Below are 49,091 nucleotides of genomic sequence, written 5' to 3'. Positions count from 1 at the left end.
CCGCCCCCCCCCCGGGGGCGCCCCCCCCCCCCGGCCCCCCCCCCCCCCCCCCCCCCCCCCCCCCCCCCCCCGGCGCCCCCCCCCCGCCGCCCGCCCCCCCCCCCCCCCCCGGGCCCGTAGCAAATTACTTGGAAGTCGGGTGGGTCAGGCCTGTTTGTCGGGCCGAACCAGATCCGTGTGGCTGACGCCGAGGGCCAATGCCAGTTCATATATCGTGATGATCGTCGGATTTCTTCGGCCTTTCTCCAAGCCGCTGATGTACTGCTGGCTGAACCCGGAAATCTCGGCAAGCTGCTCCTGCGTCAGACGCTTCCTTAGCCTGATCCTCTGCACATTACGTCCGACCAACCTGCGCATATCCATGCACGACAGCCAGCGGATTAGGCAGCTTGAGTTTATCAACTATAATATGTAATCCACATCGAGCATCTAAATCCGCTGGCGGAGGGGCTTCGCGGAGGCCGTTTTCCGGAGATATAACCAGCGATGTTACAGCCTAAATCGAACACGCCAATTGCCGACGAAGTGCACTGGTCGGACAGCCTCACGGCTTACGATAGAGCGCATTTCACGACTTATATGCGGCTCCTAGACGCCTCCGCCGATGGTGCGAGCGAAGAAGAGATGGCCCACCTGATCCTCGGCATCGATCCAGCACGCGAACCGGAGCGCGCCAGGAGGGTTCTTCGTAGTCATCTCGCCCGTGCGAACTGGATGGTCACAACTGGCTACAAGAAATTGTTCCCCGGCTGAACAATCGCGCTGTGCGCTTCGTTTCGCCTTTCAAGCAAGGAATCCCTGTACTCGTCTTTAAGAGCGCGTGCCGTCCTGGATGGCGCGGCGAACGCCTCCACGCAGATAATCGGCAGGATCTCACCGGCCGGCCTGAACCCGTGGCTCGCCGATCAGGGCTTCGGCATTTCCCCGTTGCACCCCCCGGCAAGCGAACCGCCGAGCGCCTGGAGGACGAAGCAGAGGCGACGGCCACGCGCTTCCGGCGGACACAGGGGTCTGGCATCCACCGTCTCGTTGGAGACGTTGAGATATCCGGCCACGCCGCGGGTGTTCCCGATGTGTGGAGTTCGCCGATCCGCGCGGCCAGCCGGCGAGGCAAAGGATGCGCTCTATGCGCAGATCGGTGAGGGTGACAATTCGGCTGACACAGCGCGACAGGCCAAACTCAATCATACTGCGAAGAGCTCGTAATTGCCAACAGCAACGCCACCCGCTCCCTTCGGGGGCGGATGAGGCAACATCGAGCGCAAAGCGGGTGCTTTCCCGAACGCTCGGTCCCTCGGGCGCCGTCTTTCCTTCCAACAGCACCGGAACGGTGTCGCGAAGTATAGTCGGCCCGCTCGACGGAAGCGGACGCAACCATCGAGACGACCGTCGGAATCTCGCAAAATCGGATAGTGCAGTCTCAACGCGTCGTACGAATCGATCTCCCGCCATTCGTCCGTACATCCGTGGAGCCGCTCCTTGAACGCGGTATCGCAGTGGGTGCATTGCATGTAGTTCGTTGCAAAGTCACCATACCAATCGGGTGCAATAAGTTGCACATGATGGCGTCTGGGAAGGAATGACCCTGCATTGGAGGCGAATGGCCAGCCGAAACAGCCTGTGCACATGCACAGGAGGATCAAAGACGAATTCAGTTTCTCAGAGAAGTGAAGATCGTGAGGAGGCCAGCAGGGCTACGGCCTGATCTTTGGTGTGCACGCCGAGCTTCTTCTTGGCATTGTCGAGGTGGAAAGCGACGGTGCGCGGTTTGATGCCCAAGATGCAGCCGATAGCCCAGGCCGACTTGCCGCGCGCCGCCCATTGCAGGCATTCATATTCGCGAGGTGTCAGCGAAACGCCGTCCACTGTTCGATTGCCGGACAGCTTTCGACGAGCATAAATGTGAAAACATGTCGCCATGAGTTGGAGCGCCTGTTCATATCGCTCAGCAACGCGCAGGAACGCGGAATTGGGCGTATCAGCTGCAAAGGTCATCGCTGCAACACAGCCTCTGCGATCGATAATCGGGACCGTCAAACCGCAGCGGATGCCGAACTCTGCCGCTTCAGCGAACAGCCTTTGCTGAATCTGCGATTTCCCAACGCCACGCAAATCTGATCCCCATGGAAACGGGCAGCCGCCACACCGCGCCCGCATGATGACGGGATCGACTTTCTGATACTGGTTTTGCAGATAGTGCGCGGTCCAGGGAGGCGGATAATTCGAGATCAGCTTGGGCTTGCCACAAGGCTGCAATGGCAAGGACAGATAGGCAAAGGTGAGTAGATCAAGTGGTGCGGCCGCCCCAGCCATGGCATCCCGGAAATCTGTTTCATCGACACTCTCCGACAGCTTTTCCAGGAATGTCTCGAAGAGAAGCGGCATGTCCTTCGTCATTGTTCTGACTCAATCCCTCCCTCCGTCTGCTGCTCGACACCCTGACCTGGAGACCCAACCGTAAGTCGGCCCGCACAACCGCGGCCGGTTTCGCGGGCATTTGCCAGGCTCACCGTCTTTACAGAATGCCGCGACGCTTGCACGATCTTCGCGCCGGTCATCGCCACTTTCTGTTTGTTTCTCAACGGGTTGGTGGGCATATCGACTCGATAATTGGCATGGCTAGCTAAAGGAAAACGTGCAGGGGCCACATTCATGAAGATTGAAAACGCCAATGAGAATCCAGCCGACCTGATGCCGGCTAGCGCGTTTCTCATCGAATCCGGCACAAGTTGACGAGAGTGATCATCAGGTGCGCATCGGCAAACGAGAAGCGGGGACTCCCCTGCCGGTCTGCTCGGGCGGCATCTACGCGCGTACCCCGCATCACGTTGCGTCCATGACCGCGATCGCCTCGCCCAACAACGACTCGTTCACGTCAACGCCCAGCCCTGGCCGACAATCGTCGGGCAGCCGGATTTCGCCCTTCTCGACAAGAAGCGGATTGTTCACAAGCGGCAGTTTTTTGCTTGCGTAGTCGTAAAGTCCGAAGACAATGTTGCGCGGGAGGGTGTGAGCCATATGCGTGACGCACGCCAGCAGGATGCCGGTTCCGTAGTAGTCCTCAACCCGCACAGGCACGCCGAGAATCTTTGCCAGGCTCATGGCTTGCCGGGTGGCCTCAATCCCTCCGATACAGGAAGTTTTGAGGGACGCCACGTCGAGCACCTTGTCCTGAACTGCTTCCAGGAAGCGCCGGGGGCTATCAATCACCTCGTCGAGCATTATGGGGACGCCAGTCCGCTGTGCCACGGCACGACATTCCTCGTAGCTCTCGCAAGGGTTCTCGATCATAGGTGAAAGTTCGCGGACGGCCGAAATTACGCGGATCGCGTCATCGACCAGCCAGGCGCGGTTCGGGTCGTACCAAAGACGCTCGTGGGGCAGAGCAATCTCCTGAACCATCCGTATTGTGGCAATGTCTTCGTGTGGCTCGCCAGCCCCGACCTTGATCTGGAAACGGGAATAACCTTTGGCCCGCTCGGCTTCGAACGCGGCAAGGGTCTGCTCGCGAGTGCCGATCCTTATCACGGTAAGTACGGGGAGGCTCTCCGCCACCCTTCCACCCCACAGGTCGACGAGCGGAAGGCCATGCGCCTTGGCCGCCAAGTCCCACAGGGCCATCTCCAACGCCGTTTTCGCGTTGCCGTGTCCGCGGAGCGCCATCGAGATCTCGCCGATAGTCCTGGCGACTTGACGTGGATCGCGGCCCAGCACGGCTGGGGCGACGTGGCGGATTCCTTCTCTCGCGCCTGCGGAGAGTTCCGGCAGGTAGTATGGCGGCGCTGAGGAGACCTCGCCCCAACCGACTAGGCCGTCGTTCGTTTCAATTTTCACGACCAACACGTCTAGCGCCGGATTGATCGACTGACTTGCCACGTAGCGCGTCAGCTCCATTCCGACGTCGATTGGCACCGAAAAAAGCGTTATCCGTTGGATGCGCATGTTCACTTCCGCTTTAGAGTGATGCCTTTGCCGGCCTCTTCGGGAACCCCGAGTTCTGCGTGCGCGCGACGGACCTTTTCCAGCCGTTCTGCGACGATCGGACGCCATTTGTTGGGCCTTCGCTCGATCAGGTTGAAGGCGAGGCATTTGACTTCATTTGTGGCCGCAAGGACTTCACCGTTTAATTTCCAGATGCGGTGAAACAACACGTAGCGCTTGTCGTCCATGTCAACTAGCTGCGTGGTAACATGGATCGGCGTGCCAAGAGCGAGTTCGTCCACATAGCTGACGCAGTTCTGGACGATAACGTATTCGTGGCCGCCGCGCGCGTCCATAGTGCCTTCGGGACCATTGATCCAGTTCCAGAAAGCCCAGTTGGCGTGGTCGCATATTGTGAGGTAGTGCGCAGTGTTTACGTGCTCGAACACATCGATCCATTCTGGACGGATCTTGGTGCGGAAGAGCAGAAGCGGACTCTCGATGCTATCCGTCCAAGGGATTGGAGCGTCGTATGTTTCGGCCATGGTCAGCGTCCCTTCCATACTGGCGCGCGCTTCTCCGACAGCGCACGGATGCCCTCTGCAGCGTCTTCACTTCCATAGACGCGGCGGTAGACCGGCAGATTGGCCTCGTGCATGACTCGGTAGGCTTCGCGCTCGCTCAAGCCTTGGGTCGCGCGGTCAATCTCCTTGATCGCCTGCAGCGACAGGGGCGCGCATGCGACAACGCGCTCGGCGAGATCGCGGGCCGCATCAATCAGGGACGTGGCCGGGACTATTTCGTTGATTAGTCCCCAGTGCTCGAGTTCACGCGCCGCGACCTGCCGACCGGTCATCATCATTTCCATTGCAACAGCGCGAGGGAGGCGCCGCGGCAAACGGATCACGCCGCCGGCATCGGCGATCAGTCCGATCGCCGCCTCCGTCAACCCGAATTTCGCGTGGTCGGCCGCGACAATCATGTCAGCTGCCAAGGCGAGTTCGAAACCGCCACCCAAAGCCATTCCGTTGACAGCCGCGATGACCGGCTTTTTGAGATCCCAGTACTCGGTGAGACCGCCGAACCCGCCGATGCCCTGGTCTGCGTCGGGCGCTTCCCCCCCGGCCGCGGCCTTGAGGTCCCAGCCGGCTGAGAAGTACCGGTCGCCCCCGCCGGTAATTATGCCGACCGAGAGGCCATCGTCCTTGCACAGCAACCGGAATGCCTCGCCCAACTGTCTCGACGTCGCGGCGTTAATCGCGTTGGCTTTCGGACGGTCTAGCGTGATCTCTAGGACTTGCCCGCGCCTCTCTGTTCTGACCGGCGCGCTCATAGGGCTAACTCCGCCACCCGAACACCCAGAATTTCTTCAACACCTCCGCGCAGATCCCAGGCGCGAATTGGTCCGGGACCTTTGTCCCGCACGGCAACTATCTTAGTTATTTTCATGGCGTGCCCTCGCTGGCCGAAGGCAGCAGCACGAGGCTACCGACGTGCTTTTTCTCGAAGAACTCGGTCTGTGCGGCCCGGATTTCCGCCAATGGCCAGCTCTTCGTGCTGAAGGGCTTGATCTTGCCGGAGACCACCATGTCCATCAACCGAGGGAAAGTTTGCCGCAGGTACACGGTCGATCCGAATAAGGAGAGATTTTTAAGATAGAGCATGCGTAGATCGAGTTCCACCTTTGGTCCGCCGATGGCGCCCGCCGTGACGTACCGCCCGCCGCGCCGCAGGAGCTTGAGAAGATTCGGGAACTTGGCCCCGCCAACGACGTCCGCAACGAGGCTGAGTTTGCGACCACCAGTCCCTTCGAGGACGCGCGCCACGATGTCCTCGCCGTCCCGGTCGATTACATGATCGGCACCCAGGTCGGCGACCGCGGACATCTTGGATGTTCCCGCCACCGCCACCACTTCGGCGCCGATCGCCTTCAGGATCTGGATTAGGAAGGTGCCTACGCCGCCCGACGCTCCAGTCACCAGCGCTAGGTCGCGGGCCTCCGCGCCCGCGATGACCAGCATGTTCATCGCCGTGCCGCCGGAGCAGGGCAGCGTTGCGAGGGCCGCATCCGAGAGCGGCAGATCGTCCGGAACTCTCACCGCGTTGAGCGACGGCACAACGGTGTACTGGGCGAACGCACCGTCGTGCTCCGATCCGAGGAAGCCCGCGCTGTCAAAGCCTTCCACGTCGTCCGGGTCGCGGATATAGGGGTCGCAGACCACGCGTTCACCAACACGGCCAGGCTCAACCCCCGAACCCACCGCGACGATCCGGCCGACGGCATCCGCCCCCTGGATGCGCGGGAAGGTCAATCCTCCTTCCCAGTCGCCCATTCCCTGTTCGGACACGCCGAAACCGTCTTTCCCGCCTTCAGCCGTGGTTCCGGAGTTGACTGCCTGGTTGTACCAGCCGGTGCGCGTGTTGATGTCGGTGTTGTTCATACCCGCGGCGGTGACCCTGACGAGCACCTCGCAGGGACCCGCTTTCGGCACGGCCACGTTGTGCCGGAGTTCGAGCCTGTCGAGCCCCCCGTGCCCGGTCAGGTGCACTGCCGTCATTGTTTTCGGAAGCATGGGCTATGCTCCTCTCTGGCGCATGAGCTGCCGGCTGATGATATGGCGCTGTATTTCCGAGGTGCCTTCCCAGATTCGCTCGACGCGCGCATCACGGTAGATTCGCTCCAGCGGCAGATCGGCCATCACGCCCATGCCGCCGCAGGTCTGGATCGCCTGGTCCGCGACGCGACCCAGCATCTCCGAGCACCAGACTTTCGCCATGGCGCAGTCCTCAGCCACGCTCGGCAGGTGCTGGTCCACCCGCCACGCGGTGTTCATCAGGAGAATGTCGCCGAGACGAATATGGATCGCCATGTCGGCCAACGGAAAGCTGATGCCCTGGAACTTGCCGATCGGCTGGCCGAACTGCTTGCGCTGTGCGGCAAAATCAACTGCGACCTCGAAAGCCCGCTCGGCACGCGCTTGGCAGACGGCCGCAACGGTCAGGCGCCCCGGCCCGAGCCAGTCCTTGACGATCTTGAAGCCTTCGCCCTCGGCACCGACCATCTGCCACCCGCCAACCCGCACGTCATCGAAGCGCAGAATGTTGTTGTAGTAACCCCGGTGGCCCATGTGATCGTATCCCTTGGCCACTTCCAGCCCCAGGGTATCAAGGTCGATGAGGAAGCAGGAGATCCTCTTCCGCGCGCCGGCGGGCGTCTCCTCCTCGCCCGTCGCGGCGAATAAAATCACGATATCGGAGATCTGGGCATTCGAGATGAAGTGCTTGGTGCCATTGATGATCCAGTCGGACCCGTCCTTGACAGCGCGGGTCTTCATCCCCTTGAGATCGGACCCGGCATCAGGCTCCGTCATCGCTATGCATTCGCGCTTCTCACCCCGCATGACAGGCTCGAGGAATTGCGCGACCTGCTGGCCCTCGCACGCAGCCAGGATGTTGTTCGGCCGCCGGACGCATTCCGCCAATGCCAAAGAGGCGCGCGACAAGCCTTTCTCCACGAGGGTGAAGGAAACGCAGTCGAGACCAGCACCGCCCACGCTTTCGGGCATGTTGCAGGCATGCAAGCCCAGCTCCATCGCCTTGCGGCGAATGTCCATCTCCAGCTCGCGGGGCAGCTCGTTCGTTGTCTCGAGGACATGCTCGTGCGGGATGAGCTCCTTCTCGCAGAACTTCCGTGCGGTATCGGAGAGCAGCTGTTGCTCGTCAGTCAGCTTGAAGTCCATCAGTCCAGGCCTTTGTATTGGGCGTTGGCATGCATCAATGCGGCACGAGACCCTTCTCCGCGGCCATCTTGCTGAACTCAGCATTTCCCGGAGCCGGCTGGGCGCCCATGATCGCCACTTGCTCGAGGTAATAGTTCGTTCCAGTGCTCAGCCCCTCCACCTCGTAGACGCGGTTCAGGTACATCTTGTGAATGACCGGGCAGAACCCGCGGCCATCGCCACGTACAACGATCACGTTGACTTCGTCATCGCTGTCCGCACCGACCCTAGCTCGGCTACTAGGCGAACAAGCATCGCGTTGACGGCCGGTTCAGTATCTTCCAGCAGACATTCCGCGTCCATCTCATCGAGCAGATGTTTGCACTCAGTCGTTTCAGGTGAAATGTTCTGCATCGTCTCTCCCTTTGCGTCAGGCGACGCGTTCCTCGCGTCTGGCCAGCTTCAGAACCGCGTCCACGGCGAGCGCGCCCCTGCGTCCAACCAGGATTGGGTTGATCTCGACCTCCTCGGCACCCTCAGCGAGGGCGAAGCCTGCCAGCGCCCCAAGCGTGTCGAGGAGCGCCTCGCGGTCACCTGAGGGTCTACCCCGCCATCCCCTGATGCGCTGAGCAACCTTGAGACGGTCCAAGGCACGCGATATCTCGGCGCGGAGAAAGGGTGCGGCCAAAAGCGTGCTGTCGTTCCACAGCTCAGCCTCAAGACCACCGCCGGCGATCATTAGAATATGACCGACCGACCAATCGAAAGAGACGGAGGCCATCACCTCGGCAACAACGTCGGGCGCCATTGCCTCGACGAGCATGGCAGCGAGCGGAATGTCCGGCACCAGGCGCTTCATGTCGGCTCGCATGGCGTCGACTGCCTCGCGTACCTCCTGGGGCGAGGTAAGACCGATCCGCACCGCACCCGCCTCGGTCTTGTGCTGAAGCCTCGCATCGAGCGCCTTCAACGCGACTGGAAAGCCGATCTCTGACGCAGCCTCATGGGCCCTATCAGGGGCTGTCACGCGCAAAGTGGGTACGTTCACGCCGGCCGCCGCCAACATACGTTTCGCCGCCGCCTCGTCATGGCTGACGCCGGGCTTCGGTCTCGCGGCTTCGACGTTTGCCAGCCGCTCCACTCCAGCGTCCATAAGCTCATCGCGACGCTCGCGCCACCATACGGCGTGAGAGAGCGCCTTCATGCATTCTTCAAGGCCCTGCATGGCGGCCAGCCCGAGGCTTTGTGTATGTTCGCGCGCGTGGGCAGGGAAGCAGTCGACCATAGGAGCGAGCTGCATGGCCGCCACGCCGCGACCTGCGCAGGCCCCAGCCAATGCCTCTACCTGCGCCGCGTATTCGCTGACGTCCCACATGCCCTCACGCGGGTAGTTCTGGACCATCAGCGCGACATCGTAGCCCTCGTCGAGCAGGGCCGAGTAGATCGCCGTCTGACGCTCCTTATCGTTCCATGCGCCCATGGTGACGTCTTGCGGATTGCAGGGCGTAGCCATGAGCGGCAGGACCTCGCGCAGGTGCACCACACGTTCGCCTGTCGGCTGGGGCAGCTCGAATCCTGCCGCGCTCAAGTGGTCCGCCAACATTACGCCGAGGACGCCGGAAACTGCTGTAACTAGAACCCGACGACCTTTCGGCATCTGCCCAGAGGAAATCAGCTTCAGCGTCTCGAAGAATTCAGACTCTGAGGCCGTCGATATGATTCCGAGCCGGTCGAAGAGCGCTTCCCAAGCTGCCCCGCGCCCCGTCATTGACGCCGTGTGGGTTGCCGCGGCATGCGCGCCGGATTCGGTTTTTCCGAACTTTATTGCCACGATGGGCTTGCCCAATTGTAAGGATTTTACAGCAGCACGTCGTAGGACGGCGATATCGAGAAGGCCCTCGAACGACAGGCCTATCGCTGTCACACGGGGATCGTCGAGAAGGTAGTCGACGCAGGATTCCATACCCGTCAAGGCCTGGTTGCCGCCACCCACTAAGTGGGTGATTGGGAGGCCCCGATCCGAGAATACGGCATCGCATAGAAGGCCTCCGCCCTGGCTGACCACGGCAACGCCCTTCTCCACACGATGGATTCCGAAGTGATCCATTATCGCGGCCATCGGGTCGACGAAGTTTACCAAACCGACGGCGTTAGGTCCGAGCATCGGCATTTCGCCCGCCGCAGCCATCAACCGCGCCTGCAGGTCACCGCCGATCTTGCCGGTTTCCGCAAACCCAGCAGCGTTGCATACCACGGCCTTGCAGCCTTTTGCGCGAAGCTCCGCGATCGCCTCTATGGTTGCCTCGCGCCGGATTGCAACAAAGGCGAGGTCCGGGGCTCCGGGCAGATGCTCGATGGAGGGAATGCAAGGGTAGCCCTGAAGCGTGTCATACTTCGGGCTGACAACCCATGTCGGGCCGTCGAAGCCGAGGTCGCGATGATACTTCAATGCGGGGTTTAGATTGCTTCCGCCGACAAAGGCGATTGATTTGGGACGGAAAAACGGTTCAAGAGGGTGCGTCATCAGGGTCCCGACTGGCGTATCTTGAATCGAGAATACCAATATGCTCATCTATAGGGATGACACCAACAAACGAATAACTGGCACCAGAGAATGAGGTCTGTGACGATCGTAATCGGAGAGGGCTTCCCCCTTCTTTCACTGGCGTTGGTCACTGAGCCCTTGCGACTTGCAAATCGAGAGAGCTTGCGGCCAGTCTTCCGCTGGCGCATTCTTAGCGTTGATGGGAACTCACCGAAATCGTCCTCGGGACATGCACTGGAGGTAAGCGGAGGTTTGGACGAGGAACCAACCGACGCGGTGATCCTCCTGGCCTCTTATGCTCCGGACAGGATGAAAACGGATGCGTTTCTGAGTTGGCTACGGCGTCGCGCGCGATCGGGTTGCCTGATGGGATGCGTTGATACAGGGGCCCTCCTCTTTGCAGAAGCGGGTTTGCTCGACCGTCGTCCGGCAGCGGTGCATCACGAGGCGGTCGTGGCTTTCCGAGAGAGCCGCGGGGAGGCATTTTTCAGCGATCGTCTGTTCAATATGGACGAAGACCGGTGTTCCAGTGCGGGTGGGGTGGTGACGATGGACATGACTCTTGCTTTGATCTCACACTTCGAGGACAAACGACTGGCGCGACGCGTTGCAGAGATCCTCAATTATCGTCCGCTGGAATCGGATCGGGCCGACGGGTCCTTTGGCATTGACTGGTCCATCCCGCGCATTGATCGCACTCTCGCGAAGGCCATTGAAATCATGCTGGCTAACATGGAGACGCCCCTGCCCATCGGAGACATCGCGAACCGCCTGGAATGGCCCGTATGGAAGCTCCGGCGCCTGTTCATTCGCCATCTTGGAAAGTCACCGCAGGCCTACTATCTCGAGCTCCGTCTCGACCGGGCGCGCAACCTTCTTCGGAACTCGCAAGAAATGATTGGCAAGATCGCGCTTATGTGCGGATTTCCTGCGAGCGAGAGCTTAAGCCGCGCCTACCGCCGCCGCTTCCATCTCGCCCCCAGCCATGACAGGTCACTATAAGGCTCGGCTGCGAAGGCGCTAGCTGCAGACAGTACCGGAACCGTGCACTTTCGACTGTGAGCGACGCGCCGTCTGCGATAGTCGGTTCGCAGTGCTCGGGCGGGTGCTGCCCTCTAAGTCGGGCGGCGGCCCCTGAGATGGCAGGGGATGAGGGCGCCGGATTCGAGTGCTGCCTGGCGGCCCTTGGCGCTGGCGAGACGGCTCTCGGCCATCTCCATGCCGACGACCGCTGCAAGCTTCTGGCGCACCGGTCCCTCAAGCAGCGCTACCTCGTTCCGGTTAGCTTCCAGCAGTTCATGGCGGCGATCCGTGACCTTAGGTTCAGTGAAACCCGCGTCGCTGAGCGCCTGGAGGGCGTCGGCGGGATGCGTGAAGGCAAATTTCAGTTGCAGGTTCGAGAGCCAAGCAAGAACTACTGCGTTCTCGGCTGCGCCCTCGGACCAAAACCAATCCCCGGCAACGAACCAACCACCAGGCTTCAACACACGCAGGAGCTCCGCATAGACCTCCGCTTTGTTGGCGATGTGTAACAGTGCATCTTTGGAGAAGACCACGTCGAAGCTGGCATTTGCAAACGGGAGTTGCCCCGGTGTGACCAGTTGAAAGGTGACGCATTCGGCGAGCCCCTTCTTCGCCGCTAGATCACGGGCGGATTCGATCAGCTGCGGCTCGACATCGATGCCGACAACCGCGGCTGCGCCGTGCTGGACCACCAGCAGCACGTCGACACCCCCAAGGCCTGAACCGATATCGAGCACGCGGCGGCCGCAAAGGTCGATGCCCTCCAGCATCTGCGCGACCTCCTCCGGCCCGCCTGGCGAAAGAATGCCCTCTCCCCATACGAATTCGAGGGCATCAGTCAACTCTTTGGGATATTGCATCGTTCGCTCTCCAGTGGCCAGAAGACTTGGGATGATTGTCCTGCGGCGGCTTTCCTCAGCAACTTGGTAGCTGGGTGGTATACATTAATTAATATCTCTGAAAATTAAACCTCGAAAATTGTCCTGAATTGAGACCTGCGCTCGCGAAAAACTCCATCAGTTTGTGCGTTATTGAAAGACAGAGACATACGGATCATTTCTTTTGGATCATACACCAGTGAAGCGGCGTCAGAGGGAGATAATTTGACGCCCAGTTGCACGACTGCTGCGAGAAGGGCGCAAGAGGGATTTCCTACGCTGATCTATAAGACTCCATATCAGACATTGACGACGATGTTGCCAACGTGGCGCTTCTCCATGAAAGCCTGCTGCGCCTTTGCAAGGTCCGGCAGCGCATACTCTGCTGCAACTAGAGGCCGCAGGAAGCCACGTTCAATCAGGTCGACCAATCGCCTTGCCGTCCCCGGGGGCACAATCGTCGCGCCGGTCAGTTGAAGGTCTTTGTAGATGAGTTGCCTGAGGTCAAAATCGACCATCGGTCCCGAGATGGCGCCAGAGGTCGAATATCGGCCACCTTGCCGCAAAGCACCGACGAGATGGTGGAAGGTACGGCCCCCGACTACGTCGAGCGCGACGTGGACTTCACCGTCAGCGGCCGCTCGGATTGCCTCGGACATTTCCGGCGTCTCGCGATCGAGGACAGTGTCGGCGCCAAGCTCTCTCAAAACGCTCGATTTGGACGGGGATGCAATAGCAATGATGCGCGCACCACGCAGTCGGCATAACTGGATCGCAGCAGTTCCCACGCCCCCCGAGGCGCCGGCGATTACAACGGTTTCTCCCGGCCGCAGGCCCGTGCGCGCCACCAGATTCTCGGCCGTGGCGTAGGCGCAAGGGAACGTTGCGAGTTCGGCGTCGGACAAATTGCAATCAATACGAAGCGCGTTTTGGGAATGTACAGTCGTGAATTCGGAGAACCCGCCGTTACATTCGGATCCGAAGTAGATAGTACTTGAAGTATTCATCCAGTCTGCCGAACCGAGAAGCCATGGATCCACAATGACCCTTTCGCCGATCCGAGTGGAACTCACCCCATCACCGACCGCGGCGATCCTGCCCGCCACGTCGGAACCTTGAATAAGTGGGAATCTTATCGCGGCGCCTCCCCAGCTGCCTGTGTCGAACTGCGCCTCGGCAAATCCGGCGCTTCCAGCAGCGGGCGTAATGCCGTCAGTGACACTCTTGGAATACCAGGCCGTGCGCGTGTTGATGTCTGCGTTGTTCAGACCGCATGCGCCGACCTCGACGAGCACTTCCCCGGGACGCGGCGTCGGAACGGGCCAATCTTCACGATACGCAAGCTTGTCCAGACCGCCGTGACCAGTCAGGATAACCGCGCGCATCGCCTTCTTCTGGCTCATAATCGCTCCTCCAGGTGTGAGATTGTCGATACGGCTCGCCTAGACTCCGATTTCCGGCGGCAACTCCATGCGACGGAGGCGGATTGGCATGGCAAAGCCGTTAATGGATGACTAGCGACCGAATAGAGGCGGTGGTGGTGGCCTACCCAACTCGCCAGAGGGTGTCTGGTCGCGCCGTCCATTGTTCGATTGAGCATCCAGCGCCTTGTGGCTCTCGCGGGACTGCGGGACGATTAGCCTCTGATAGCGATTTCCTGCCGACGTGGAGCCTTGTCCATGAATCGTCGAGCTTGAGAAACCGAAGGACCTATTGCAATTCTCGTGCCCGTCCAGCTCCATTCCTTGTTTTCCAGATTGAGTCAAAGTTTCGCAGCATCACTTCTGCGACACTGAAGGACTGCCGCCCCTGCCGCGAAGTCAGGCGAGCATCCACGTCCGGATAGATAAAAAACGGTAGCGAAATCCGGTCAGTCGATCCACTATGCACGACTTGGTGAGGGGTGCTCTTGAATCTATCATCGCTCAACGCTTGAAGCATGTCGCCCAGATTGACAACGAGACTGTCGGGCAAGCTTGGCGCCGGCGCCCAGCGACCCCGGAACCACACCTGCAAAGAGCGCGTGGAAAGTTCCTCCTGCAGCAGCAGCGTGAAAAACCCGTTGTCGGTATGCTTTCCGGCCGTGCCGCCAGTAGACGGATACCGGATCACGCGTTGCAGGACTGTCGGCGGGTTGAAATGGCGTTGGAACCAGCCTTCTTCCATTCCGAGCAGGTCGGCCAGAGCCATTCCGAGCTGCGGCACAACCTTGTGGACCATGGTATCCTGCAAAGCAAGCAGGCTTCGTGCGAAACTAGGAGCCAACGCGTCATCCGGAAGGCGTGTGCGACCGGCAAACGGACGCCGGTCGCCTTCATTCTCGATTCCGAGGTCGAACATTTCCTTGGGATCGGGGCCAGCCTCGGGATGTAGCACCTCGCCGTGCAACGGACTATATCCACGGGCGGTAGCAGGGTACACGTCTTGTGCGGCGTGACCGAAACGTTCCTTTGTCGACTGTGGCAGCGCGAAGAACCGCCGGGAAGCCTGGATCGCCTCTGCGATCTGTTCTTTCGGGATTCCGTGTTCAAGATAGAAGAACCCGTACTCCTCACAGGCCAGGCGTAGGCGCTCGCGCTCTTCGTGTTGGGTCGCATCGGCTGCTAGTTTTGTTAGTGAGATTTGAGGTAGTGTGGTCATAGCTTCTGCTCCATTTCTGCGCAGGCCCTATCGGGCACTTTGAAAACCCAGTAATGCGCGCCCTCCTCCGCAATGTATTTGCCGTCGTTTAGACACTGTGTCGTCACAAGCACGCCCGCATCCTGCAGAATCCGCACCTCATCTTCAAAGGATGTCGTCTCGGCATAGCTCTTGCGGGTGCTTGCGATGATGAATCCGTTGGGGCGCGTGACGCGAGCCAGTTCGCGCAGGGCACCCGGTCGGACGTGACCGAGCGTGAAAACGCCGCAGCAGACCGTAATATCGTAGGTCCCACTGGAGTAGTCGGAGAGCGGCCCGTTAAGGTCGACATCATCTCGGACATGGCGGTAGACGCGGGTTTTCCGAGCCTGTTCGGCCATCTCCTCGGAGAGGTCGAAGCCGTCGAGCAACTGGAAGCCAAGGCGCTTCAACTGCACGCCGACGAGGCCCGTTCCGCAACCAGCATCCAGGATTGCGACGGTAGTTCGCTCATTGGCTAAATACGCTGTCTGCACGGCACCCGCCAATTCCGCAACGACCATCGGCCCGCAGTATTGGTCGCGGCCGACATCCAACTCGTAGGAACTGGCCCATCCGCGGTAGAAGTGGGTCAACCGATCGACATCGCCGTCGAGGGCATGGGAATCCTTGATGCGTTTTCGTGCGGCGTGCTCCAATGCGGTCCTTTGCTCGAGTTCCATTACAATTCCTCCGTTTAGGGGCAGATGAGATGCGGTATCCTCGTCAGCGGCGGCGCAATGGCACTGACTAGATCTGCAGGCTGCTCGTTGCTGTATTGCTGAGCATGGCTATCCGACCATGCGGAGGCGCCTACGCTCCAGGTGACAACGTCGTAAATCAGGGCATCGTTCAGGCCCATGCCGCGCCCAAGATCAAACGCCTCGTGAAGGATCAGGCGATTTACGTGGGTGAGCTCGCCGACCAACGACTTGAGCAAACGTATCTGGACGTCACTAAGTGGGACGTCATCGAGCGGAAACACATGCTCACGCTTCGGTTTGATCCGTCCGATGGGATCCGTGAGGAATTCTCGGTCTGGCGGATAAGCTGCGTCGGAACCGTACTTGGATGGTGCGCGATAGCCCGGCACTTGCAGTCGAACGCCGCAGACCACCTCCGCCAACTCGACGACTCGCAGATGGCTGTCGTATCGTTCGAACTTCCGTCCCGCCTTGCTATACCGCTCTTCGACCGCGCGCCCGATCCCCAATCCCACGCCGAGTTCGTCGGCCAACTGGAGGGTCAAGCCCATATCCTTAACCGTGATCTCCAGAGTGCAAGAGCGATCGTAGCTGCCATCCAAGAGAAACGGGACGAACTGCTCGACTGCAACCGAGTTTGCGGACGAGGCGACAAAACTGCGCCACGCCTGCTGGGCTGGAACGCTCTCTTGCACGCCTCGGCAGAGCGCGTGGCCGCTCGCAACGGCTGCAGTGTAAAAGAGCAGGTTCGTCAGCAATTTGACTGATTGGCCCTGACCAATATCTCCGACGTGGAAGGAAACCGCCCCCATGGTTTCCAATGCCGCCTGGCAACGCCTATAGACGCCCGATGGCCCGCCGACAAAGAAGCTGACATTGGCGAAATCGACGCCCATGTGGGACAAGTTGCTCACCGGCGCTTCTATCGAATGCACGCCAATTGCTGCCGCTATACGGGCGATCTCAAGAGTGTTGTGGTAGTCGGTGGTGGACGTGTCGATCCAAACGCTTCCCGACGGCATTCCGGCCAAAGCGCCTTGCTCGCCCGTCATGTTGTCAAAGACGTCACGCGGCAGGGGCAGACAGGTTATGAGAATGTCGCAATCGCGGGCCGCGTCGCGCGGTGTGTCATGCCACCTGGCTCCCTTTTCCAGCACGTCTCTCGCAGCCGCAGGATCGATGTCGTAGACTTCTACGAGATATCCGGCTTCCAGGAGTTTCGCGATCATCGGTCGCCCCATGCTGCCCGTACCAATGAATCCGATCCGGTTGGCTTTGTGTAAACGAGCGACAGGCACGGCGCTTTCCTCCAGAACATACCGCAAACATCGAGACTTACTTTCGCAAGAATCTCCAGTCTTATATCCGAACTAAAGATCTAAATGACATTACTGAGGACAACCTGCCGTGATCAAGTTACATTTATATTAATTTCAGTTAACTTATCTTAAATTAGGAAACAATTAATGAAGACAACTTGGACGCATTCGTTAAAATCAATACACAATTACAGAAACCAAACAGAGGCGAGCACCCACACCGACTATGACCGAGCGACATGCACGGACGGGAGCCAGGCCGGTTTGTTAGCAAGGCGCCATTTCGTCGGAGGGTTCATAGTACCTCTTATGTCACCTGAAGACTGATACCGGCGCGCCCAGTGCGGCGAGGTTCGGCTCCACGCCAAGCCCCGGCGCCGTCGGCGGAGTAGCAAAACCGACAACATTCCTTGCTCCCTGGCCATGAACTGGGTCGACTGCAAGGTGATGTTGGCAGAGCCAGCTGGCCAACCTGTTTGCGGCAGGCGTCGATGACGCGAGATGGACTGCTGCAGTATCGGCCAACGCCGAACCTCCAACATCTTCAATGTGCATCTGCCAACCCACAGAGAGACCGAAATCCCGGAGCTGCCGAGCTTTGGTCAGACCGCCCACTCGGTTGGGCTTCACCTTAACGCCCGCAAAGGCGTTCAAGCGCCAAGCCTGCAGGTGGTCCTCGAAAGTATGAAGGCACTCGTCGAGCATGATCGGCTGCCTTACCCGTCGAGCAACCTGAGCGCATTGCTGCAGCGTTTCGCAAGGCTGCTCGATCCAACCCCGCACGGACACTTTGTTCAACACCTGGATTGCCACCCCCGGCAACCAAGCCCTGTTCACATCATACGTAACCTTCTCGTCCGGTTTGAGTGCCAGCTCAATGGCTTCAATACGTGCGATATCCGTGATCGGGTCACTACCTCCCACTTTGGCGGAGTGTGAACGATAGCCCTCCGAATATTCACCTCTTATGAGTGCGATCATCTCGTCGGTTGTGCCGGTGGAAATCGAAGAGTTAACTGCGACCGGATCTGCATCAGTTCCCCCGAGCAATCGCCATAGGGGCATCCCCGTGACTTTCCCCAAGATGTCCCAGCAGGCCACATCAATGGCTGACTTCACATAAAGATGACCGGGAAGCGCTATATCCATGGTCCGATTGATCGCATCAAGCGATCTCGGGTCCTGTCCCAGCAATGTGTGCGCTACTGTCGCTATGCCCGCCCTGACCCCTGGACCGTGGGCGGGTAGATAGTTGTTACCCCAAGGGCAGCCTTCCCCCCAACCAGATACTCCGGCATCGGTATCAACTCGAACAAAGGTACTGTCCAGTGATTCGAACTTCAGGCGCCCACCGGACAGCAGGTACGGCCTTTTGAGTGGGAGATCGAGTTGCCAGGTCGTAATAGCGATGATCTTCACAGTACTGCGCCCTTCTATCTAGTGTCTTTTCTCGCTACGAGGAATCCCCGTGCAGACTAGCTCGCGCTTCGATAACCAGAATTTCCACTTCGCTCAATTTTCAACCAAGTCCTTCGTATCGCTCTTGAATATTATTCAAAGCAGCTTTGAGGCCTTTCTCAATCGTCATCTTGGTAAACTCTACGTACTCAGGAACCGGTTGGATCCCTAAAATTGCAACAAGCTCGAGGTAATAGTCTGTGGCGCTCTTGAGTCCTTGCATCTCATAAACGCGATTAAGATACATCTTGTGCATCCGTTGAATTTCGCGCGGCATTCGCGCCATGAGCGTTGCCTTCCGGCAAGTGGCTTCATGAAGTTCCTCAGGGGCCACAACCTCGGTTGCTAGACCCAGTTCCTTGGCCTCGCTGCCGGAAACCTCACGGCCAGTCAGCAATAGATCCTTCGCTACTTTCATGTTCACGAGCCAAGGCATAAACATGCAATGGCTGGCGATCCCGTAGCGAACCTGGCCGTAGCCCATTCGGGTGTCCGAACTGACAATGGATTCATCACAAAACAGTGAAAGCTCAAACCCCTTTCCGATGGCGTACTTATGAACGGACGCTATGACCGGCTTGCTAATCACCCATGGCGTGGTGAACTCCTCGAACTGGCGAATATATTTGAGGCGATATTCGTACATGGACGAGCGATCTTCGGACGTGTCCTCTTCGAGATCATGCCCTGCGCAGAATCCGCGGCCAGCACCGCGGATCACGATTACGTTCACATTGTCATCATGATCAGCGCGAATTAGCCCCGCCCTAAGCTCAGCGAGCAGGCGCTCGTTCATAGCGTTGATTGTATCAGGCCGGTTCAGCGTCAGCCAACAGACCTGTTCCATGTCGACCTCATAAATGAGATGCTTGTACTCCGTGGTCTCAGGTGCGATCTTGTCCATCATTTTATCATTTTCTTCCGTAAAATCGGATTGGTATTTGGCCGCGACCCAGACTGGCTGCCGAATTCTCCGTGGAGGAGTGATTTTCATGCCAATTTAGCGCTGTTCCATTCTTGCACGGCCGGCCTTTTCGCCGGGAAGCCTCACAGGACCTCGATCCGGGGCTAAAATCCACGGACCGGTGATTACCCGGTGAGTTTTGCTTGCCGTCAGCGCGAAAGATGAGGGTGGGCCGACTTCACCACCGATGAAACGCTGATCGCCCGTAGTCTCGGTGTTGGAACGCATCACGCGACAGTTCGCGAAGCGTGATTGGGGATTCGTGTCGGGACGATCGAAAATAGCGGTCAGAGAGTCGCGGTCGCTCTCGAACTGAATTCCACCGAACTGCACCGAGGTCCCGGCTGACTGGGTAGCGGGCAGGTAGGGGCTCGCTTGCCTTCTACATCTTTGCGCCAAAGATAGGGATCTTCGTTGGGTCTTCAGCGCTAAGTGAAAATCGAATGTGCTCATCTGGGATATCTGAAGAGCGATGTCGACTGGGAAAACAGGCACAACATTCTCCTTCGGTTCGGGAATGATCATCTGTGGCCAGATGCTCGGCGAGCCTAATCACGGGATCATTTTTATCTCAGTCTGTCGCTTTTGCGGATAGCGCTGCATGTGTCGTGCCAGATGAGACAATCATTTCAGAACAATGAGATAACTCTTATGGAGCTGAATCTCAGTTCCGACATTGTCGAGGATCCGACGCGACGGATCCGCTTTAGTAGCGTCTAATCGATGTTCTGTGCGAGGCTCGGAGGAAACTGGATTTGCATCGGCAGGGCCCATCGGTGTCGGCGATCGCCAGGGAGAGCGGGATCGACCGCAAGACGGTGCGCAAATACATTGAGCGCGGGCTCGAGGCTCCGGCCTACGGACCGCGCAAGCCGCGTCAGGCGGTGATCGATCCCTTCACGGCCTATCTTCGCGAACGCGTCACGCGATATCCCGGACTCACCGGCAGCCGGCTTTTCCGGGAACTGAAGGACCTCGGCTATGGCGGCGGCTACACGGCCGTCACCGACTTCCTGCGCGACGTCCGTCCTGCCGCGGCGGAGCGTGGATACGAGGTTCGCTTCGAGACCCCGCCCGGCGAGCAGTCGCAGGTCGACTTCGCCCAGTTCAATGTCGTCTTTACCGATGAGCCGACCACGCCGAGAATCGTCTGGCTATTCTCCATGGTGCTTGGCTTCAGTCGCCTTATCTGGGCACGCTTCGTCGTCCACCAGGATCTGCCGACTGTCTTGCGCTGCCATGCTGGGGCCTTCGAGGCGCTGGGCGGCGCTCCTCGCGAAGTGCTTTACGATCGTATGAAGACGGCTGTGATCGGCGAAGGCGATACCGGCGGCATCGTCTACAACCGTGCCCTCGTCGATCTTGCCCGCCACTATGGTTTCCATCCCAAGGCGTGTCGGCCTTACCGCGCCAAAACGAAAGGCAAGGTCGAGCGACCGTTCCGTTACATTCGCGAGGACTTCTTCCTGGCCCGATCCTTTCGCAATCTCGAGGACCTGAACGTGCAGTTGCGCCACTGGCTGGACACGGTCGCAAACCCGAGAGTTCACGCCACCACAAGGCGTGTCGTCAACGAAGCTTTCGCCGAGGAGCGGGCAGCGCTGCGGCCGCTGCCTTTGGCTCCGTTCCGATCGGTCCTGAAGCTCGAGCCACGCATCAGCCGGGAGGGCATGGTCAGCGTCGGCGGCAATTTCTACAGCGTGCCCGACGCCACCAGGCGCCGTGTCGTCGAGGTACACACGCTGGCCGAAGAGGTTCGCATCTTCGAGGACGGCGCGCTGATTGCCACCCATCCCATTCTCGAAGGCCGGCATCAGCGTCATGTCGAGCCGGGTCATCGCAACATCCACGTCCACAAGCGCCGACAAAGACTGAGGAACGACGAGGTCATTCTTCATGGCTCGGGCGACAGGGTCGCTCAGCGCCCGTTGGCCTTCTACGATGCCGTCGCCCGGGTGATGGCGAAGGAGCAGCGTCCATGACGAACGCGCTCGATACCACGCCATCCACGATCGACCGAATCCGCCACGACCTCGTCGGCCTGAAGATGCCGCGTGCGCTCGAAGCACTCGATCATGTCGTGCGCCGGCTCGAGCAAGGCGAGATCGCCGCCATCGAAGCCATGGACATCCTCCTCTCGGAGGAGTTGACCCTCCGCGAGAACAGCCGGATCAAGACGGCACTGCGCATGGGGCGCCTGGCCACGATCAAGACGCTCGCCGGCTTCGACTTCTCTTTCCAGCCCTCGCTCGACCGCGATAGAATCTTCACGCTCGCCCAACTCGGCTTCGTCGCCCGCTGCGAGGTCGTCCACTTCCTGCGCATTTCGCAAAAACGGGACAGTCGTTCCGCTAAATCGCGGACAGCAGTTTCACTAAGTCGCGGACAGCTGGATGTGGTCGGCCTTCGGGTGCCTGGTTGAAGTCATTTGCGATTGATTTCGCCATTTTCGGCGCCGGTCAAGAGCGGCGGTGCTTTTTGCTTTCTCATGCTGTCGCCTTCGAGGGTGAGGCGATGGGCGTTGTGGATGATCCGGTCGAGAATGGCGTCGGCGATTGTCGGCTCGCCGATCATGGCATGCCACTGGGCGATGGGCAGTTGCGCGGTGATCAGCGTCGATTTCCGGCGATAGCGTTCCTCGAAGATTTCCAGCAGGTCGAGACGCTGCTGGTCGGTCAGGCTGTGGGTGCCCCAGTCGTCAGGAATCACTGTCCCGCAATTACTGAAATCGCTGTCCGCGAATTAGCGGAATGGGTGTCCGCGAATATCTGAAACACGCACACTTCCTCGGCCCAACCGATCCCACGACATAATGCACACCTCGCTATGTTATTGAAAAAGCTGGATCTGCTGATCCTGTGATTGTGATAATGGACTGTGTCCGCTCCTGCCGGAATGGTGCTGGATATCGAGTTGCTCGATATCTTCATGACGGATGATCCAGGGCGTACCCTTGCAATACTGCTCGGCCTTCAGATCGCCGGCGCGGATCATGCGCAGCACGGTCATTGGCCGCAGGCCGAGCTTCGCAGCCGTTTCCTGCAATGTATACTCGCCCCGCTCCGACCGTTCGATGTCGTGCTGGTTGCGGAAAGTGCAGACGCGGGACTGCGTCCATCCGTTCAGACGACCCGTGGTTTTGCCGAGCCGGTTGAGAAGCGATGCGATCGCTCTATCCGGCAATTGGCGTGCCAGGGCACGGATCAGGTCCTCGATGTCCGGCGGGGCGCCCCAACGGTGATGGCCTGCCTTGTTCTTCCTGACTGAAAGCGCGGTATGGTCGCCGCCCTGCCAATGAACCAGCATTTTTGATGTGGTCGTCTTCGATGGCGACGACAATCTCGCGGATCATAGCGCAGGAAGGTGCGCACCACCCCGCACATCGCTTTGCCGCTGTCGGCGGAGCCATCGAGAGCATGTCGCTCGACATAGCCGATGACGATCTCCGGGGTGAGCGCTGCAAACCCATCTGCGCCAGCCGGACAGACCTCCTGCAGAAATCGGTGTGAGAGCAGCTTGTGACTTTCCACCGTCGAGGCGGCGAGCCCTCTCTCACTCGTGAGGTAAGCCGCGAACACATCAACAATCCGCTCGTGCTCCGTGCGCTCAATCGGAAGGGCGGCTGGTATCAAGCCTTCTGCCGTAACGCGGCAAGCCAAGCGCCGGAGCGCAGCGCGGTCGCCCGAATCGATGCTCCAGTGTTTGGAACGGTGCTCAAGAAACCGCTCGACATGATCTTCGTTTAAATCTTGGAGATCGTGCCCGTTGCCGAGATGCCAGTCTCTCAGCTCACGAAATAGGCTTAGCGATCGCCATGTGCATTGCTGACCGAAGCCTTCATCCGACAATCTGCCCGCATAAACGCGTGCAAACTCGCCATACGGACCGTGGATCAGCTTCCGAAACAGTGTGCTGCGTTGCAGGTAGTCACTTGCATTCATGTGTCCTCTCCTTCGCGTCAATTGCGACGGAGAGAGCCTAAGCTATGCCGATTCAGCTACCGCTACGTTGAGGAAAGTGTTGGTAAAAACTTGCTCACTCGGCATAGTTTGGCGGTCGGCATAAACCGCCAAGCTCAACGGCGTCGACCCGTATGCCTACCTCGCCGACGTCATCGCCCGCATCGTCGCCGGCCACCCGCAAAACCAGCTCGATGACCTGCTGCCCTGGGCCTACGCCCGCACGCCACTCAAGGCCGTGGCCTAAGAACAGCGGTTACCCTTCGTCTACGACGGCGCCATGAACGGGGTCGTGTTTCTCGCCTATGTCAAGCAGGTGCTGGCGCCAACCCTGGCGCCACGCGACGTCGTCGTCATGGACAATTTGCCGGCGCACAAGTCCGGGGGCGTGCGCGAGGCGATCGAAGCCGCCGGTGCAAGGCTGATGTTCCTCCCGCCCTACAGCCCCGACTTCAACCCCATCGAAAACGCCTTCGCAAAGCCCAAGGCGCTCCTGCGGGCGAGGGCCGAGCGGACAATCGCGGCCCTATGGGACACCGTCGGCGCGCTCGTCGACCTTTTTACGCCAACATAATGCGCAAACTACTTCAAGGTGACCTGCCACTGAGTTGTCATCCAGCCGCGCTTAGAGCCTCATCCGGTTCTGTTACGCCGTAGGGCGCAGGTTGTGCAACCGGCGTAGACGCGTAGCCTTCGATCTGCGCAGCGTCGGAGCCGGTCTCAGATGGAGGAAAAACTCAGTGGCAGGGCAAAGGCCGCAGGCTATGAACCGGATTAAACCGGACGTGCTCTAGCACGCTCCTGGAACGGGACGAGGCTATGTCCATTTCAAGCCAATAATCTGACGTTGTGCAGTTTTTCGACTTATTCGTGCACTCGTCACTGCGGCGAGCGAGGATGAGCTTGCCCCTACGGCGAGGAAGACCCAGGACTTGCGCAGACTGTTTAGGCCACCTTTCGCTCGCAGAAATCACTAAGTTGACATCTGCAATTATCCCCCGCGCAAGCAAGGAAACTCATCATGCGCTCTCTAAAGCATCGAACGGCGCATTTGCCTCGGCCAACGCCGCTTTCAGGCCCTTCGTCTGTGTTGTGTCACTGAAGCGTTGGTATTCAGGTACCGGCTGCGTACCGAGCATGGCAAGTACTTCGAGGTAATCCTTGTTCGCTTTCCAAAAGCCCATCGTTTCGTAGACACGATTAAGGTAGCTTTTGTGCATCTTTTGCATGTCGCGCGGCATAAGAGCCATGCGCCTCGCAACCTTTGTTGTGACGGCATCAAGCTCTTCGCGTTTGCAGACGCGTGTAATCAAGCCACGAGCTTTGGCCTCCGAAGCTGAAACATCTAGACCCAATAACATCATTTCCTTTGCGGACTTTGTGCCGGTAACCCAAGGCATCATGAGCGTGATTGCGGGAATCCCGTACCGCGACTCCCCGAGGCCCATCTTCACCTCTTCCGATGCAATTGTGATGTCGGCCATCATGGCCATTTCGAAACCCTTGCCGATACAGTACCCATGAGCGGAAACAATGACTGGGGTCGTTATTTTCCAGATTGTGGTGAATTCTTCGAATTCTGCTCTGTAATGCTCGTAATACGCATATATCTCACGTGGCTCACTTGCGTCTTGCTTGAGATCATGCCCCGAGCAGAACGCACGTCCTGCACCTTTCATGACGATGACATTTACCGCCTGATTTCTATCCGCCGCATGGAGTGCGTTGGAAATTTCCGTACACAGCCTGGAATTCACTGCGTTCAGAACCTCAGGCCGGTTCAAGGTGATTGTGCAGATTTTATCTTGCACGTCATAAAGCAGGTGATCGTAGTCCATTTTCTTCCCCTATTCGGTGACGCCTTGGAATTTTAATGTCTTGTATTCAAGTGCCGAGATTCCGATTTCACTCAAGATCTCCTCTGAGTTCCCGCCTGGGCGAAACGGCGCGCTACGAATTCTGCCCGGCGTCGCTGACAGCTTCGGCGCAATTCCTACCTGCTGAAATCCAAAGTGCCGGGGAATCATTTCCCGCTCTTTCAGTTGCGGATGCGCTGCCACTTCCTCGAGCGACAGGACCGGCGTGACGCAAGCGTCCAGGTCGGAAAACTGCTGAACCCATGTATCGCGCGGCTTGGAAGCAAAGATACCGGCGAGGATGATGGCCAACTCAGACCATCGAATTCGGTCATTCAGCAAATCCAATAAATCCGGGCGACCAAGCCCATCAAACAGGGAGCGTGAAAAATTCGCTTCAAGCGCTCCGATTGTAAGCCACTTGCCATCCTGGCAACTATACGCACGATAATGGGGCAGCTTTCCTAGAAAAGTATTGCGCCAAGAGCCCGAATTATGCCCCCCTCCTATTGCCGTACTGAAAAGATCGGCCATGAGGTAGATCACCGAGTCGGTGCAGTTAGCGTCGACATATTGTCCGTCACCAGTTTTCATGCGGTGAATGAGCGCAAGCAAAACGCCAATCACTGCACTCATCGAGGCGCCACCATTATCTGAAAGTATGTTTTGTGGATTGATTGGCGTTTCGTCAGGGCCGCGAATCATGTCAAGGGCGCCAGTCATCGCAAGATAGTTTATGTCATGCCCGGCCGCATTCTTCATCGGCCCGCTTTGCCCATAGCCGGTAACAGAACAATAGATGAGGCCTGGATTTATCTTTTTTAACTCATCATAGTCAAGTCCCAATTTTGCTAACTTTCCTGGGCGAAATTCTTCTAATAGAACGTCGGCTTTACGCGCCAATTGGCGGAATATTTCTCGACCACGCTCGTCTTTCAAGTTTAATGCAAGCGAACGTTTGTTGCGATTGACCGCGTCGTACGGCTGGAAACGCAACGCGATATAGGGATCATCAACGATATCACCGCCATAGGTCTCGCCAAAATTACCAACGTTGGGGCGGGTAATATGAATCACTTCGGCGCCGAAATCAGCAAGCAACATACTTGCCAATGGCCCCGGAGAATTCATCGATAGGTCGAGAACCAGACATTTCTCAAGAGGCATAGTCATTGCCTGCAGGCCATTCTTAGCACGGCGTCAGCCGCAACTGCGCCTTTGCCTGGTGGTCGCAGTATCAGCGGATTGATCTCGAGCACATCCAGACTGTCGCGCCTCGAAACGGCAAAGTCAGCCAGCATCTCAATAGCATCGAGCGCGCCGTCAATGTCGGCACGCGGCTGTCCGCGCCAACCGTCAAGCAAAGGAAACAGCTTTAGAGAGCGCAGAGCAGCGGCGACTGCGGAACGCGGACTGGGAAGCAGGATGGTCACGGCGTCTTGTCGTAATTCAACTGCAGTTCCGCCAATCGCCATAGTCATTGCCAATCCAATACTCGGCACATTCCTGATCCCGACCATTATCTCGCCAATTCCATCAATCACCATTTCTTCCACTAGAAACGAGTCGATCGCTACATCCGGACAAGTTCGCTTCGTTTTGATTTCCATGGCAGCGATTGCTTGACGAAGGTGGTCGACATTGGCTATGCCCAGAGTAACTGCCCCATACTCCGTCTTGTGCACAATTTCAGTCGACACCGCTTTCAATGCGAGCGGGAAGGCAAGTTTCGCGCAATTTTGCAGATCGTGTTTGCCCACCACACGTCCGGTGGGAGTCACAATACCGGCCGCCGTCAATATTGTCTTTGCCTGCGCTTCATCAAAGCAGCGAGCGTGGGCGCTGATCTCTCTGCTGTGGTCAAGTTCGGGCAGGAGAATGTACTCGGCTCCCGGCAATCTGAGCCGTGCCGCCTTTTTGGCGTAGCTAGCAACCGCACCTATCGCCCTCATCCCGTGATCAAGTCCCATAAGAGGGACCATTCCGTTTTCGATCATCAATTTTCGCGCATCAACCGGTAAGTCTTCCGGCATGGTGTTGACGAACGCACATGGCAGACCGCAGGTTTTTGCCGCGCGGGCAAATGCAATTGAACAGCTGTACCAACCTGCCGGGTCCCAGCCTCCGACCGGGGGGAAACTCATCACAAGTACCGCGAGATCGAAAACGCTGCTGGCGAAGAAAGTGCGGAAGGTATTTTCAACCGCATCAATGGCTTCAAACTGCCCACCTGAAATATCGAGCGGGTTGTTCGGAAGAACGTAATGCGGAAGTTGAGGCCGCATTAGATCCGCGGCGTCATCATCGATTGGCGGCAATGAAAGTCCGGCGGCTTCTGCCGCATCGCCGCCAAGCACCGCATAAGAGCCGGATGATGTCGCGAGTGCAGTGCGGATGCCGGTTGGCCGGTCAGAGAGAACTAGCATCTTTAGTGTTTCTATCGCCTCGAGTTGGTTTGTGACTTCAATGAAGCCAAAGCGTTCAAAGAGCGCCGAGGCTATTGTCGCATCTCCAGATAGCGATGCAGTATGGGTTTGGGCAGCCCGCCCCCCCGCCGAGGAGGCTCCGCCCTTGACAACGACGACTGGCACGTTTTGATGAATTGCCTTCAACGCCGCTCGGCTGAGCCCTGCAACGTCGCGAAAGCTTTCAATATACAGATTGATAGCTTTGACCCGTGGATCCTCGAGCAACGCATCCATCAAATCGGCGATTGTCAGATCGGCTTGGTTACCGACACCGACGAGATAGCCAACAGGCAAAGATCGCCGTGCGCAACCCAAATCCGATAGATAGGCACCGCCATTTGAGATAACGGCTACCCCCTCCTGCACACCGACATGATCACCGAAATGATCCTGCATGAAGACAGATTTGTCAAAGAAGTTAGCAAATCCCGGTCCATTCGGCCCAAGTAGAAGCATGGATCCTGTGGCAGCAATCAGTGCATTCTGACGCTTTTCGCCGTCTTCGCGCATTTCGGAAAAGCCCGCGCTGTTGCACACCGCGCCTATGACCCCGAATGACGCAAGCGCACCCACCGTTTCGACGACAGCCTCTTTGGGGACGGCGATGAAAGCGAGGTCGGGAATTTCGGGCAAATCCGCGATCGAGGCGTGACAGTCGATATTCGCTATAGCATCGCGCCAGGGGTTAACGATATAAATCCGCCCTGAAAAACCATTGCGTCGCGCATAGTCGATTGACGTGGAGATATTTGAACCCCCTACGAAAACTACGCTGCCAGGCGCAAGTATCCGTGACAGGCGCTGGGGCCGAGTTAATGACGGCAGTTTGATTGTCCCGTCGTCCATAGTGCCTAGCCTTCTTCAACTTCGTCATTCGTCGCGAACGTGCGACATGGTAGCGCGGCACTTGTGATATGAGCAGGCAGGAGACATCATGAATTTGACCAAAAAAAACATTGAAAGGCTGTGCACTCTTTCAGTGGCATTCTAATTGCAAAGAATACTTTCGGCCCGAGCGAGCCGATGTCTCGGCTCCAAGCGGGGGACCGGCCTAGATGGGCGGGCCGCCAAGCCGGCGGCTCACTTCGCTACGGCGCTTGAGTAGTGCGCTCCGCTCGCGGCTTGCTTAGCGGCAAGGCATTGAACGAAGCTCCTGCTGGCTGCGAGACCTGGGGCCGCTTCGCCAGCGACTATGGTCACCAAATTGCGCTCTCTGAATTTGAATGATCCGAGAAAGAGCGGGAAATGCCGCCACGTGAGTGGCTCATGGCCAATGCCCCTTTGGCGCCCATCCGGCCGGGCCATGACGGCATAACGGTCAAGCGCCGCCCGACACGGAAATTCTGAACGTCCCGGTGGCAGACTCATCTCGCCGCGGAGCGCCTCCCCTGCAGAAAGATGTCACCCAGTTCCCCTTGCGCCTGCTCGCAAACGTAGCGCGCACCTTGACGCAGAAGCGCACGAGCTGCAGCCGCCATGTTCGACAAGCTGCGCCTGAGCCTCATTCGAGCCTGGCGAGGCGTTCCGGTTCGACTGGTCGGCGGACTCGGCGGTTCTCGGCGGAGAGCGCACCAAGCTTCGGGTGGCGCACTTCAAGCTCAGCTACAGCCGGGCCTTCATCGTCCGGGCCTATCCGCTGCAAACGCACGAGATGCTGTTGCCCACAACCATGCCTTCCGGGTTCTGGGGGCGTACCCCGGCGCGGATCTACGATAATATGCCCACGGTCGACAGGATCGGCCGCAGCAAGGATCACCAGGTCAATGCTCGCTTCTCGGCGGCCAGCCACTATCTGTTCGAGGCCGAGTTCTGCAATCCAGCCTCGGGCTGGGAGAAGGGCCAGGTCGAGAAGAACGTTCAGGATTCCCGCCACCGACTACGGCAACCGATCCCGCACTTCCCATCGCTGGCGCAGCGTTGCTGGGAACTGTGGCAACAGATTCCTGGCCTGCTGCCGGTTTTTCGGACACGAGGTTAAGCTAACATAGCTTGTTGCTCAAACTCCACGGGGCTGAGATAGCCCAGCGTAGAGTGCCTCCGCCGAGGGTTGTAGAAGCGCTCGATGTAGTCGAACACATCTGCCCTTGCGGCATCTCTCGTCCTGTAGACCTTGCGGGCTGTGCGTTCGGTTTTCAACGACGAGAAGAAGCTCTCCATAGCCGCGTTGTCCCAGACATTGCCCGACCGGCTCATCGAACAGGTGATGCCGTGGTCGGCCATCAGGCGCTGGAACTGCTCGCTCGTGTATTGCGATCCCTGGTCGGAATGATGCAGCAGGCTGTCGGGCTTGCCTCGGCGCCAGATCGCCATGATGAGGGCATCGGTGACAAGCTGGGCCGTCATCTCGGCCTTCATCGCCCAGCCGACAACCCGCCGGGAGAACAGGTCGACGACGGCCGCAACGTAAAGCCAACCTTCCGCGGTCCAGATGTAGGTGAAGTCGGCGATCCATTTCTGGTTCGGTGCCGGTGCCTTGAAGGCGCGGTCGAGAAGGTTGTCCGACACGGCGGCTCGTTCGCCTGTATCCTTCGGCAATCCGCAACGCCGAGGCCGGGCCCGCAAACCGTTCTCCCGCATCAATCGCTCGATGCGATGCAGGCCGCAGGAGAGGCCCTCGGCCAGCACGTCATGCCAGACGCGGCGGGCACCGTAGGTGCGGTCGCTGCTCTTGAAGCTCCGGTCGACCGAGGAAACGAGGATCTCGTCATGCCGGGATCGGTCGCTGGGGATGCGGTTGAGCCAGGCATGGAAGCCTGAGCGGGACACATCCAGGGCATTACACAGCCATGCCACCGGCCAGATATTCCGGTGCCTCGCGATGAAAGCGAACCTCATGTCACTTCCCTCGCGAAGTAGGCTGCGGCCTTTTTTAGGATGTCGCGCTCCGCCTTCAGCTTGGACACTTCCTTGCGCAGCCGGTCGATCTCCTGCTGCTCCGGCTTCATCTGCCCATGACCGGGAAACGCATGCTGCGGATCGGTCGACAACTCGCGCACCCATTTGCGCAGCACATTCTCGTGCAGATCGAGGTCGCGGGCAGCCTGGGCCACCGCAACGCCCCGATCCTTGATCAATCTCACCGCTTCAAGCTTGAACTCGCGGCTGAATTTCCTTCTCTGCATTCCAACTCTCCAGTTCCGTTAAACACCTTATCTCGGTGTCCACGAAACCGGCAGCAGGCCATCCCCATGGCCTTACGCCTGGAACGATCAAAGACATCCGGGCCGAGGAACCACGGTTCCTGATGCCGATGCCGCGAGCCTTTGATGGCTGCGTCGAATACACCAAGCGGGTCTGTCCAACCTGCCGGTTCATCTGGAGCGCAACCGCTACAGCGTGCATGCATCCTTCGCCAATCGGCCGGTCAGCCTCAGGTCTACCCGGAACGGATCGTGGTTGCCGCGGAGGGGCAGATCATCTGCGAACACCGACGCATCATCCACATCCTGGAGACCGGAAACGACAGCTTCCGCTTCAAGAACAGCTCAGCCCAAACCGCAACGAGCAAGAAGGAGAAAGCCGCCTCATTGACTAAAACCTGAGACCCGAACCATGCATGAGGCGGGTCACTTCTCTGCGAAGACCCCGGGTCAGTTCTCAGCGGAAATCAACACAAAGTAGCTCGAATAGTATAAATAAGAAATCTCGCAGCCGACCAGGTATCCTCTTCGAGCCGGCGGCGTCAGTCCCTCAGCCCGCTGGCTGAGTGCAAGGACCAGTCCACAACCAGATTGACGCCCACCGCAAGCATGGCGATCGCAGCGGCCGGCAGAAGGGGTGTAATGTCGCCGTACACGATAAGGGTTGCACTGTCGCGAACCATTGTGCCCCAGTCCGATGTGGGCGGCTGTATGCCGAGACCCAGGAAAGAAAGCGCACTGATCAGCAAGAACACGAAGCAAAAGCGCAGACCGAACTCCGCAATCAATGTTGGCAGAATGTTAGGGAGGATTTCGCGGCTCATGATCCATATTGGGCCTTCACCGCGTAGCCTTGCCACCTCTACGTAGTCCGAGACCGCGGCATTGATTGCGACAGCCCGGGTCAGCCGGAAAACGCGAGTCGAGTCGAGCACGGCGATAATGATAATGAGAGAGGGTATCGAGGTCCCGAATATGGACAACAGTAAAAGGGCGAAGATCAACTGCGGTATCGACATTAGTATGTCCACGAACCGCGAGAGCAGCTGATCAGTCCACCCGCCAAAGGTTGCGGCCATCAGGCCAGCCGCGCATCCGATTGAGAAAGCCAGCACTGAAGTCGTCAGCGCTATGCCAATGGTGTTCCGCGCTCCGTATATAAGCCGCGTGAACATGTCCCGACCCAAGTTGTCCGTGCCGAGCCAGAAGTTCGAGCTCCAAGGCTCGAATTGGGAGCCGACGATGTCGGCTTCGCCGTACGGCGCTATCTGTGGTGCAAAGATTGCGGCGAGAACGTAAAGAACAATGACCGTCATGCCGAATTTCGCGCTTAACGGGGCCGCCCCGATTTTCCTGGCACCTGTCCGCATGATGCCGGGCCGGATTAATGTCATCTGGCTTTACTCGCAATCTGTCGGTCGAAGCTGCCGACGATCATTTCGGATGCATCAGCCGGGGGTTCATGACAATCGACAGGATATCCGCCGTAAGATTAAGCAGGACGTATGTGGTGGCAAACAACAGGCTGCAGGCCTGGACCACCGGGATGTCCCGCTTCTGGACAGAATCGACGATAAGTTGGCCGAGGCCGGGGTATACGAACACGACTTCGACAACGACCACCCCCGTGATGAGATACGCTAGGTTCAGGACGACTACGGTGGCGATCGGAGCAAGAGCGTTAGGGAACGCGTGCCGGACCATGACACGCCATTCGGACATGCCTTTCAGTCGGGCAGTCTCGATATACTGATTACCCAGAAGGTTTACGATCGACGTTCGGGTCATCCGCATCATGTGCGCTAGCACGACCACCGCCAGTGTCAGCGCGGGAAGAGCGACGGCATTCAGCCGCATCAAAAAGGTGGTGCTCGAGTCAACGTCGGACAGGCTGGGCAGTATGCCAGCGTGGACCGCAAGAAACAGGATTAGCATATAGGCAACGAAGAATTCTGGGAATGAGATCGAGGCAAGTGTGACGACGTTGATTGCACGGTCGATGAAGGTGTTGCGGTAGAGTGCGGCGACAATGCCCCCCAGCAATGCGACGGGGACGGAAATCAAAGCAGCACTGAGCGCCAGGAAGAGCGTATTGAACAGCCGCGGGGCAATAAGTTCCCCGATGTCCCGGCCACTAGCGAGCGCCGTCCCAAAGTGGCCATGGAGTATACCGCCAAACCATCTGAGATACCTGACGTGAACAGGTAGGTCTAGCCCCAGGATTTTGTGGAAAGCCGCCACGGTTTCAGGAGTAGCCGACTGTCCGAGCATTTCGGTTGCAATGTCGCCAGGGAGGAATTGAATGCCGGCGAAAATGATCAGCGAAACAATCCAGAGGGTCAGCGCGCCAAGTGCGACGCGCTGACCAATAATCTTAGTAATGGAGGTCATGGTAAGCTTCCGACGTTCTCAGGCTTCAGCGAACCACCAGCGCTCTGTACAACGGAAGCCATCCAAATCCCAGTTGGAAGCTATCTTGCTGTGACCGACTTTCCTCGACAGGGCACTGACGTAGTTCGCGAAGACCGGTATGATCGCGCCGCCGTCATCGCTGCAGAGGGTCTGCATTTCTGAATACATCTCCAGACGCTTGGCGTCGTCGAGTTCTGACCGGGCAGAGAGCAATAATTCATTGAAACGAGCGTTCTTCCAATGGCTGTCGTTCCACGCGGCATCGGCGGCATAAACTTGAGAGAACATCCAGTCCGCTGTGGGCCGGCCGGCCCATTGGCTTAGGCAGAAGGGCTTTTTCAGCCAGACCGCGTCCCAATAGCCATCGCTCGGCTCGCGGGCAACATCGATGGTGATGCCGGCTTTGGCTGCATTCTGCTGGTAAATCACTGCGGCGTCGACCCCTCCTGGAAAGGCGGCATCTGAAGCTGACAGGCTGACTTTAAGATCAGCAAGACCAGCCTTCTTGAGGTGGAACTTCGCCTTTTCAGGATCGTATTCGCGTTGCGGCAGGTTCTTGTTGAAGAAGCGATTTGTGGACGCGATTGGATGATCGTTGCCGAGCTGGCCGTACCCTCGTAGCAAGGTATCCAGCAGTTGCTTGCGATCAATCGCATATTTGAGCGCCAGTCGGACATCCAAATTGTCGAATGGGGAGACATCGCAATGCATGGGCATGGTGTAGTGTTGGGTACCGCCGACCGATACAATCTCCAGACCTTTGTTCCTCTCTAGCAGGTGGACCGTCTTCAGGTCGCATCGTTCCATCGCGTGAATTTGGCCTGTTGTCAGTGCATTAGTGCGCGCCGTGGCATCTTGGATCGAAAGAAGCTCGATCGAATCGAACCAGGCCGCATTCGTTTTCCAATAGTTGGCGAAACGTTTGGCTGTGCCTTTGACGCCGTAGTCGATATTCTCAAGCACATAACCTCCGGCTCCTACTCCGGAGATGTCTGCCTTTCCGTCCTTCGCCGGCACAATGGCCAAGTGGAAGTCTTCAAGAATGTAAGGAAAATCTGCGTTGCCGTTCTTCAATGAGATGACCACGGCTCCGGGGCCGTCCGCACGGATGTCGTCGATCGCCTCAACGATGCTCTTCGCCGCAGATTTGGATTCCTCGCGGTGATGGTAATTGATGGAAGCGATAACATCGTCGGCATCCAAGCTTTTGCCATTGTGGAACTCGACGCCTTGCCGCAACTTGAAGGTCCAGGTCTTGGCATCTTTCGACGCCTCCCAGGATTCAGCGATTTCGCCGGTAAGTTTTCCCTCCGCATCTATTTCCGTGAGATAGCCATGCAGGCTCTTGCCGAATACCTCTGTGAATGTGTTCGTGTAGGTCCCAGGATCAAGGGAATCGGATGTGGCGCCGGCGGCGACTCCGAGCTTGAAATGCCCCCCTTTGTTCGAAGTTGATTCCTGGGCCATAGCAGGCAGAATGCCGCCTGATGAAGTGACAGCCAGCGCACCTACCGCAGCTGCGGATTTGAGGATGCTCCGTCGGTTCACGGTCATGGCCATATTCGAACGTTCACGCCCTTTGCTCATTGCAGTTCTCCTCCCATGATGCCAACTGTCTGCCGCGATCTGCCAGACTAATAGGAGGGATGACGGAAACCTTGTTTCAAACGAACAGTCTCTTGTCGAAATGGCGCGCGTTGGCGTAACCTGACTCTCATGGAAGAGTGCCTAATTCGCTCCAAATTGGGCCTGTTCATATATCCGATGGGATTGTCGCGCTGCAGATCGATCGTGGTGGTCTGCCCTTTCGATGTGTGGGCAAGCACCGCCGCGCGTTGCTCAAGAATGTGCTGGGCTTGAAAGCCGGTTGCTATGCGATGCGCGCCAGCGCACGCGCAAGAGACATTCAGCAGTCGCAGTTCTGCTCCGTCTAGCAGGCGTCCAACTACCACAATGAGGCGGATAGGACGTTGGGAAGGGCGGCGCGGCTGATCACATAACTGCTAAGTCGTCCGTGAACAATGAGAGGATCAGGCTTCGAGCGCCTTCGGCTGACTTTGGAGGGCGCGATGAGTAGCCACAAAAGAGCCCTCAGCCAGCTGCGCAGGAGCGAGAAGTTGTAGCCGGCGGCGGCTAGGATGGCGTTGACGACGTCGCCCTGCTGGTCGGCGAGGTAGTTGCGGCCCATCCGGTGCTCGGCCTTATGTGGCCGATCACCGGCTCGATGGCGGAGCGGCGGATCTGGCGCTTGATGGCCGGGGTGACGCATGATACGAAGCAGCGCCCGCGCCGCTCGGCTGCCTTCTGCCTTGCTCCCATTTCTTGTAGCCGGGCTGGTGCCCAGTACCGCCGCCATCTGATCCTGTGTCAGGTCCAGTTTCTTGCGGATCGTCTTTGCGTCGACGGTGTAGACGTCCACCGCATGCACCCGAATCCCCGCAAACTCCTTGCCCTGCGCGTGAGCCAGCGTCTCGAACATCGTCTTGATCAGGGCGGCACATTAACCTTGGTCATTTCGCTCATATTTTGCTCCTGTTGGCGGCCTTTATCGCTTTTGTAAACGCGGCCAAGGCTTTCGCCTCTTGCGTTGCATTTCTCTCACCTGTCCTTAGGTAAAGGAAGTTCACTCGCCGGGACAAAGGTGGCCTTTGTAGAGATTTGCATTCCTCACAGCCCCCAAGGTTGTGCATTGAGCAGATTGCCCTTGTTGTGAAATCAACGAAGCCGATCTCGGCATTCGGTTGGCGACATGCCATAGAGCCGGCGGAAAGCGGTGCTGAAACTAGGAGCATCGGCGAAGCCGCAGCTCAATGCGATATTCTGCACTTTTTCGCGGCCATGTTCCAACAACTCCCGAGCCCGGCGAAGCCGCAGCCCCATGTAGTAGGCCGACGGCGCCTGATCCAATTCACGCTTGAACAGGCGACGCAACCGCCAAACCGACAGGTTCGCCGTCTTGCAAATTTGTGTAAGGCTTATCGGGTTCTCTAGGTTGGCATGCATCACCTCAATGGCGCGAACCAGGCCCCGATCCGCACGGATCAGCAGTTGATCTCGATGCAGGTGATCGGCCGACGATGCTTGAGAAGGCGGGCGGTAGCACATGATATCGGCCACATTCTGTGCCAACTCACGACCAAGTTCCCGCTCGGTCAGGGCAAGTAACATATCGAACAACGAGATCACCCCGGAACAACTTGCCCGTCGCTCCGTGAGAATCCATCGATCATCGGTAACAAGTTCCGACCCAAACTTATCAGAAAATGCGGAGCGGGATTCGAAGTGGACCGCGGCCTCGCCTGAACGCAGGAGCCCTGCTTTGGCAAGGATGAAGGCACCGCTTTCCACCGACCCCAGCACACTTTTCTGACGGTCCTGTCGGCGAAGCCATGCGAGCAAGGGCTGCTGGTAACCAGCCTCAAACTCCCAAGATGCCAGCACGAGCGTTACCGGGGCGCAGGAGATTTCTTGGAGCCGTTTCGTTGGCGTAACTGGAATATCCGAGCTGGACATCGCCGGCGCCCCATCCGGGGTCACGATGTCCCAGGTGAATAGTTGCTGCAGTGCCACACGGTTGATCACGCGTAGGGCGTCGATGCCCAACGCCAGTGTCGATAGAGTGAAGCGGGGGACCAGGACAAACACGACGTGGATCGAATTAGCCGCTTCTTTCATGAGACCGAGATTACGAGTGAAAGCGAGACAATATCAGCCGTGCAGACCGCGAATTTGTCTCCAGGACGCGCAGATATGACTCCATCCGACGCTGATGCATGCGCCGTGCTAGTGGCGGTGATGCCCAAGCTAGCCGTGATGCTGACGGGCGCCAAAGGGTCCTCTGCAAGCGCAACAGTCTTGCTGAGCGTCCTCGTGAGCCAGTCCGGATCCATCTGCGGCGCCGATGCGAGCAGCAGTTCCGTATATGAGTGATGAGGCGGCTGGAAGATTTCCTCTTTCTCGCCCTGCTCGACGTCCATCTTGCCGTACTGATGACGACAATGTCGTCCGCGATTGCCCGGACGGTGGCGAGGCAGGGGAGATGAACATGTACCCGAGCTCGAGACTCCGACTGGAGCCGGTCGAGAAGCTTCAGGACTCCTTCGGCGACGATCTGGTTAAGCGCCGAAGTTACCCCCAAAAAACTAACGAGTTTCGGCTCGGCGACAAAGACTATGGCGATACCTATCCGCTGCTTCTGTCCAACCGAGAGTTCGGAGGCAGCCCGGTCGATGTACCTGTCGGGTTCGAGTTCTATGAGGCGCAGCAGTTCGCGAACGCGCTCGGTAAGCGCCTTCCCCTTCAGGCCGAGATACATCTCGGCAGGGCGTCCAACGATTTCCCTCCGCCAAAGCTTCGGGTTAAGAACCGTATCGCCATCTGGTACATCATCTGGATCTGCCGGAGCTGATCTTTCGTTCTCTGGCGACAGCTGGCAGGCAACGGGGTGCCTCCGAGCACAGAATTTGGCCCTCTCGGGGGCCTAAGAAGTCCGGTGATCGCGCGGGCGGTCGTCGACTTACCCGAACCGCTTTTGCCACTACGGCAACCGTGCGCTTGCGGCGGATGTCGAAGCTGATGACCTGTAGGATGTCCAGGCTCCCGTAACTCGCGGTCAAATTTATCGACCAGATATAGCGGCGGGCATCTGGAGGCACTGGCGGCTGGACATCACGAGCAAAGGCTCTAACTGCCCAAAGGGATTTCGTGTGGTCCTCGCGCGGGCCGAGAGCATCAGAGCATCCTCCACCTATCGGCTTTCTCGACTTCCCTGCCGCGTAGGAGAGCCTTGATGCGGTGGGCCATCTGCCCCACGACGGCGAGGTTGTGAATTATGTAGATGGCAGCGGCATCGAAATCGGAGACGATTCGCCGGACTTCGCTCTGCGTCGTGACGTCAAGTGGTCGTGAGTTCGTAGAAGATGATGAGGTCTGGGCGGCATAACGTCGCCATTTCCCGGCCACCTCACTTTCGATCAGCAAATCGTGTAGGGCAGTTCGCCGCGTCGGTCGTGGTCGATCGCAATGGTGCTCTTGAGCGGCGGAATGGCGCGTTGAATGCAATCCATGCGCGCACAAATGCGGCATGAAACGCCAATAGGCTCGAAAGCCGAGCTGTTGGCCAGCCGGTCTGCGTAGACGAAATCGCCCGCATCGGAAATCTCACATCCGAGCGCTATCGCATAGCGACGGTGCGGGGAGCCAAAACCGCCCTCCGTCTTGGCGACTTCAGTAGCGATACTGAGATAACGCACGCCGTCTGGTGTCTCGGCCAGCTGGCAAATCATGCGGCCTGGAGTTTCAAACGCCTGATGAGCGTTCCACAACGGGCAAGCTGCACCGTAGCGGGCGAACTGCAACTTCGCGGCACTGTGGCGCTTAGTGATGTTGCCAGCTCGATCGATGCGCGCGAAAAAAACCGGAACTCCCTTCATCCGAGGCCTTTGCAACGTCGAAAGGCGATGCGCCACCTGCTCAAGGCTGGCGCCGAAGCGCACAGCGAGCAGGTGCAGGTCGTGCCGAAGTTCTTTTGCCGCAGTCAGGAAGGGACGGTAGGGCAACATAAGCGCGCCGGCAAAATAATTCTGGAGACCGATCCTGCATATCTCTGCCGCTTCGGAGGTACGGAAGCGCGCTCGCTCGATGATCGGGTCGATTTCCGCCCGGTGCTCCAAGGCGCCGATCTGGAATGCCATCTGAAAACTGCGCGTCGGCGCAGGTGAGTACGAGTTCAAGTAGAGCACGCGCGCGGAAGCGTCGAAGTGCCTGATTACCCGCTCGCTGTTGCCAGCACGTGCCATGCGAACGTGATGATGCTGTTCCAGGTGATCTGCCAATGCCGTCCCGACATCTCGATCCGGCACGCCCAAGGCTTCCGCCAGATGCTCGGCTGCCCGGTCAAGCTCATCGATGTAGTTGTCAACAAAATGAAAGAAGTCCCGCACTTCCTCGTAGGGTGTCGGCTCGGCAAAAGCATTGGTTCGGATTAGCTGATCGTCGAAGCTCGCAAGCTGCTCGCTGTTTCTCCGATATGCCTGATGACAGGTGATCAGAGCATGGGCGAAAGACGGTGCGTTTTGGGCAACGAGCTTGAGTTCCTGAAATCCGGCTGAAACACCGCCGAACACTGGGTCAGCAAGTGCCTCGCTCAGCGCCGAGAGCAGCCGATCGGCCTCACTGCCGCCGATCGAGGCGATATCAACCTGGAATTTCTCGGCCAGCGCAAGCAGGACTGCGGCTGACACCGGTCGTTGATTGTTTTCTATCTGGTTCAGATAGCTGGTCGAAATCCCCAGCCGCTCCGCGAACGCGGCCTGGGTGGCCTTGCTGGCCTCCCGTAATTCGCGGACGCGGCGCCCAATGAAAAGCTTATTGTTAGCCATTTGCAGATTCGCATTTTGCTGTTTGCAATTACATACTTTTTACAAACGCACCCGGTCAATCCTTTTCCTTTCATTGCCGGCGAACTAATGCGGAGCTCATTTCTGCGGAAGGTTCTGATGCGATTGCCCAAAGCAAGGCCGAGTTCAACGCGAAGGCGCTTCACCGCGACGCCGTTGCCGACGGCTTGGAGCCTGTTCGAAGCACAGGCAGGGCGCTGATGCGAGAGGTTCTCGAACAACTCGAGATCCGTCGTGCGCAGGCCCGCATGGGCGGAGGGCAGAAGCGTATCGATGCCCAGCACGCGAAAGGCAAGCTGACCGCCCGCGAGCGCCTCGTGGTGCTTTTCGATGAAGCTTCCTTCGAAGAATACGACATGTACGTCACGCATCGTGCGACGGACTTCGGCATGGATGCCAAGAAGGTGGCTGGCGACGGCGTAGTCACTGGCTGGGGTACGATCAACGGCAGGCTGGTCTACGTCTTCTCTCAGGACTTCACGGTGCTTGGCGGATCGCTGTCGGAGACACACGCCCAGAAGATTTGCAAGATCATGGACATGGCGGTGCGCAACGGGGCGCCGGTCATTGGCCTCAACGATTCCGGCGGCGCGCGCATCCAGGAGGGTGTTGCCTCGCTTGCTGGCTACGCCGACGTCTTCAAGCGCAATGTCGATGCTTCGGGCGTCATTCCGCAGATTTCGGTGATCATGGGCCCGTGCGCCGGCGGCGCAGTCTATTCCCCGGCCATGACCGACTTCATCTTCATGGTGCGGGATTCCTCCTACATGTTTGTGACCGGCCCCGATGTGGTCAAGACGGTCACAAACGAGATCGTGACCGCGGAGGAACTGGGCGGCGCAGCAACTCACACGCAAAAGTCCTCTGTTGCGGACGGCGCTTTCGAAAACGACGTCGAGGCTTTGGAAGAGGTCCGGCGCCTCTTTGACTTCCTGCCATTGAACAATCGAGAAAAGCCGCCGGTCCGGCCCTTTTATGACGATCCCGAGCGGATAGAGCTGCGCCTCGACACGCTCGTGCCGGAGAGCGCCAACAAGCCCTACGACATGAAGGAACTGATCTTCGCCATCGCCGATGAAGGCGACTTTTTCGAGCTTCAGGCCGCCTTCGCCCGCAATATCATCACCGGATTTGTTCGCATCGAGGGCAGGACCGTAGGGGTGGTGGCCAACCAGCCCATGGTGCTGGCCGGATGCCTCGACATTGATTCCTCTCGCAAAGCGGCGCGTTTCGTTCGCTTCTGCAACGCCTTCGACATCCCGATCATGACGCTCGTCGACGTACCAGGTTTTCTGCCGGGCACCGCCCAGGAATATGGCGGAGTCATCAAGCATGGCGCCAAGCTGCTGTTTGCCTATTCCCAGGCGACCGTGCCGATGGTCACATTGATCACACGCAAGGCCTATGGCGGCGCCTACGACGTGATGGCGTCGAAACATATCGGCGCGGACATCAACTACGCCTGGCCGACCGCCGAAATCGCGGTGATGGGCGCAAAGGGCGCCGCGGAGATCCTCTACCGGTCCGAGCTCGGCGATCCCGAGAGGCTCGCTGCTCGTACCAAGCAATACGAGCAGCGTTTCGCCAATCCCTTTATTGCCGCGGAGCGGGGCTTTATCGACGAGGTGATCATGCCACATTCCTCACGCAAGCGGATCGCGCGTGCCTTCGCCGCTCTGCGGTGCAAGAGGGTCGAGACGCGCTGGAAGAAGCACGACACAATCCCACTTTGAGTGCGCAAAAACATGTTCAAGAAGATCCTGATTGCCAATCGTGGCGAGATCGCATGCCGGGTGATCAAGACGGCGCGGAGGCTTGGCATAGCCACCGTCGCCGTCTATTCCGACGCTGACCGCGACGCCTTGCACGTCCGCCAAGCCGATGAAGCGGTCCATATCGGTCCCGCCGCCTCAGCCCAGTCGTATCTTAGCATTGCAAACATCCTCGATGCCGTTGTTGCCACTGGCGCTGATGCGGTTCATCCGGGTTACGGTTTCCTGTCTGAGAATTCGAATTTCGCCGATGGGCTCAAGGCCAAGGGCGTCGCCTTCATCGGGCCCTCGCCCGTCGCCATTGAGGCGATGGGCGACAAGATCACCTCGAAAAAGATCGCGGCATCCGCCGGTGTCTCCACCGTGCCCGGCCACATGGGGCTGATTGAGGACGCCGAGGAAGCGGTGCGCATCTCCGCGGAGATTGGCTTTCCTGTCATGATCAAGGCGTCCGCCGGCGGCGGCGGCAAGGGCATGCGCATCGCCTGGAACGACGTCGAGGCACGCGAAGGATTTCAGTCCTCGCGAAACGAGGCCAAGAACGCCTTTGGCGACGACCGGATCTTCATCGAGAAATTCGTGACCGAGCCACGTCACATCGAAATCCAGGTGCTCGGCGATCAGTACGGCAAAATCGTGTATCTTGGTGAACGGGAATGCTCGATCCAGCGCCGCAACCAGAAGATCATCGAGGAAGCCCCCTCCCCGTTCATCGACGAAGCAACCAGGCATGCGATGGGAAAGCAGGCCATCGCTCTTGCTCAGGCAGTCGGCTACCACTCGGCAGGCACGGTTGAGTTTATCGCCGACCGCGACCGCAACTTCTACTTCCTCGAGATGAACACCCGGCTTCAGGTCGAGCATCCGGTCACAGAACTTGTGACCGGCATCGATCTGGTCGAGGAAATGATCCGCGTTGCCGCCGGCGAAAACCTGCGCTTTGGCCAAGACGATGTGAGGCTGAACGGCTGGGCGATCGAAAGCCGGCTCTACGCCGAAGATCCGTATCGCAATTTCCTGCCCTCAATCGGTCGCCTGACACGCTACCGGCCGCCCACTGAGGGTGCACGTGCCGACGGTTCCCTCATCCGCAACGATACCGGTGTGGTAGAGGGTTCGGAAATCTCGATGCACTACGACCCCATCATCGCCAAGCTCTGCGCCTGGGCGCCCGATCGGCTGGGCGCAATCAACGCCATGGGCGCGGCGCTGGATGATTTCGAAATGGAAGGCATTGGCAATAACCTGCCGTTTCTCTCCGCTGTCATGGACCATCCCAGGTTTCGCGAGGGGCGGCTGAGCACCGCTTTTATCGCCGAAGAGTTTCCGGACGGCTTCGCGGATGTGATCCCAACCGATGGGCATGAGCGGATGCTCGCTGCGGTCGCAACACACATCAACTGGAAACTCCAGCACCGTAATGTCCTGATCTCCGGGGCGATGGACAACCATCGTCGCAAAGTCTCCAGCGATTGGGTCGTCACGCTTGGCGACCATGCCTTTCCGGTGGCCGTGTGCAATCAGGAAGACGCAACCGCGGTGTCATTCGATGCCGGCTCGACCCTGGCGGTCGCAAGCGACTGGCTGCCGGGCCAGCCTCTAGCACACTTTCAAATTGGCGACGAACGCATGTCGATCAAAACGTCACCCTCAGGAACCGGCTACCGACTGCGCTGGCGCGGCATGGATGTTGTCGCCCACGTGCGCAGCCCACCCATCGCCGACCTGGCGCGGTTGATGCCGAAGAAGCAGCCGCCGGATACCTCCAAACTCCTGCTTTGCCCGATGCCCGGTGTGGTCACCGCGATCGCGGTGTCCGAAGGAGAGTCGGTGGAGGCCGGACAGGTGGTGGCCGTCGTCGAGGCCATGAAAATGGAGAACGTCCTGCGCGCCGAACGGCGGGCCGTTGTGAAACGGATTGCCGCCAAAGCCGGGGCAAGTCTGGCCGTCGACGAACCCATTCTGGAGTTCGAATGATGGCCGATCCCAAACTCGCCGAATGGCGCACACTTGCCGAGCGGGAGCTAAAGGCATCGCCCGACACCCTTGTCTCGCGCACGCCCGAGGGCATCGACGTCAAGCCGCTCTACACGGCCGAGGATCTCGAGCAGGTCGGCCATCTCGGTTCACTGCCCGGGCTGAAACCCTTCGTCCGCGGACCGCGCGCAACCATGTATGCCGGAAGGCCGTGGACAATCCGGCAATATGCCGGCTTCTCGACGGCGCAGGAGTCCAACGCCTTGTACCGCAAAGCGCTCGCAGCGGGTCAGCAGGGAGTGTCGGTCGCCTTCGATCTTGCTACGCATCGGGGCTATGACAGCGACCACCCGCGCGTGGTCGGCGATGTCGGCAAGGCCGGCGTGGCAATAGATTCCGTCGAGGATATGAAGGTCCTGTTCGACGGCATACCGCTCAAGGACATTTCCGTCTCAATGACCATGAACGGTGCGGTCATCCCGATCCTCGCCTGCTTTATCGTCGCCGGCGAAGAGCAGGGCTGTCCGCGTTCCGCGCTGTCAGGAACGATTCAGAACGATATCCTGAAGGAGTTCATGGTCCGCAACACCTACATCTACCCGCCCGAGCCCTCGATGCGCATCGTCGCCGACATCATCGAGTATACCGCAAAGGAGATGCCGAAGTTCAACTCGATCTCCATCTCCGGCTATCACATGCAGGAGGCGGGTGCGACGCTTGTGCAGGAGCTTGCCTTCACCCTGGCCGACGGGCGCGAATATGTCCGCGCGGCGTTGAAGAAGGGGCTTGACGTCGACGATTTCGCCGGACGGCTCTCGTTCTTCTTTGCGATTGGGATGGATTTCTTCATGGAAGCCGCCAAGCTGCGGGCTGCTCGACTTGTGTGGTCGGGTATCATGGAAGAGTTCCGACCAAAGAAGCCTTCATCGCTGATGCTGCGCACGCACTGCCAGACCTCCGGGGTGTCGCTACAGGAGCAGGACCCCTACAATAACATCGTGCGCACTGCTTATGAGGCACTCGCGGCCGTGCTCGGCGGCACGCAATCGCTCCACACCAACTCCTTCGACGAGGCGATCGCACTGCCGACGGAGTTTTCGGCGCGGATCGCGCGAAACACGCAGCTTATCCTTCAGCACGAGACCGGCGTGACCAAGGTGGTCGACCCGCTGGCCGGCTCCTACTACGTCGAAAGCCTAACCGCCGAGCTTGCTGAGAAGGCGTGTGCGCTCATCGAGGAGATCGAGGCCATCGGCGGCATGACCAAGGCCGTCATCGACGGTTTGCCAAAACGCCTGATCGAGACGGCGGCGACTCGCCGCCAGGCCGCGATCGACCTCGGCGACGAGGTGATCGTCGGCGCCAACAAGTACCGGCTGGAAAACGAGGCCCTCATCGAGGTTCGTGAGATAAACAATGCGACGGTGCGCGAGGCGCAGATCCGTCGTCTTGAACAGACAAAGCGTCAGCGCGATCCCAAGCGCGTCGACGCTGCCCTTGCCGCGCTTGGTGAGACCGCTGCCAGCGGCAAGGGCAATATACTCAAAGCAGCTGTCGAAGCGGTGCGCGCTCGCGCGACGGTGGGGGAAATTTCCGACACTCTGCGCCGCATGTTCGGCGATCACGCGGCTGTCCCCGAGGTGATCTCGAAGGTTTACGGCGCCGCCTTCCAGAATGAGCCGGAATACCAAACACTGGCGTCACGCATCAAGGATGTTTCCGTGTCGCTCGGCAGCCGGCCGAAGCTGATGGTGGCAAAGCTTGGCCAGGATGGCCATGACCGCGGCGCCAAAGTGATTGCATCGGCATTCGGCGATCTCGGCTTCGATGTGGTCGCCGGGCCGCTTTTCCAAACCCCGGAAGAAGCAGCAAGCATGGCAGTGGCCTCTGAGGTTCATGTCGTCGGCGCATCGTCGCTCGCTGCCGGACACAAGACACTCCTGCCGCAACTCATCCAGGCCCTGAAGGCGAGAGGCGGCGAAAACATCATCGTTGTGTGCGGTGGGGTGGTGCCGCGCCAGGATTATCAGTTCCTGATGGACCATGGGGTCGCTGCCGTTTTCGGCCCCGGAACACATATCTTGGATGCCGCGCGTGCGGTTATCGATCTCATCGAAGGTAAGCGCCGCAATCAATGAACAGTCTACGGCCTTAGGTGGCGCGGCGAAGCCCCCGATCCTTGGAACAGATGGCATTAATGATCGCTGAACGGAACCGCGACGAAAAATCGGGACTGCTTCGCCATAGGTAGGAAAATGATAGTGAGTGGATTGCAACTCAGCTCCAAAGTTCCGGGTCCGTGGATGCGGACGGAAGTTGGCGCGCTCTATGAGCTGCCCTTCAACAATCTCCTCTTCCTCGCCCAAACCGTGCACCGCCAGAATTTCGATCCCAACAAGGTCCAGCTCAGTCGGCTTCTGAGCATAAAGACGGGCGGGTGCCCGGAGGATTGTGGCTATTGCAGCCAGTCGGCGCAGCACGAAACCGGCCTGAAGGCGTCGAAGCTGATGGAGGTCCGGCGCGTCATCGCCGAGGCGAAGAAAGCGCGTGACGCCGGCGCCACCCGCTATTGCATGGGTGCGGCCTGGCGAAACCCCAAAGCGCGCGACATGGATGCGGTGGTGGCGATGGTCGAAGGCGTCAAGGCGCTGCGCCTGGAGACCTGCATGACACTCGGCATGCTCGATCTTGAGCAAGCCGCTCGACTGAAGCAGGCGGGTCTCGACTACTACAACCACAACATCGATACGTCAAAACGCTACTATAGCCAGATCATCGGTACGCGGAGCTTTGCCGAGCGGCTCGAGACGCTCGAGCACGTTCGCAAATCCGGCATCAAGGTCTGCTGCGGCGGCATTGTCGGCATGGGCGAGGAGCCGGTGGACCGGATCGGCATGCTGGTAACGCTGGCCAACCTGCCGGAACATCCGCAAAGCGTTCCGATCAACATGCTGATCCCGATCGCCGGCACCCGGCTTGCCGACGCCAAGCCCATCGAGCCGATCGAATTCGTGCGCGTGATCGCCCTGGCACGCATCATGATGCCGAAATCGCATATCCGTCTTTCCGCCGGCCGTACGGCCATGACCGACGAGATGCAGGCGCTGTGCTTTTTTGCCGGCGCCAACTCGATCTTCGTCGGCGACACGCTGCTGACGGCGGACAATCCCGGTGGGGACAAGGATACCCTGCTGTTCCGGCGCCTTGGCATCGAGCCGATGGAACTCGAGGCGCAATGAACGGGGCACCGCTTGCCCGCTATGAGGCGACCTTGCTGGGACTGGCGCGCAAGGACCGGCTGCGGACGCTGAAGCCGCGCGCCGGGCGTGCCATGGTGATGAGGGTAAGCATAAATCCGAAGCGACCCGACGCGCACATTTCGGCCAAGCTGTTGAGCCATCTGTTAGAGATCGCCCTTATAGTCGGTCACCATGAGATACAGGAAAAGGCTGATCAGTCTGACGGTGACAGCACAAGAGGCCGCAAAGGATGGTTGCAACCCGGCAAAACAGAGCCACCGCAACTGTCAGAACTCGACAAGTTCGATATCTCCCGTTGCTGCGGCAACCATTATCTCGACCCGCATTGAAGCGTTGCCGAGATCCACCGCGCAACAGCAGCGCGTGGGAGGAGCGAACGGAGCGATCCACTCTTTCCAAACCTGGTCCATGTCCGCAAAATCCGCCATAGATGTTATCCATATTTGAGCAGTAAGCAGGCGCGACTTATCGCTGCCCGCTCGTTTCAAAAGCTCGTCAATCTTAGCTAAAGTTTCACGAGTTTGTTCTTCGATATTGCCGCCTTTATCCGAAAACTGTCCAGATAAATAACAAGCCCCATTGTATTTGACCAAGCGGCTTCGTCGTGCATTGATATCATTCCGCTCAATTTTCATTTTGTCCTCGATTTGGTTGATCTGATATGCTGGGGCTTTAGAGCGACAACCGATTGTGCAGAACGGTTCAGAGTTCGATAGCGGTGTACGCGGCGATAGGTCGGGCTCCCCTTTTCCTTTTACGCTGCTTAAACATAAGCATCCTAGGCTCTAGATTCTAGATTCTTCGTCCGCGTCCCGGTCATGCCAGTCGCATGGCCTCACCGCTTCAGCCAAAACGGCCGCACGCATAGGCGAGCGGCGCGGTCTTCCCCTCAATCAGATCTGCGACGAGCCTGGCTGAGCGCGGTGCGCCGCTCAGTCCCCAATGGCTGTGACCGAAATTGACGAACGCGTTCGCGAACCGCGGCGTGCGATCGATCACAGGAAGGCTGTCAGGGAACGACGGGCGCGCGCCCATCCATCGGGTGCGTTTTCCAACAAGCGGCTCGTCGAACGTTGCCTCTGCAGCACGAGAAAGCGCCTCGGCCCTGCGCCAGTTTGGCGGTGCATCTGCATCGGCAAGTTCCACCGTGCCGGTGATCTGCAAGCCCGTCTCCATAGTGGTCGCGCCGAAGCCGCGACTCCCATTCATGACCTTATGGTTCAGGCGGATGGTGCTTTCGGTGTAGGTGACGTGGTAGCCGCGTTCCGCCACCAAGGGCACATGCACACCGAGTTGGCGCGCGAAGTCACGCGACCAAACGCCGGCGCAGAGAACCAGACGATGAAGGGGGAGCGCTCGGTCACGCGTCCGCAACACACGCACCTGACCGTCGGCGGTTTCGAAGCCCGTCGCTTCAGCCTGCCAGAATGCGCCGCCGGCTGCAGTGAACTTGTCAAACAGAGTGTCGACCAACCGTTTGGGATTGACGGTGTGTCCATTGCCCGGCAGCAGCGTGGCACGATGGAATCTCCGGCTTAGAGAAGGCTCGAGTTCGCGCAGTTCATTAGCACCGAACATGCGGTAAGGGATGCCCAACTCGCGTCGCAGATCCTCGGCAACCAGTTCGCTCCGACTCGGTGTCGCGGACTCGTATACATAGAGATAGCCCTGCTCGCGTACGAGATCGGCATAGAGGTCCGGGCCGAGCATGTCGCGATAGCTGTCCAGGCAGCCGTCGTGCAGAAAGCGCATTCCCCAGGCAGAGCGGCGCGCTGCCTCCCTGCTGCTCGAGCGGATCCAGCGGACAAGCCACGGCACAGACCGTAGCGCCCAGCTGGGATTGACGGTTACGGGGCCGTCAGGGTCGAAATACCATTTGGGAATCTTGCGCATGATGCCGGGCAAGGCGAACGGCGTGCACGCGTTCGGCCCTATGGCACCGCCATTGCCGAAGGAGCAACCAGCTGCCGGCCCCTTGCGATCGACTAGCAGAGTACTGTAACCGCGCCGCTGCAACTCAAGTGCCGCGGCTACCCCGACAATACCCGCCCCGAGGACAACGACGTCCGCGATGGACGGAACAGCCATTCCGGTCAGTCTTTGCGACATCGGTGCTAACCCACCGCTCGCTCTGGGCGGAGCTCGGCATAGCCATAGATACCGCACGCCACGGGCCCCGAAATCAGCCAGTCGAGAATACCCGCTTCTACCTGTTCCCGCTCCCGTCGGCCCGGCGGGTGACCTATCGCGCGCCGGCGTCTATGATCGAGGTGCAGTGCCGCATGGATGGCGCTTCTGGAAAACGCGGCTGGTGCAGCCGCAAGCTGCAGGCCAGTAAAGCGGGCACCTCCAGCAAAGAACACGCGGCACGCGGATCGAGCCAACGTGGTTAGCCCTTTGTTCGCTGCGCCAATTACATCGATGCCTAGATCGCCTGTCCTTAGACGTCTATTCTGATGATTTTTTGGCAGATCGAATTCGCACATCTCGTCCGCACGTATTTCCGAAGCCCACATAATAGCCGCCCACAAGGTCGTCACATTTACACTGGAGATCAGCAACTATCGGATAACCAGCAATTTGCGGTCTAGAGAGCTCAGTCGCTCACTTCCACTCGCTGTGATCAAGATCGTCTCGCTAAACGAAACTGCATTTGCAAA

At 58.8% G+C, this 49,091-nt stretch carries 44 protein-coding genes and 8 pseudogenes (1 of these 52 only partly in view); 15 read left to right on the top strand and 37 right to left on the bottom strand.

Annotated elements, in window-relative coordinates:
- Positions 1–144: 144 nt before the first annotated feature.
- A complete protein-coding gene (locus NKJ80_RS27965) occupies positions 145–363 on the bottom strand; it encodes a helix-turn-helix transcriptional regulator (RefSeq protein ID WP_023730016.1) in 219 nt (72 codons plus the stop codon).
- A gap of 123 nt (positions 364–486) precedes the next feature.
- On the opposite strand from NKJ80_RS27965, the gene NKJ80_RS27960 reads away from it, so the two are divergent.
- Positions 487–753 (top strand): DNA -binding domain-containing protein, encoded by a 267-nt coding sequence (locus NKJ80_RS27960; protein ID WP_352498735.1) that lies wholly within the window; start codon positions 487–489, stop codon positions 751–753.
- 120 nt (positions 754–873) lie between these two features.
- Here the strand turns inward: NKJ80_RS27960 and NKJ80_RS27955 are convergent, their stop codons facing one another.
- From NKJ80_RS27955 to NKJ80_RS27905, 11 genes are all read right to left on the bottom strand, one after another.
- Positions 874–1,452, bottom strand: a complete 579-nt coding sequence (locus NKJ80_RS27955; RefSeq protein ID WP_352498743.1) for an acyl-homoserine-lactone synthase — start codon at positions 1,450–1,452, stop codon at positions 874–876.
- Positions 1,453–1,659: 207 nt separating this feature from the next.
- On the bottom strand, positions 1,660–2,385 hold the full coding sequence (locus NKJ80_RS27950; protein ID WP_502902241.1) for a LuxR family transcriptional regulator: 726 nt from the start codon (positions 2,383–2,385) through the stop codon (positions 1,660–1,662).
- Between the two features lie 8 nt (positions 2,386–2,393).
- Positions 2,394–2,672 (bottom strand): hypothetical protein, encoded by a 279-nt coding sequence (locus tag NKJ80_RS27945; RefSeq protein WP_352498733.1) that lies wholly within the window; start codon positions 2,670–2,672, stop codon positions 2,394–2,396.
- A 151-nt stretch (positions 2,673–2,823) separates the two neighbouring features.
- Positions 2,824–3,942, bottom strand: a complete 1,119-nt coding sequence (locus NKJ80_RS27940) for a mandelate racemase/muconate lactonizing enzyme family protein (RefSeq protein ID WP_352498732.1) — start codon at positions 3,940–3,942, stop codon at positions 2,824–2,826.
- A gap of 2 nt (positions 3,943–3,944) precedes the next feature.
- Positions 3,945–4,466 carry a thioesterase family protein gene (locus tag NKJ80_RS27935; protein WP_352498731.1) on the bottom strand — a complete coding sequence of 174 codons (522 nt, stop codon included), beginning with the start codon at positions 4,464–4,466 and terminating at the stop codon, positions 3,945–3,947.
- Positions 4,467–4,468: 2 nt separating this feature from the next.
- The gene (locus NKJ80_RS27930; RefSeq protein ID WP_352498730.1) at positions 4,469–5,254 is read right to left on the bottom strand and encodes an enoyl-CoA hydratase-related protein; all 786 of its coding nucleotides are present in this window, start codon (positions 5,252–5,254) and stop codon (positions 4,469–4,471) included.
- Between the two features lie 112 nt (positions 5,255–5,366).
- Positions 5,367–6,494 (bottom strand): zinc-binding dehydrogenase, encoded by a 1,128-nt coding sequence (locus tag NKJ80_RS27925; RefSeq protein ID WP_352498729.1) that lies wholly within the window; start codon positions 6,492–6,494, stop codon positions 5,367–5,369.
- A gap of 3 nt (positions 6,495–6,497) precedes the next feature.
- Positions 6,498–7,661, bottom strand: coding sequence for an acyl-CoA dehydrogenase family protein (locus tag NKJ80_RS27920; protein WP_352498728.1), 1,164 nt, complete (start codon positions 7,659–7,661; stop codon positions 6,498–6,500).
- Positions 7,662–7,695: 34 nt separating this feature from the next.
- Positions 7,696–7,896: a hypothetical protein gene (locus NKJ80_RS27915; protein WP_352498727.1), complete on the bottom strand. Its 201-nt coding sequence runs from the start codon at positions 7,894–7,896 to the stop codon at positions 7,696–7,698.
- A complete protein-coding gene (locus NKJ80_RS27910; protein WP_352498726.1) occupies positions 7,893–8,054 on the bottom strand; it encodes a hypothetical protein in 162 nt (53 codons plus the stop codon). Before NKJ80_RS27910 ends, NKJ80_RS27915 begins: the two co-directional genes overlap by 4 nt.
- Before the next feature lie 16 nt (positions 8,055–8,070).
- Positions 8,071–10,212, bottom strand: coding sequence for an acetate--CoA ligase family protein (locus tag NKJ80_RS27905; RefSeq protein ID WP_352498725.1), 2,142 nt, complete (start codon positions 10,210–10,212; stop codon positions 8,071–8,073).
- A 225-nt stretch (positions 10,213–10,437) separates the two neighbouring features.
- Between NKJ80_RS27905 and NKJ80_RS27900 the strand changes: the two genes are divergently transcribed.
- Positions 10,438–11,187, top strand: coding sequence for a GlxA family transcriptional regulator (locus NKJ80_RS27900; RefSeq protein ID WP_352498724.1), 750 nt, complete (start codon positions 10,438–10,440; stop codon positions 11,185–11,187).
- A 113-nt stretch (positions 11,188–11,300) separates the two neighbouring features.
- Here the strand turns inward: NKJ80_RS27900 and NKJ80_RS27895 are convergent, their stop codons facing one another.
- From NKJ80_RS27895 to NKJ80_RS27860, 8 genes are all read right to left on the bottom strand, one after another.
- The gene (locus tag NKJ80_RS27895; protein ID WP_352498723.1) at positions 11,301–12,068 is read right to left on the bottom strand and encodes a class I SAM-dependent methyltransferase; all 768 of its coding nucleotides are present in this window, start codon (positions 12,066–12,068) and stop codon (positions 11,301–11,303) included.
- A gap of 317 nt (positions 12,069–12,385) precedes the next feature.
- The gene (locus tag NKJ80_RS27890) at positions 12,386–13,489 is read right to left on the bottom strand and encodes an alcohol dehydrogenase family protein (RefSeq protein ID WP_352498722.1); all 1,104 of its coding nucleotides are present in this window, start codon (positions 13,487–13,489) and stop codon (positions 12,386–12,388) included.
- Positions 13,490–13,796: 307 nt separating this feature from the next.
- Positions 13,797–14,726 carry a 2-oxoglutarate and iron-dependent oxygenase domain-containing protein gene (locus NKJ80_RS27885; RefSeq protein WP_352498721.1) on the bottom strand — a complete coding sequence of 310 codons (930 nt, stop codon included), beginning with the start codon at positions 14,724–14,726 and terminating at the stop codon, positions 13,797–13,799.
- On the bottom strand, positions 14,723–15,427 hold the full coding sequence (locus NKJ80_RS27880; protein WP_352498720.1) for a class I SAM-dependent DNA methyltransferase: 705 nt from the start codon (positions 15,425–15,427) through the stop codon (positions 14,723–14,725). Before NKJ80_RS27880 ends, NKJ80_RS27885 begins: the two co-directional genes overlap by 4 nt.
- Positions 15,428–15,441: 14 nt before the next feature.
- Complete coding sequence (locus NKJ80_RS27875; RefSeq protein WP_352498719.1) at positions 15,442–16,746, bottom strand: NAD(P)-dependent oxidoreductase; 1,305 nt, start codon at positions 16,744–16,746, stop codon at positions 15,442–15,444.
- A gap of 333 nt (positions 16,747–17,079) precedes the next feature.
- Positions 17,080–18,186 carry a mandelate racemase/muconate lactonizing enzyme family protein gene (locus NKJ80_RS27870; protein ID WP_352498718.1) on the bottom strand — a complete coding sequence of 369 codons (1,107 nt, stop codon included), beginning with the start codon at positions 18,184–18,186 and terminating at the stop codon, positions 17,080–17,082.
- Positions 18,187–18,286: 100 nt separating this feature from the next.
- A complete protein-coding gene (locus tag NKJ80_RS27865; protein ID WP_352498717.1) occupies positions 18,287–19,132 on the bottom strand; it encodes an enoyl-CoA hydratase/isomerase family protein in 846 nt (281 codons plus the stop codon).
- A gap of 93 nt (positions 19,133–19,225) precedes the next feature.
- Positions 19,226–19,714: a hypothetical protein gene (locus NKJ80_RS27860; protein WP_352498716.1), complete on the bottom strand. Its 489-nt coding sequence runs from the start codon at positions 19,712–19,714 to the stop codon at positions 19,226–19,228.
- A 194-nt stretch (positions 19,715–19,908) separates the two neighbouring features.
- On the opposite strand from NKJ80_RS27860, the gene istA reads away from it, so the two are divergent.
- Entirely contained in the window at positions 19,909–21,171 is a 1,263-nt protein-coding gene (gene istA, locus NKJ80_RS27855; protein ID WP_352498742.1) for an IS21 family transposase, read from the top strand.
- Positions 21,168–21,509: pseudogene (locus NKJ80_RS27850) on the top strand (ATP-binding protein); the annotation flags it as partial. The gene istA and the pseudogene NKJ80_RS27850, both read left to right, overlap by 4 nt.
- A 104-nt stretch (positions 21,510–21,613) precedes the next feature.
- On the opposite strand, the pseudogene NKJ80_RS27845 reads toward NKJ80_RS27850, so the two are convergent.
- From NKJ80_RS27845 to NKJ80_RS27835, 3 genes and pseudogenes are all read right to left on the bottom strand, one after another.
- Positions 21,614–21,898 (bottom strand): annotated as a pseudogene (locus NKJ80_RS27845) (ATP-binding protein); the annotation flags it as partial.
- Positions 21,899–22,018: 120 nt separating this feature from the next.
- On the bottom strand, positions 22,019–22,372 hold the full coding sequence (locus NKJ80_RS27840; RefSeq protein WP_352498715.1) for a helix-turn-helix domain-containing protein: 354 nt from the start codon (positions 22,370–22,372) through the stop codon (positions 22,019–22,021).
- A gap of 20 nt (positions 22,373–22,392) precedes the next feature.
- Positions 22,393–23,130 carry a site-specific integrase gene (locus tag NKJ80_RS27835; protein WP_352498714.1) on the bottom strand — a complete coding sequence of 246 codons (738 nt, stop codon included), beginning with the start codon at positions 23,128–23,130 and terminating at the stop codon, positions 22,393–22,395.
- A gap of 136 nt (positions 23,131–23,266) precedes the next feature.
- On the opposite strand from NKJ80_RS27835, the pseudogene NKJ80_RS27830 reads away from it, so the two are divergent.
- Positions 23,267–23,395: pseudogene (locus tag NKJ80_RS27830) on the top strand (transposase domain-containing protein); the annotation flags it as partial.
- Between the two features lie 12 nt (positions 23,396–23,407).
- A pseudogene (locus NKJ80_RS27825) lies at positions 23,408–23,722 on the top strand (transposase); the annotation flags it as partial.
- Positions 23,723–24,167: 445 nt separating this feature from the next.
- Here the strand turns inward: NKJ80_RS27825 and NKJ80_RS27820 are convergent.
- From NKJ80_RS27820 to NKJ80_RS27810, 3 genes are read right to left on the bottom strand one after another with little or no spacing between them, the layout of a single operon-like run.
- Positions 24,168–24,986 (bottom strand): enoyl-CoA hydratase/isomerase family protein, encoded by an 819-nt coding sequence (locus NKJ80_RS27820; RefSeq protein ID WP_352498713.1) that lies wholly within the window; start codon positions 24,984–24,986, stop codon positions 24,168–24,170.
- Between the two features lie 9 nt (positions 24,987–24,995).
- The gene (locus tag NKJ80_RS27815; protein ID WP_352498712.1) at positions 24,996–26,171 is read right to left on the bottom strand and encodes a CaiB/BaiF CoA transferase family protein; all 1,176 of its coding nucleotides are present in this window, start codon (positions 26,169–26,171) and stop codon (positions 24,996–24,998) included.
- A 2-nt stretch (positions 26,172–26,173) separates the two neighbouring features.
- The gene (locus NKJ80_RS27810; protein ID WP_352498711.1) at positions 26,174–28,318 is read right to left on the bottom strand and encodes an acetate--CoA ligase family protein; all 2,145 of its coding nucleotides are present in this window, start codon (positions 28,316–28,318) and stop codon (positions 26,174–26,176) included.
- 658 nt (positions 28,319–28,976) lie between these two features.
- Between NKJ80_RS27810 and NKJ80_RS27805 the strand changes: the two are divergent.
- Positions 28,977–29,429 (top strand): annotated as a pseudogene (locus NKJ80_RS27805) (IS21 family transposase); the annotation flags it as partial.
- A gap of 17 nt (positions 29,430–29,446) precedes the next feature.
- On the opposite strand, the gene NKJ80_RS27800 reads toward NKJ80_RS27805, so the two are convergent.
- Positions 29,447–30,594 (bottom strand): IS3 family transposase gene (locus NKJ80_RS27800; protein ID WP_352498710.1). Its coding sequence is split into 2 segments (ribosomal slippage): positions 29,447–30,345 and positions 30,345–30,594, totalling 1,149 coding nucleotides; the frame shifts between segments, so codons are not numbered across the junction.
- Positions 30,595–30,659: 65 nt separating this feature from the next.
- Between NKJ80_RS27800 and NKJ80_RS27795 the strand changes: the two are divergent.
- Positions 30,660–30,912: pseudogene (locus tag NKJ80_RS27795) on the top strand (Mu transposase domain-containing protein); the annotation flags it as partial.
- Positions 30,913–31,014 (top strand): annotated as a pseudogene (locus NKJ80_RS27790) (ATP-binding protein); the annotation flags it as partial.
- 140 nt (positions 31,015–31,154) lie between these two features.
- Here the strand turns inward: NKJ80_RS27790 and NKJ80_RS27785 are convergent.
- The 6 genes and pseudogenes from NKJ80_RS27785 to NKJ80_RS27755 all read right to left on the bottom strand — a co-directional run bounded on the left by NKJ80_RS27785 (position 31,155) and on the right by NKJ80_RS27755 (position 37,001).
- Positions 31,155–31,928: an ABC transporter permease gene (locus NKJ80_RS27785; RefSeq protein WP_352498709.1), complete on the bottom strand. Its 774-nt coding sequence runs from the start codon at positions 31,926–31,928 to the stop codon at positions 31,155–31,157.
- A 118-nt stretch (positions 31,929–32,046) separates the two neighbouring features.
- Positions 32,047–33,003: an ABC transporter permease gene (locus tag NKJ80_RS27780; protein ID WP_352498708.1), complete on the bottom strand. Its 957-nt coding sequence runs from the start codon at positions 33,001–33,003 to the stop codon at positions 32,047–32,049.
- A gap of 18 nt (positions 33,004–33,021) precedes the next feature.
- Positions 33,022–34,611, bottom strand: coding sequence for an ABC transporter substrate-binding protein (locus tag NKJ80_RS27775; protein WP_352498707.1), 1,590 nt, complete (start codon positions 34,609–34,611; stop codon positions 33,022–33,024).
- A 358-nt stretch (positions 34,612–34,969) separates the two neighbouring features.
- Positions 34,970–35,289, bottom strand: a pseudogene (locus NKJ80_RS27765) (hypothetical protein); the annotation flags it as partial.
- A gap of 450 nt (positions 35,290–35,739) precedes the next feature.
- Positions 35,740–36,699, bottom strand: a complete 960-nt coding sequence (locus tag NKJ80_RS27760) for a GlxA family transcriptional regulator (RefSeq protein WP_352498706.1) — start codon at positions 36,697–36,699, stop codon at positions 35,740–35,742.
- Positions 36,696–37,001: an ABC transporter ATP-binding protein gene (locus NKJ80_RS27755; protein WP_352498705.1), complete on the bottom strand. Its 306-nt coding sequence runs from the start codon at positions 36,999–37,001 to the stop codon at positions 36,696–36,698. Before NKJ80_RS27755 ends, NKJ80_RS27760 begins: the two co-directional genes overlap by 4 nt.
- A 68-nt stretch (positions 37,002–37,069) precedes the next feature.
- Here NKJ80_RS27755 and NKJ80_RS31525 point away from each other — a divergent pair, with 68 nt between their 5' ends.
- Positions 37,070–37,432, top strand: coding sequence for a hypothetical protein (locus NKJ80_RS31525; RefSeq protein WP_502902238.1), 363 nt, complete (start codon positions 37,070–37,072; stop codon positions 37,430–37,432).
- A 565-nt stretch (positions 37,433–37,997) separates the two neighbouring features.
- On the opposite strand, the gene NKJ80_RS27745 is transcribed toward NKJ80_RS31525, so the two are convergent.
- A complete protein-coding gene (locus NKJ80_RS27745; RefSeq protein WP_352498704.1) occupies positions 37,998–39,404 on the bottom strand; it encodes a helix-turn-helix domain-containing protein in 1,407 nt (468 codons plus the stop codon).
- 218 nt (positions 39,405–39,622) lie between these two features.
- Here NKJ80_RS27745 and NKJ80_RS27740 point away from each other — a divergent pair, with 218 nt between their 5' ends.
- The 5 genes from NKJ80_RS27740 to NKJ80_RS27720 all read left to right on the top strand — a co-directional run bounded on the left by NKJ80_RS27740 (position 39,623) and on the right by NKJ80_RS27720 (position 46,760).
- Positions 39,623–41,155, top strand: coding sequence for an acyl-CoA carboxylase subunit beta (locus NKJ80_RS27740; protein ID WP_352498703.1), 1,533 nt, complete (start codon positions 39,623–39,625; stop codon positions 41,153–41,155).
- 12 nt (positions 41,156–41,167) lie between these two features.
- The gene (locus NKJ80_RS27735) at positions 41,168–43,171 is read left to right on the top strand and encodes an acetyl-CoA carboxylase biotin carboxylase subunit (RefSeq protein WP_352498702.1); all 2,004 of its coding nucleotides are present in this window, start codon (positions 41,168–41,170) and stop codon (positions 43,169–43,171) included.
- The gene (gene scpA, locus NKJ80_RS27730) at positions 43,168–45,309 is read left to right on the top strand and encodes a methylmalonyl-CoA mutase (protein WP_502902237.1); all 2,142 of its coding nucleotides are present in this window, start codon (positions 43,168–43,170) and stop codon (positions 45,307–45,309) included. The genes NKJ80_RS27735 and scpA overlap by 4 nt, the downstream gene beginning before the upstream one ends.
- 165 nt (positions 45,310–45,474) lie before the next feature.
- Positions 45,475–46,410 (top strand): biotin synthase BioB, encoded by a 936-nt coding sequence (bioB, locus tag NKJ80_RS27725; protein WP_352498701.1) that lies wholly within the window; start codon positions 45,475–45,477, stop codon positions 46,408–46,410.
- Complete coding sequence (locus NKJ80_RS27720) at positions 46,407–46,760, top strand: hypothetical protein (protein ID WP_352498744.1); 354 nt, start codon at positions 46,407–46,409, stop codon at positions 46,758–46,760. The genes bioB and NKJ80_RS27720 overlap by 4 nt, the downstream gene beginning before the upstream one ends.
- Here NKJ80_RS27720 and NKJ80_RS27715 read toward each other — a convergent pair.
- From NKJ80_RS27715 to NKJ80_RS27705, 3 genes are all read right to left on the bottom strand, one after another.
- On the bottom strand, positions 46,698–47,066 hold the full coding sequence (locus NKJ80_RS27715; RefSeq protein ID WP_352498700.1) for a RidA family protein: 369 nt from the start codon (positions 47,064–47,066) through the stop codon (positions 46,698–46,700). The two genes, NKJ80_RS27720 and NKJ80_RS27715, sit on opposite strands and share 63 nt — an antisense overlap.
- A gap of 208 nt (positions 47,067–47,274) precedes the next feature.
- Positions 47,275–48,540, bottom strand: coding sequence for an NAD(P)/FAD-dependent oxidoreductase (locus NKJ80_RS27710; RefSeq protein ID WP_352498699.1), 1,266 nt, complete (start codon positions 48,538–48,540; stop codon positions 47,275–47,277).
- A 452-nt stretch (positions 48,541–48,992) separates the two neighbouring features.
- Positions 48,993–49,091 carry the 3' portion of a M24 family metallopeptidase gene (locus NKJ80_RS27705; protein ID WP_352498698.1) on the bottom strand. It continues 1,071 nt past the right edge of the window, so the window shows 99 of its 1,170 coding nt (coding positions 1,072–1,170); its start codon lies off the right edge, out of view — the gene reads right to left on this strand; its stop codon occupies positions 48,993–48,995.

The sequence above is a fragment of the Mesorhizobium sp. M0030 genome (assembly GCF_040323695.1).
Classification (GTDB): Bacteria; Pseudomonadota; Alphaproteobacteria; order Rhizobiales; family Rhizobiaceae; genus Mesorhizobium.
The sequence above is the reverse complement of the archived record's forward strand: the minus strand, read 5'-3'. Positions and strand labels throughout refer to the sequence as shown.

What these genes read in the sequence shown, in the direction of transcription:
- scpA (WP_502902237.1), top strand. Translation starts at nt 43,168, where the DNA reads ATGATGGCCGATCCCAAACTCGCCGAATGGCGCACACTTGCCGAGCGG.
- NKJ80_RS27965 (WP_023730016.1), bottom strand. Translation starts at nt 363, where the DNA reads ATGGATATGCGCAGGTTGGTCGGACGTAATGTGCAGAGGATCAGGCTA.
- NKJ80_RS27925 (WP_352498729.1), bottom strand. Translation starts at nt 6,494, where the DNA reads ATGCTTCCGAAAACAATGACGGCAGTGCACCTGACCGGGCACGGGGGG.
- bioB (WP_352498701.1), top strand. Translation starts at nt 45,475, where the DNA reads ATGCGGACGGAAGTTGGCGCGCTCTATGAGCTGCCCTTCAACAATCTC.
- NKJ80_RS27885 (WP_352498721.1), bottom strand. Translation starts at nt 14,726, where the DNA reads ATGACCACACTACCTCAAATCTCACTAACAAAACTAGCAGCCGATGCG.
- NKJ80_RS27820 (WP_352498713.1), bottom strand. Translation starts at nt 24,986, where the DNA reads ATGGACTACGATCACCTGCTTTATGACGTGCAAGATAAAATCTGCACA.
- NKJ80_RS27715 (WP_352498700.1), bottom strand. Translation starts at nt 47,066, where the DNA reads ATGAAAATTGAGCGGAATGATATCAATGCACGACGAAGCCGCTTGGTC.
- NKJ80_RS27780 (WP_352498708.1), bottom strand. Translation starts at nt 33,003, where the DNA reads ATGACCTCCATTACTAAGATTATTGGTCAGCGCGTCGCACTTGGCGCG.
- NKJ80_RS27930 (WP_352498730.1), bottom strand. Translation starts at nt 5,254, where the DNA reads ATGAGCGCGCCGGTCAGAACAGAGAGGCGCGGGCAAGTCCTAGAGATC.
- NKJ80_RS27810 (WP_352498711.1), bottom strand. Translation starts at nt 28,318, where the DNA reads ATGGACGACGGGACAATCAAACTGCCGTCATTAACTCGGCCCCAGCGC.
- NKJ80_RS27740 (WP_352498703.1), top strand. Translation starts at nt 39,623, where the DNA reads ATGCGAGAGGTTCTCGAACAACTCGAGATCCGTCGTGCGCAGGCCCGC.
- NKJ80_RS27745 (WP_352498704.1), bottom strand. Translation starts at nt 39,404, where the DNA reads ATGGCTAACAATAAGCTTTTCATTGGGCGCCGCGTCCGCGAATTACGG.
- NKJ80_RS27815 (WP_352498712.1), bottom strand. Translation starts at nt 26,171, where the DNA reads ATGCCTCTTGAGAAATGTCTGGTTCTCGACCTATCGATGAATTCTCCG.
- NKJ80_RS27735 (WP_352498702.1), top strand. Translation starts at nt 41,168, where the DNA reads ATGTTCAAGAAGATCCTGATTGCCAATCGTGGCGAGATCGCATGCCGG.
- NKJ80_RS27940 (WP_352498732.1), bottom strand. Translation starts at nt 3,942, where the DNA reads ATGCGCATCCAACGGATAACGCTTTTTTCGGTGCCAATCGACGTCGGA.
- NKJ80_RS27960 (WP_352498735.1), top strand. Translation starts at nt 487, where the DNA reads ATGTTACAGCCTAAATCGAACACGCCAATTGCCGACGAAGTGCACTGG.
- NKJ80_RS27890 (WP_352498722.1), bottom strand. Translation starts at nt 13,489, where the DNA reads ATGAGCCAGAAGAAGGCGATGCGCGCGGTTATCCTGACTGGTCACGGC.
- NKJ80_RS27910 (WP_352498726.1), bottom strand. Translation starts at nt 8,054, where the DNA reads ATGCAGAACATTTCACCTGAAACGACTGAGTGCAAACATCTGCTCGAT.
- NKJ80_RS27955 (WP_352498743.1), bottom strand. Translation starts at nt 1,452, where the DNA reads ATGGCGGGAGATCGATTCGTACGACGCGTTGAGACTGCACTATCCGAT.
- NKJ80_RS27905 (WP_352498725.1), bottom strand. Translation starts at nt 10,212, where the DNA reads ATGAGCATATTGGTATTCTCGATTCAAGATACGCCAGTCGGGACCCTG.
- NKJ80_RS27895 (WP_352498723.1), bottom strand. Translation starts at nt 12,068, where the DNA reads ATGCAATATCCCAAAGAGTTGACTGATGCCCTCGAATTCGTATGGGGA.
- NKJ80_RS31525 (WP_502902238.1), top strand. Translation starts at nt 37,070, where the DNA reads ATGTACCCGAGCTCGAGACTCCGACTGGAGCCGGTCGAGAAGCTTCAG.
- NKJ80_RS27755 (WP_352498705.1), bottom strand. Translation starts at nt 37,001, where the DNA reads ATGGACGTCGAGCAGGGCGAGAAAGAGGAAATCTTCCAGCCGCCTCAT.
- NKJ80_RS27880 (WP_352498720.1), bottom strand. Translation starts at nt 15,427, where the DNA reads ATGGAACTCGAGCAAAGGACCGCATTGGAGCACGCCGCACGAAAACGC.
- NKJ80_RS27710 (WP_352498699.1), bottom strand. Translation starts at nt 48,540, where the DNA reads ATGTCGCAAAGACTGACCGGAATGGCTGTTCCGTCCATCGCGGACGTC.
- NKJ80_RS27865 (WP_352498717.1), bottom strand. Translation starts at nt 19,132, where the DNA reads ATGATGGACAAGATCGCACCTGAGACCACGGAGTACAAGCATCTCATT.
- NKJ80_RS27950 (WP_502902241.1), bottom strand. Translation starts at nt 2,385, where the DNA reads ATGCCGCTTCTCTTCGAGACATTCCTGGAAAAGCTGTCGGAGAGTGTC.
- NKJ80_RS27935 (WP_352498731.1), bottom strand. Translation starts at nt 4,466, where the DNA reads ATGGCCGAAACATACGACGCTCCAATCCCTTGGACGGATAGCATCGAG.
- NKJ80_RS27835 (WP_352498714.1), bottom strand. Translation starts at nt 23,130, where the DNA reads ATGAATGCAAGTGACTACCTGCAACGCAGCACACTGTTTCGGAAGCTG.
- NKJ80_RS27785 (WP_352498709.1), bottom strand. Translation starts at nt 31,928, where the DNA reads ATGACGGTCATTGTTCTTTACGTTCTCGCCGCAATCTTTGCACCACAG.
- NKJ80_RS27920 (WP_352498728.1), bottom strand. Translation starts at nt 7,661, where the DNA reads ATGGACTTCAAGCTGACTGACGAGCAACAGCTGCTCTCCGATACCGCA.
- NKJ80_RS27720 (WP_352498744.1), top strand. Translation starts at nt 46,407, where the DNA reads ATGAACGGGGCACCGCTTGCCCGCTATGAGGCGACCTTGCTGGGACTG.
- NKJ80_RS27760 (WP_352498706.1), bottom strand. Translation starts at nt 36,699, where the DNA reads ATGAAAGAAGCGGCTAATTCGATCCACGTCGTGTTTGTCCTGGTCCCC.
- NKJ80_RS27775 (WP_352498707.1), bottom strand. Translation starts at nt 34,611, where the DNA reads ATGAGCAAAGGGCGTGAACGTTCGAATATGGCCATGACCGTGAACCGA.
- NKJ80_RS27860 (WP_352498716.1), bottom strand. Translation starts at nt 19,714, where the DNA reads ATGATCATTCCCGAACCGAAGGAGAATGTTGTGCCTGTTTTCCCAGTC.